This window comes from Sphingobium sp. 15-1 (genome assembly GCF_013375535.1).
GTDB lineage: Bacteria > Pseudomonadota > Alphaproteobacteria > Sphingomonadales > Sphingomonadaceae > Sphingobium > Sphingobium aromaticivastans.
On the sequence record NZ_JABXJG010000001.1, the window covers coordinates 3356495 to 3412305 of the forward strand.

General features: G+C 65.1%; 52 protein-coding genes and 1 tRNA gene. 25 read left to right on the plus strand and 28 right to left on the minus strand.

Going from position 1 to position 55811, the window contains the following annotated elements; genetic code table 11:
• Positions 1–270 precede the first annotated feature (270 nt).
• Positions 271–2925 (minus strand): Rne/Rng family ribonuclease, encoded by a 2655-nt coding sequence (locus tag HUK72_RS16110; RefSeq protein ID WP_218035987.1) that lies wholly within the window; start codon positions 2923–2925, stop codon positions 271–273.
• Between the two features lie 524 nt (positions 2926–3449).
• Between HUK72_RS16110 and HUK72_RS16115 the strand changes: the two genes are divergently transcribed.
• The 5 genes from HUK72_RS16115 to HUK72_RS16135 all read left to right on the plus strand — a co-directional run bounded on the left by HUK72_RS16115 (position 3450) and on the right by HUK72_RS16135 (position 9932).
• A complete protein-coding gene (locus HUK72_RS16115; protein ID WP_369805996.1) occupies positions 3450–4388 on the plus strand; it encodes an N-acetylmuramoyl-L-alanine amidase in 939 nt (312 codons plus the stop codon).
• A gap of 202 nt (positions 4389–4590) precedes the next feature.
• Complete coding sequence (locus HUK72_RS16120) at positions 4591–7128, plus strand: penicillin-binding protein 1A (RefSeq protein WP_176597894.1); 2538 nt, start codon at positions 4591–4593, stop codon at positions 7126–7128.
• Positions 7129–7650: 522 nt separating this feature from the next.
• Complete coding sequence (gene prfB, locus HUK72_RS16125; RefSeq protein WP_176597621.1) at positions 7651–8778, plus strand: peptide chain release factor 2; 1128 nt, start codon at positions 7651–7653, stop codon at positions 8776–8778.
• The gene (locus tag HUK72_RS16130) at positions 8778–9512 is read left to right on the plus strand and encodes a class I SAM-dependent methyltransferase (protein ID WP_176597622.1); all 735 of its coding nucleotides are present in this window, start codon (positions 8778–8780) and stop codon (positions 9510–9512) included. The genes prfB and HUK72_RS16130 overlap by 1 nt, the downstream gene beginning before the upstream one ends.
• A gap of 120 nt (positions 9513–9632) precedes the next feature.
• Positions 9633–9932, plus strand: coding sequence for a PilZ domain-containing protein (locus HUK72_RS16135; RefSeq protein ID WP_176597623.1), 300 nt, complete (start codon positions 9633–9635; stop codon positions 9930–9932).
• 10 nt (positions 9933–9942) lie between these two features.
• Here HUK72_RS16135 and HUK72_RS16140 read toward each other — a convergent pair whose 3' ends face one another.
• The 3 genes from HUK72_RS16140 to HUK72_RS16150 are packed head-to-tail and all read right to left on the minus strand — an operon-like array spanning position 9943 to position 12043.
• Positions 9943–10098, minus strand: coding sequence for a hypothetical protein (locus HUK72_RS16140; RefSeq protein WP_176597624.1), 156 nt, complete (start codon positions 10096–10098; stop codon positions 9943–9945).
• Positions 10099–10113: 15 nt separating this feature from the next.
• Positions 10114–10827 (minus strand): hypothetical protein, encoded by a 714-nt coding sequence (locus HUK72_RS16145; protein WP_176597625.1) that lies wholly within the window; start codon positions 10825–10827, stop codon positions 10114–10116.
• 4 nt (positions 10828–10831) lie between these two features.
• Positions 10832–12043 carry a toxic anion resistance protein gene (locus HUK72_RS16150; protein ID WP_176597626.1) on the minus strand — a complete coding sequence of 404 codons (1212 nt, stop codon included), beginning with the start codon at positions 12041–12043 and terminating at the stop codon, positions 10832–10834.
• Between the two features lie 222 nt (positions 12044–12265).
• Between HUK72_RS16150 and typA the strand changes: the two genes are divergently transcribed.
• From typA to HUK72_RS16165, 3 genes are all read left to right on the plus strand, one after another.
• The gene (gene typA, locus HUK72_RS16155) at positions 12266–14086 is read left to right on the plus strand and encodes a translational GTPase TypA (RefSeq protein ID WP_176597627.1); all 1821 of its coding nucleotides are present in this window, start codon (positions 12266–12268) and stop codon (positions 14084–14086) included.
• A gap of 337 nt (positions 14087–14423) precedes the next feature.
• Positions 14424–15758: a NupC/NupG family nucleoside CNT transporter gene (locus tag HUK72_RS16160; RefSeq protein WP_176597628.1), complete on the plus strand. Its 1335-nt coding sequence runs from the start codon at positions 14424–14426 to the stop codon at positions 15756–15758.
• Positions 15759–15819: 61 nt separating this feature from the next.
• Complete coding sequence (locus tag HUK72_RS16165) at positions 15820–16875, plus strand: DUF1176 domain-containing protein (RefSeq protein ID WP_176597629.1); 1056 nt, start codon at positions 15820–15822, stop codon at positions 16873–16875.
• 68 nt (positions 16876–16943) lie between these two features.
• Here the strand turns inward: HUK72_RS16165 and egtD are convergent, their stop codons facing one another.
• The 5 genes from egtD to sdhC form a co-directional block, all read right to left on the minus strand.
• Positions 16944–17900 carry an L-histidine N(alpha)-methyltransferase gene (egtD, locus tag HUK72_RS16170; RefSeq protein WP_176597630.1) on the minus strand — a complete coding sequence of 319 codons (957 nt, stop codon included), beginning with the start codon at positions 17898–17900 and terminating at the stop codon, positions 16944–16946.
• 4 nt (positions 17901–17904) lie between these two features.
• The gene (gene egtB, locus HUK72_RS16175) at positions 17905–19173 is read right to left on the minus strand and encodes an ergothioneine biosynthesis protein EgtB (protein ID WP_176597631.1); all 1269 of its coding nucleotides are present in this window, start codon (positions 19171–19173) and stop codon (positions 17905–17907) included.
• 267 nt (positions 19174–19440) lie between these two features.
• Entirely contained in the window at positions 19441–21255 is a 1815-nt protein-coding gene (gene sdhA, locus HUK72_RS16180; RefSeq protein ID WP_176597632.1) for a succinate dehydrogenase flavoprotein subunit, read from the minus strand.
• Entirely contained in the window at positions 21255–21644 is a 390-nt protein-coding gene (gene sdhD, locus HUK72_RS16185; protein WP_176597633.1) for a succinate dehydrogenase, hydrophobic membrane anchor protein, read from the minus strand. Before sdhD ends, sdhA begins: the two co-directional genes overlap by 1 nt.
• Positions 21644–22039, minus strand: coding sequence for a succinate dehydrogenase, cytochrome b556 subunit (gene sdhC / locus HUK72_RS16190; protein WP_176597634.1), 396 nt, complete (start codon positions 22037–22039; stop codon positions 21644–21646). Before sdhC ends, sdhD begins: the two co-directional genes overlap by 1 nt.
• A 316-nt stretch (positions 22040–22355) precedes the next feature.
• On the opposite strand from sdhC, the gene HUK72_RS16195 reads away from it, so the two are divergent.
• Positions 22356–23687, plus strand: a complete 1332-nt coding sequence (locus HUK72_RS16195) for a methyl-accepting chemotaxis protein (RefSeq protein WP_176597635.1) — start codon at positions 22356–22358, stop codon at positions 23685–23687.
• A gap of 63 nt (positions 23688–23750) precedes the next feature.
• On the opposite strand, the gene HUK72_RS16200 is transcribed toward HUK72_RS16195, so the two are convergent.
• The 4 genes from HUK72_RS16200 to gluQRS form a co-directional block, all read right to left on the minus strand.
• Positions 23751–24641, minus strand: coding sequence for a GGDEF domain-containing protein (locus HUK72_RS16200; RefSeq protein ID WP_176597636.1), 891 nt, complete (start codon positions 24639–24641; stop codon positions 23751–23753).
• 131 nt (positions 24642–24772) lie between these two features.
• Entirely contained in the window at positions 24773–25342 is a 570-nt protein-coding gene (locus HUK72_RS16205) for a cob(I)yrinic acid a,c-diamide adenosyltransferase (RefSeq protein WP_176597637.1), read from the minus strand.
• A gap of 16 nt (positions 25343–25358) precedes the next feature.
• Complete coding sequence (locus tag HUK72_RS16210) at positions 25359–25592, minus strand: twin transmembrane helix small protein (RefSeq protein WP_176597638.1); 234 nt, start codon at positions 25590–25592, stop codon at positions 25359–25361.
• Between the two features lie 9 nt (positions 25593–25601).
• Positions 25602–26480, minus strand: a complete 879-nt coding sequence (gluQRS, locus tag HUK72_RS16215; RefSeq protein ID WP_255325750.1) for a tRNA glutamyl-Q(34) synthetase GluQRS — start codon at positions 26478–26480, stop codon at positions 25602–25604.
• Positions 26481–26603: 123 nt separating this feature from the next.
• On the opposite strand from gluQRS, the gene HUK72_RS16220 reads away from it, so the two are divergent.
• Complete coding sequence (locus tag HUK72_RS16220) at positions 26604–27170, plus strand: HNH endonuclease (RefSeq protein ID WP_176597640.1); 567 nt, start codon at positions 26604–26606, stop codon at positions 27168–27170.
• Between the two features lie 144 nt (positions 27171–27314).
• On the opposite strand, the gene HUK72_RS16225 is transcribed toward HUK72_RS16220, so the two are convergent.
• Positions 27315–27995, minus strand: a complete 681-nt coding sequence (locus tag HUK72_RS16225; protein ID WP_176597895.1) for a Crp/Fnr family transcriptional regulator — start codon at positions 27993–27995, stop codon at positions 27315–27317.
• 262 nt (positions 27996–28257) lie between these two features.
• Between HUK72_RS16225 and murA the strand changes: the two genes are divergently transcribed.
• Both murA and HUK72_RS16235 read left to right on the plus strand, forming a co-directional pair.
• Positions 28258–29541, plus strand: coding sequence for a UDP-N-acetylglucosamine 1-carboxyvinyltransferase (gene murA / locus HUK72_RS16230; RefSeq protein ID WP_176597641.1), 1284 nt, complete (start codon positions 28258–28260; stop codon positions 29539–29541).
• Complete coding sequence (locus HUK72_RS16235; RefSeq protein ID WP_176597642.1) at positions 29534–31057, plus strand: sensor histidine kinase; 1524 nt, start codon at positions 29534–29536, stop codon at positions 31055–31057. The genes murA and HUK72_RS16235 overlap by 8 nt, the downstream gene beginning before the upstream one ends.
• Here HUK72_RS16235 and HUK72_RS16240 read toward each other — a convergent pair.
• From HUK72_RS16240 to HUK72_RS16250, 3 genes are all read right to left on the minus strand, one after another.
• Positions 31002–31439, minus strand: a complete 438-nt coding sequence (locus HUK72_RS16240; RefSeq protein ID WP_176597643.1) for a response regulator — start codon at positions 31437–31439, stop codon at positions 31002–31004. The genes HUK72_RS16235 and HUK72_RS16240 overlap by 56 nt on opposite strands.
• Before the next feature lie 72 nt (positions 31440–31511).
• Positions 31512–31739: a DUF2188 domain-containing protein gene (locus HUK72_RS16245; RefSeq protein WP_176597644.1), complete on the minus strand. Its 228-nt coding sequence runs from the start codon at positions 31737–31739 to the stop codon at positions 31512–31514.
• Complete coding sequence (locus HUK72_RS16250) at positions 31740–32357, minus strand: DNA-3-methyladenine glycosylase (RefSeq protein WP_176597645.1); 618 nt, start codon at positions 32355–32357, stop codon at positions 31740–31742.
• 76 nt (positions 32358–32433) lie between these two features.
• On the opposite strand from HUK72_RS16250, the gene HUK72_RS16255 reads away from it, so the two are divergent.
• Entirely contained in the window at positions 32434–32751 is a 318-nt protein-coding gene (locus HUK72_RS16255) for a 2Fe-2S iron-sulfur cluster-binding protein (RefSeq protein ID WP_176597646.1), read from the plus strand.
• Between the two features lie 218 nt (positions 32752–32969).
• On the opposite strand, the gene HUK72_RS16260 is transcribed toward HUK72_RS16255, so the two are convergent.
• Both HUK72_RS16260 and rlmB read right to left on the minus strand, forming a co-directional pair.
• Entirely contained in the window at positions 32970–33728 is a 759-nt protein-coding gene (locus HUK72_RS16260) for a hypothetical protein (protein ID WP_176597647.1), read from the minus strand.
• A 30-nt stretch (positions 33729–33758) separates the two neighbouring features.
• Positions 33759–34499: a 23S rRNA (guanosine(2251)-2'-O)-methyltransferase RlmB gene (gene rlmB / locus HUK72_RS16265; protein WP_176597648.1), complete on the minus strand. Its 741-nt coding sequence runs from the start codon at positions 34497–34499 to the stop codon at positions 33759–33761.
• Between the two features lie 102 nt (positions 34500–34601).
• Between rlmB and HUK72_RS16270 the strand changes: the two genes are divergently transcribed.
• From HUK72_RS16270 to HUK72_RS16280, 3 genes are all read left to right on the plus strand, one after another.
• A tRNA-Tyr gene (locus HUK72_RS16270) sits at positions 34602–34688 on the plus strand.
• A 119-nt stretch (positions 34689–34807) separates the two neighbouring features.
• Entirely contained in the window at positions 34808–37084 is a 2277-nt protein-coding gene (locus HUK72_RS16275; RefSeq protein WP_176597649.1) for a glycoside hydrolase family 3 N-terminal domain-containing protein, read from the plus strand.
• A 156-nt stretch (positions 37085–37240) separates the two neighbouring features.
• Entirely contained in the window at positions 37241–39109 is a 1869-nt protein-coding gene (locus HUK72_RS16280) for an ABC-F family ATP-binding cassette domain-containing protein (RefSeq protein ID WP_176597650.1), read from the plus strand.
• A 52-nt stretch (positions 39110–39161) separates the two neighbouring features.
• Here HUK72_RS16280 and HUK72_RS16285 read toward each other — a convergent pair whose 3' ends face one another.
• Together HUK72_RS16285 and HUK72_RS16290 are read right to left on the minus strand one after the other, a co-directional pair.
• The gene (locus tag HUK72_RS16285) at positions 39162–40310 is read right to left on the minus strand and encodes an AI-2E family transporter (RefSeq protein ID WP_176597896.1); all 1149 of its coding nucleotides are present in this window, start codon (positions 40308–40310) and stop codon (positions 39162–39164) included.
• A gap of 43 nt (positions 40311–40353) precedes the next feature.
• Positions 40354–41589 (minus strand): YceI family protein, encoded by a 1236-nt coding sequence (locus tag HUK72_RS16290; protein WP_176597651.1) that lies wholly within the window; start codon positions 41587–41589, stop codon positions 40354–40356.
• 216 nt (positions 41590–41805) lie between these two features.
• Here HUK72_RS16290 and HUK72_RS16295 point away from each other — a divergent pair, with 216 nt between their 5' ends.
• Positions 41806–42243: a thioesterase family protein gene (locus tag HUK72_RS16295; protein WP_176597652.1), complete on the plus strand. Its 438-nt coding sequence runs from the start codon at positions 41806–41808 to the stop codon at positions 42241–42243.
• 3 nt (positions 42244–42246) lie between these two features.
• On the opposite strand, the gene HUK72_RS16300 is transcribed toward HUK72_RS16295, so the two are convergent.
• Positions 42247–42630, minus strand: a complete 384-nt coding sequence (locus tag HUK72_RS16300; protein ID WP_176597653.1) for a DUF983 domain-containing protein — start codon at positions 42628–42630, stop codon at positions 42247–42249.
• Positions 42631–42724: 94 nt separating this feature from the next.
• On the opposite strand from HUK72_RS16300, the gene pabB reads away from it, so the two are divergent.
• The 6 genes from pabB (at position 42725) to HUK72_RS16330 (ending at position 48329) form a co-directional block, all read left to right on the plus strand.
• Positions 42725–43900: an aminodeoxychorismate synthase component I gene (gene pabB / locus HUK72_RS16305; RefSeq protein WP_176597654.1), complete on the plus strand. Its 1176-nt coding sequence runs from the start codon at positions 42725–42727 to the stop codon at positions 43898–43900.
• Between the two features lie 32 nt (positions 43901–43932).
• Positions 43933–44556 (plus strand): aminotransferase class IV, encoded by a 624-nt coding sequence (locus tag HUK72_RS16310; protein WP_176597655.1) that lies wholly within the window; start codon positions 43933–43935, stop codon positions 44554–44556.
• Positions 44557–44850: 294 nt separating this feature from the next.
• On the plus strand, positions 44851–46053 hold the full coding sequence (locus HUK72_RS16315) for a pyridoxal phosphate-dependent aminotransferase (protein ID WP_176597656.1): 1203 nt from the start codon (positions 44851–44853) through the stop codon (positions 46051–46053).
• Between the two features lie 319 nt (positions 46054–46372).
• On the plus strand, positions 46373–46540 hold the full coding sequence (locus HUK72_RS16320; RefSeq protein ID WP_176597657.1) for a hypothetical protein: 168 nt from the start codon (positions 46373–46375) through the stop codon (positions 46538–46540).
• Positions 46527–47198 carry a peptide-methionine (S)-S-oxide reductase MsrA gene (msrA, locus tag HUK72_RS16325; RefSeq protein WP_176597658.1) on the plus strand — a complete coding sequence of 224 codons (672 nt, stop codon included), beginning with the start codon at positions 46527–46529 and terminating at the stop codon, positions 47196–47198. The genes HUK72_RS16320 and msrA overlap by 14 nt, the downstream gene beginning before the upstream one ends.
• Before the next feature lie 12 nt (positions 47199–47210).
• A complete protein-coding gene (locus HUK72_RS16330) occupies positions 47211–48329 on the plus strand; it encodes a zinc-binding dehydrogenase (RefSeq protein ID WP_176597659.1) in 1119 nt (372 codons plus the stop codon).
• 318 nt (positions 48330–48647) lie between these two features.
• Here the strand turns inward: HUK72_RS16330 and HUK72_RS16335 are convergent, their stop codons facing one another.
• From HUK72_RS16335 to HUK72_RS16360, 6 genes are all read right to left on the minus strand, one after another.
• Positions 48648–49013, minus strand: a complete 366-nt coding sequence (locus tag HUK72_RS16335) for a DsrE family protein (RefSeq protein WP_176597660.1) — start codon at positions 49011–49013, stop codon at positions 48648–48650.
• Positions 49001–49768 (minus strand): HesA/MoeB/ThiF family protein, encoded by a 768-nt coding sequence (locus HUK72_RS16340; protein ID WP_176597661.1) that lies wholly within the window; start codon positions 49766–49768, stop codon positions 49001–49003. Before HUK72_RS16340 ends, HUK72_RS16335 begins: the two co-directional genes overlap by 13 nt.
• A gap of 2 nt (positions 49769–49770) precedes the next feature.
• Positions 49771–50229 (minus strand): dUTP diphosphatase, encoded by a 459-nt coding sequence (gene dut / locus HUK72_RS16345; RefSeq protein ID WP_176597662.1) that lies wholly within the window; start codon positions 50227–50229, stop codon positions 49771–49773.
• On the minus strand, positions 50204–51448 hold the full coding sequence (coaBC, locus tag HUK72_RS16350) for a bifunctional phosphopantothenoylcysteine decarboxylase/phosphopantothenate--cysteine ligase CoaBC (protein WP_176597663.1): 1245 nt from the start codon (positions 51446–51448) through the stop codon (positions 50204–50206). Before coaBC ends, dut begins: the two co-directional genes overlap by 26 nt.
• A 180-nt stretch (positions 51449–51628) precedes the next feature.
• Positions 51629–53170 carry a 2-polyprenylphenol 6-hydroxylase gene (gene ubiB, locus HUK72_RS16355; protein ID WP_176597664.1) on the minus strand — a complete coding sequence of 514 codons (1542 nt, stop codon included), beginning with the start codon at positions 53168–53170 and terminating at the stop codon, positions 51629–51631.
• Positions 53171–53297: 127 nt separating this feature from the next.
• Complete coding sequence (locus HUK72_RS16360; protein ID WP_176597665.1) at positions 53298–54029, minus strand: class I SAM-dependent methyltransferase; 732 nt, start codon at positions 54027–54029, stop codon at positions 53298–53300.
• Between the two features lie 145 nt (positions 54030–54174).
• Between HUK72_RS16360 and mutM the strand changes: the two genes are divergently transcribed.
• Complete coding sequence (gene mutM / locus HUK72_RS16365) at positions 54175–54987, plus strand: bifunctional DNA-formamidopyrimidine glycosylase/DNA-(apurinic or apyrimidinic site) lyase (RefSeq protein WP_176597666.1); 813 nt, start codon at positions 54175–54177, stop codon at positions 54985–54987.
• A gap of 120 nt (positions 54988–55107) precedes the next feature.
• Positions 55108–55371, plus strand: a complete 264-nt coding sequence (gene rpsT / locus HUK72_RS16370; RefSeq protein WP_176597667.1) for a 30S ribosomal protein S20 — start codon at positions 55108–55110, stop codon at positions 55369–55371.
• Positions 55372–55811: the final 440 nt, after the last annotated feature.

Consider the following 55811-nt stretch of genomic DNA (forward strand, 5'->3'; position numbering starts at 1 on the left):
TTGGGTGGTTTCCTTTCATTCCCCCTCCCGCAGGCGGGAGGGGGCTAGGGGGTGGGCTGGCGCGACATCAGCGGGGATTTTCAACGGCTAAGCTGGCAGCTCGCTGCGCTCGCGCCTATCCCTAACCCCTCCCGCCTGCGGGAGGGGAATGTCTTGGATTGGCCACAAGCTCTCGCTCCCCAGCACCGAATCCCCAACCAAAAAGAAAAACGCCGCCGCCTGGCCGTTCGAACCGGCGAGACAGCGGCGTTTTGCCTAGTCGCGTAGCTATTACTGACCGAAAGTGCGCTGCCACCAGCCACGGCGCGGCGTGCCGTCTTCATTTTCGCCAGCGCTTTCCGCATCGCCATCCACTGTAACCGTTTCGGCGGTTTCGGCAGGGGCGGCGGCCTCGACGGGCGCCTCGACAGCCGGCGCGGCCTCAGCGGCGGCGGCTTCCTCGACGACCGGATCGGCCTTTTTGCGGCGCGTCCGCTTGGGCTTGGCCGGGGCCTCTTCGGCAACCGGCGCGGTTTCGGCGGGCGCGGCTTCCTCGACGACCGGATCGGCCTTTTTGCGGCGCGTCCGCTTGGGCTTGGCTGGAGCCTCTTCGGCAACCGGCGCTTCCGGCGCGGTTTCCACCGGCGTTTCGACCGCTTCCGCTTCAACGGCAGGAGCGGTGGCTTCCTTCGCCTTGCGCGCTCGCGGACGGCGGCGCGTCTTGGGCGCTTCCTCCTCGACCGGCGCCTCGGCAGCGGCTTCCGCTACCGGTTCAGGCGCAACCGCCTCGGCCGTGACGGCCTCGACCGCTTCCTCGCTCACGGCTTCCTCGCCCGCCTCGCGGCGGCGGCGTCCGCCGCGGCGACCGCGGCGGCCCCGGCGACGGCCTTCGCCGTCACCATCGGCTGCGGCCTCGACTGGTGCGGCCTCGCCCTCGGCGCCTTCGGCATCAGCGTCCTCGTCGGAAACCTCCGCATCCTCGACCGCTTCACCCTCGGCCGCGCCCTCGGCGCGATGCTCGTCGCGCTGACCGCCGCGACGGCGACGACGACGACGGCGACGGCGGCCGCCATCACGGTCCTCGCCGCGTTCGGCGCGGTCCTCATGCGCGGCTTCGATTTCCTCGACCTCTTCCTCGTCCAGCTCCTCGACGATTTCGAGGTCATCTTCCTCTTCGACGATCGGCGTATAGTCGACCACGCGCTCCGGACGCGGCCCGCTGGCCTCGACCGACATGCGCGCGCCCTCGACCTCGCCATCGGGCAGGATCGCGATGCGCACGCCATAGCGCTGCTCGATCTCGTCCAGTTCGCGGCGCTTGTTGTTGAGGACGTAGAAAGCCGCTTCCTGGCTGGCGCGCAGGGTGATCAGGCTGCCGCGACCACGCGCCGCTTCCTCTTCCAGCATGCGAAGCGCCGACAGACCCGCCGACGAGGCCGTCCGCACCAGCCCCGTGCCTTCGCAATGCGGGCACTGGCGGGTCGACGCTTCAAGCACGCCGGTGCGCAGACGCTGGCGGCTCATTTCCATCAGGCCGAAGCCCGAAATGCGGCCGACCTGGATGCGGGCGCGATCGTCCTTCAGCGCCTCCTTCATCGCCTTCTCGACCTTGCGGATGTTGGAGTTCATCTCCATGTCGATGAAGTCGATGACGACCAGACCCGCCATGTCGCGCAGGCGGAGCTGCCGGGCAATCTCGCGGGCGGCTTCCAGATTGGTGGCGACGGCGGTCTGCTCGATGCCATGCTCGCGGGTCGACCGGCCCGAGTTGATGTCGATCGACACCAGCGCTTCGGTTGGGTTGATGACCAGATAGCCGCCGGACTTCAACTGCACGACGGGATTGTACATCCCGGCGAGCTGATCCTCGACGCTGGCGCGCTGGAACAGCGAGATCGGATCGGCATATTGCTTCACCCGGCGCGCATGGCTGGGCATCAGCAGCTTCATGAAGTCCTTGGCCGCCTTATAGCCATATTCGCCTTCGACGATGACCTCTTCAATATCCTTGTTATAAATGTCGCGGATCGCCCGCTTGATGAGGTCGCTGTCATTGTGGATCAGCGCCGGGGCGTCGGATTTCAGCGTCTTTTCGCGGATCTCGTCCCACAGGCGGGCGAGATAGTCGAAGTCGCGCTTGATCTCCGGCTTGGTGCGCTGGAGCCCGGCGGTGCGGACGATGCAGCCCATGGTGGAGGGCAGCGCCATTTCCGCGATGATCGACTTCAGGCGCTTGCGGTCGGCAGCGTTGCTGATCTTGCGCGAAATCCCGCCGCCATGCGACGTGTTCGGCATCAGCACGCAGTAACGGCCAGCCAGCGAAAGATAGGTGGTCAGCGCCGCGCCCTTGTTGCCGCGCTCTTCCTTGACGACCTGCACCAGCAGCACCTGGCGGCGCTTGATGACGTCCTGGATCTTGTAGCGGCGGCGCAGCGCCATGCGCTTGCGGCGCAGTTCGTCGGCGGCTTCGTCGCCCTTGCCGCGACGGCCACGGCCCCTGCCATTGTCGCCGCCATTGCCGTTTTCGGCCGTTTCCTCGCCATGCTCCTCATCGTCATGATGATGGGTGGCCTCGACGACTTCCAGTCCGCCGTCGGACGCGCCGTGATGATCGTCATCATCCTCGAAATCGGCGCGCAAGGCGGCCTCTTCCTCGGCATGCTCGCGCTCTTCGCGCAGCAGTGCCTCACGGTCCTCGCGGGGGATCTGATAATAATCGGGGTGGATTTCGCTGAAAGCGAGGAAGCCGTGGCGATTGCCGCCATAATCGACGAAGGCAGCCTGGAGCGAAGGCTCTACACGAGTAACCTTGGCGAGATAGATATTGCCCTTGAGCTGCTTGTGCTCGGCCGATTCGAAGTCGAACTCCTCGATCCGGTTACCTTTGACGACCGCGACCCGGGTCTCTTCCCGGTGGCGCGCATCGATCAGCATACGCATTGTCATTTATTATTCTCCGGCGTGGGCGGCCAGCGGCGCTGGGCCGCGCTGCCACGCGATAGTAAGGGGGCGGCGCTGATTGCTGCATCGCCCGGTTTTCAAGGAAAAATTGCGTGTCTGCTGCCGGGGCCGGGCCGGACCATGTGCCGGACACCACCAACCGCGCCGCATCGCCCGGAACCGGGTTCAGCGTGGATTGGAAATCATGCCTCATGCAGCGTCAACCTGTTCGTGCATCCGTGCCGGGCGTTGCCGCCCGCCGATGCCATCGTGAATATCCCCGAAAGGACTGCCGCCCAATATGGCGCGCCTGTCAGGAATGTGAATGGGTAGCAGTCAAAATGGCAAGGAGCAACGGCCAGTCGAAATATTGTTTCGCGGCTCCCGCAGCCGATGGAAATTCCTCCGCCGGTCTATCGCGACTATGGTGAAAAAGCCGTTAACCTTGACGTTTCGGCCCAGCGGAAGCGGCTATGCTTCGCCCGGCGGGCAGGGGAAGGGCCGCCGTCATGAAATGGGACTGGACGGCCATGCCCCCCGCGTTGCAAAAGCGGCCCATGCTCCAAAGTCTTGCGCTCGCAAGCATGATCCTCTCCGGCGCGCCGCTTGCCGCCGTCAGCCCCGATGGCGACCGCGCTGCGATGCGCTTCGGCGCGCCCGCGCATATGGCCTCGCGACCGGCCAAGCGCCTCCACAGCATCACCGTCCCCATCCCGCCGGTGGCGCGGGGCCTTTCGCTGCCGCCGGTGGAGGGGCCACGCGACGCCGCCCGCCCGCTGGTGGTGATCGACGCCGGCCATGGCGGCCATGATCCCGGCGCGATCAACCGCGACAATGGCGAGCGGGAGAAGGACGTGACGCTCGCCATCGCCCAGGCGATAAGGGACCAGCTTCTGCAATCGGGCCGCGTCCGGGTGGCGCTGACCCGCAATGACGACCGTTTCCTGGTGCTGCAGGAGCGTTACGGCGTCGCCCGCAAGCTGAACGCGGACCTGTTCATTTCCATCCACGCCGATTCGGCCGACAATGACACGGCGCGGGGCGCGACCGTCTATACCCTGTCCGAAACCGCCTCCGACCGCGAAGCCGCCCGCCTCGCCGCGCGGGAAAACAAGGCGGACGTGCTGAACGGCGTCAACCTCGGCGGCCAGTCGAGCGATGTCTCTTCGATCCTGATCGACCTGACGCAGCGGGAATCGATGAATATTTCGGTAAGCTTCGCCCGGCTGCTCCAGCGGGAGGCGGCGCCCTATGTCCCGTTCCGCGGCGCGGCGCACCGCTTCGCCTCGCTGATGGTGCTGAAGGCGCCGGACACGCCGTCGGTGCTGTTCGAGACCGGCTATATCTCCAACAGCGTCGACGCGGCGTTCCTGGCGTCGAAGCAAGGCCAGGCCAACATCGCCAAAGGCGTCGCCCGCGCAATCGAAGTGCATTTCGCCCGCAAGCTGGCGGTGGGGGAAGGCGGTTAGGCTTGTCCTTACCGTCATGCTGAACTTGTTTCAGCATCCATTTCTCCCCAGGCGACCAAGGCGCCTAAAGGCACAATAGATGCTGAAACAAGTTCAGCATGACGCTTAGGCAATGAGAACCGAGCGCCCAACGCAACCCGGCTCCGCAATAGGCATTCCGCTCTGGCGCTTCCCGCATTTTGACCGTACAGCCTCGACCATCATGGAAGAGGCTCGCCCCAAAAACGCCGCATCGTCCTTCATCCATCGCCTGCGTAGCGGCGCGAGCGGACTTCAGGAAAGGCTTGCACCCCATTGGGACAAGCGCTGGTTCCGCTGGATCGCGGTCGGCCTTGGCGGCCTCATCCTCGCTTATGCGCTCTTCTGGCTGATCTTCGCGCGCGGCCTGCCCGATGCGGCGACGCTGCTCAATTATGAGCCGCCGCTGCCGACCATCGTGCGCGACACCAACGGCCAGCCGGTCCACAGCTATGCCCGCGAACGCCGCGTGCAGCTCCAATATAGCGATTATCCCCCGCTGCTGATCCGCGCCTATCTGTCGGCGGAGGACAAGACCTTCTTCGAACATCATGGCGTCGACATTCCCGGCTTCATCGGCGCGGTGTTCGACTATGCGACCAAGATCGGGTCGGGCCAGCGCGCCCGCGGCGGCTCCACCATCACGCAGCAGGTGGCGAAGAACCTCCTCATCGGTGACGAATATTCCCCGACCCGGAAGGTGAAGGAGATGATCCTCGCCTATCGCATGGAGGGGGTGCTGACCAAGCAGCAGATTCTCGAACTCTACCTCAATCAGATATTCCTCGGCCGCAACGCCTATGGCGTGCAGGCGGCGGCTCGCGCCTATTTCGACAAGGATGTGGGCGACCTCAAGCTGCATGAAATGGCCTATATGGCGATCCTGCCCAAAGGCCCGGCCAATTACCGCCCGGAAAGTCCGACCGGCCATGAACGCGCGCTGGAACGCCGCAACTGGGCGCTGGGCGAAATGTACAAGAATGGCTGGATCACCAAGGCCCAGCGGGATGAGGCGCAGGCGGAGCCGCTTGGCACCGTGGCGGCGCATGGCTCCAGCTTCGATGCCCGCGCAGGCGGCTATTATATGGAGGAGGTCCGCCGCCGCCTGATCCAGCAATTCGGGGAGAAGGCCGCCGACGGCCCCAACAGCGTCTATGCGGGCGGCCTGTGGGTGCGCAGCCCCTATGACCCGAAGATCCAGGATCTGACGACCACCGCGCTGCGCAACGGCCTGCTGCGCTTCGACGCGGGCAAGGGCTGGTCCGGGCCGATCGGCAGGATCGACATGGATCGTGACTGGCATCGTGAATTGGCGGCGAGCTATATCGATGTCGACTATGCCGGATGGCGCGTCGCCGTCATCGTCAGCCGGGGATCGTCCTCCGCGCAGATCGGCTTTTCCGACGGATCGACCGGCACATTGCCCGCCGATGCCGCGCAACTGCCCTATCGCAAGAGCGGCGGCCCGGCCTTCGCCGCGATGAAGCCCGGCGACCTGATCGTGGTGGCCCGCAACGGCGCGTCATGGGCGCTGCGCAACGTTCCCGAAGTGTCCGGCGGCATGGTGGTCGAGGAAACCCATAGCGGCCGCGTCCGCGCCATGCAGGGCGGCTTCGACAATCGCCTGTCCTCCTACAACCGCGCCACTCAGGCGATGCGTCAGCCCGGCTCCACCATCAAGCCGTTCGTCTATGCCGCCGCGCTGGACAATGGCATGACGCCTGCCTCAATCATCGTCGACGGGCCGCTGTGCGTCTATCAGGGCGCGGGGCTGGGGCAGAAATGTTTCCGCAACTTCACCGGCGGCAGCGCGGGGCCGCAGACGATGCGCTGGGGCGTCGAGCAGTCGCGCAACCTGATGACCGTGCGCGCCGCCAGCCAGACGGGCATGGACCGCGTCGTGCGCACGATCAAGGCGATGGGCATCGGGGATTATCAGCCCTATCTCTCCTTCGCACTGGGCGCGGGCGAAACCACGGTGGAGCGGATGGTGAACGCCTATGCCATGCTCGCCAATCAGGGGCGGCAGCTTAGCCCCAAGCTGATGGACTATGTGCAGGACCGGCGCGGCAAGGTGATCTGGCCGCTGCGCTGGCGCGCCTGTGACGGCTGCAACATGGCCAATTGGGACGGCAAGTCCATGCCCCGCTTCGGTTTCGAGGGGCGGCAGGTGATGAACCCGATGACCGCTTATCAGGTCGTGCACATTGCCGAGGGCGTGATCCAGCGCGGCACGGCGACGGTCCTGGCCGACCTCAAGCGCCCGCTGTTCGGCAAGACCGGCACCACCAACGGCCCGACCAACGTCTGGTTCGTCGGCGGATCGCCGGACATCGTGGCGGGCGTCTATATCGGCTATGACCAGCCGCGCAGCCTGGGCGGCTGGGCGCAGGGCGGCCGCGTCGCCGCGCCGATCTGGAAAGCGGCGATGACGCCGGTGCTGGAGGCGATGCCCAAGACCCCGTTCATCGCCCCGGCGGGCATCCGCATGGTCACGATCGACCGCCGCTCGGGCAAGCGCGTCTATGGCGTCTGGCCGACCGACGAGCCCAAGCCCGCTGTGATCTGGGAAGCGTTCAAGCCCGAATCCGAACCCCGCCGCTCGATCCGCAAGGAAGAGGTCGCCGCGCAGGACAAGGCCGCCGCCCGCATCGAAGCGACCGTCCAACGTCGCCAACGGACCGACAGCGACTTCCTGCAGGACCAGGGCGGGATTTACTGACGGCGTTGAGGGGAGAAAGCCGACCTATCCAAATCCTCCCCATCGATAGATGGGGAGGGGGACCAGCCGCAGGCTGGTGGAGGGGAAGGGGCACGACCTGCGTATTTCCCCTCCACCATCGGCTGCGCCAACGGTCCCCCTCCCCACGCTTCGCGCAGGGAGGATTTTAATGGCGGCTATTGGCGACTTTCGGATAGTCACCCAACCGCAACAGCGTTCCCCAAAAAACATCCTATTTTTCCAACAGCCGCCCATTCAGCCTGTCCTATTCCACACCCACCGCCCTATCCCGCATCCCTCTTTGAAACGTCCGATAAAAACCCCGCCTCCGCCTACGCGCACGCAGGCACGCGCGCGCATACAGTGTGAACTTCGCCATAAATTGGCCCATTCCCGCCAATCCTTCCGCGCACGCCGACAAGGATTGAATCTTCCCAAATCCACCGCCCTCGGATAGGGGCAGGGGCTTGATGCGTTTGCCTGTCCTTAAGGCCAAGCGCCCCGACATTCTGGAGACCACCCATGCGCGCCGAAGCGCAGCAATATATCGACCGCATCGACGCCGCGCTGGACCTGCTGCGCCGCTTCCTCGACTGGGACCGCGCCCTTCGCCGCCTCGACGAGCTGAACGCCCGCGTCGAGGACCCGACGCTCTGGGACAATCAGAAACAGGCGCAGGAAGTGATGCGCGAACGCACCCGGCTCGACGCCGCTATCGGCGCCACCCGCGCGATCGAGAGCGAGAAGACCGGCACCGCCGAACTCATCGAAATGGCTGATGCCGAAGGCGATGAGGATATGGTGACCGAAGCCATCGCGTCCCTGAAGGCGCTGGCCGACCGCGCCGACGAGGACAAGATCAAGGCGCTGTTGGCCGGAGAGGCCGACGCCAGCGACACCTATCTGGAAATCCACGCGGGCGCGGGCGGCACGGAAAGCCAGGACTGGGCCGAAATGCTCAGCCGCATGTACCGCCGCTGGGCTGAACGGCGCGGTTATAAGGTCGAACTGGTCGACTATCAGGCGGGCGACCAGGCGGGCATCAAGTCCGCCACCTTCCTGTTCAAGGGCGAGAATGCCTATGGTTATGCCAAGACCGAAAGCGGCGTGCATCGGCTGGTGCGCATCAGCCCCTATGACAGCTCGGCGCGGCGGCACACCAGCTTCTCGTCGGTCTGGGTCTATCCGGTGATCGACGACGATATCGATATCGAGGTCAAGGAAAGCGACCTCAAGATCGACACCTATCGCGCCTCGGGCGCGGGCGGCCAGCACGTCAACACCACGGACTCCGCGGTTCGCATCACCCACGTCCCGTCAGGCATCATCGTCGCGTCGCAGAACGACCGCTCGCAGCACAAGAACCGCGCCACCGCGATGAACATGCTGAAGGCGCGCCTCTACGAAGCGGAACTGCGCCGCCGCGAGGAAGCCGCGTCGACCGACTATCAGGCGAAGACCGAGATCGGCTGGGGCCACCAGATCCGCTCCTACGTCCTCCAGCCCTATCAGTTGGTGAAGGATTTGCGCACCGGCGTCACCTCCACCTCGCCCGACGACGTGCTGGACGGCGCGCTCGATCCCTTCATGGCCGCCGCGCTCAGCCAGAAGGTGACGGGCGAGAAGGTCGATGTGGAGGATGTCGACTGATGAAAGATCCGATGCTGGCGGCCGGAGCCCTGCCAGCATGCTTGCTCCTGCTGGCAGGCTGCGGTCCGTTTTCGTCGGACAAAAATAGCGAGCGTCCGGCCGCGGCCCGCGCCTTTCCCCGCGCCGACCGGCCCGTGGCGCCCATCGTCTCCACCCGCTGGTCGAGCGAGGAAGCGCGGGACCGGGTGAACGAAGCCGAAGACATTATGAACCGCGCGGGCATCCGCGCCGGCATGACGGTGGCGGACATCGGCGCGGGCGAGGGCTATTATACCGTGCGCCTCGCGAAAAGGGTGGGCGACAGGGGTCGCGTCCTGGCCGAAGACATCATGCCCGAGGTGATCGAGGCGCTGTCCCGCCGCATCACGCGGGAGGATTGGCGCAACGTCAGTGTTCGCCTCGGCGCGCCGGAAGACCCGAAGCTGCCCGAAAACAGCTTTGACCGCATCCTCATGGTCCATATGTATCATGAGATTGCGGAGCCCTACGCCTTCCTCTGGAACCTCAGCCCCGCGCTCAAGCCCGATGGCGAGCTGATCGTGGTCGACGCCGACCGGCCGACCGACCAGCATGGCACGCCGCCGCGCCTGCTGGCGTGCGAATTGTCGGCCATGGGTTTCCGGCTGGAGGAACTGATCCCGAAACCGACGGCGGGCGGTTATTTCGCCCGGTTCAAACGCATTGCCGCGCGGCCGCAGCCCTCCTCCATCGTCCCCTGCGCCTTGCGGTCCTGATCCATCGGCGCTCAGTAACGCTTCCCTTCGCGCATATTATGGTTAATGGGCGGCCAACCATGATTCTGTGATGCTTATTGACGATTTCATGATCTTATGCCTTGGGGGAGAGGGCAGGATATGACTGACCTGACTGGCGCCGCCGGGCAACGGCGGCACGATCCGCGCCACAAGATGTTCGGTCCGGTCGCCTTGCGATTCGGCGGCACCGCTGCCCGGGCCCATTTTCTGGACCTGTCCAGCTCGGGCGCGCTGGCGCATTGCGAGACCCCGCCCGGCACCGGCACCTATCTGATCGTCGAGGCGCTGGGCATGCAGGCGAGCGGCCGCGTCATCTGGGCCAATGGCAAGCGTTTCGGCATTCAGTTCAGCCAGCCCTTGACCCAGCATGCCATGGCCGTGTGGATCGAGGGCGCCTGAGTCCGTCGCTTCAACCCTTCCGCCGCCATTTCCGGAAGAAGGACAGGCCCAGCAATCCGCCGCCCACCAGCGCCGCGATCGCTCCCCCCGCGCTGGCGAGCGCCCAGGCGCCGGCCGCCAGAAGGCCAGTCAGGAAATCGACGATGATCAGCGTGAGATGGATCATTACGGTAGGAAGGCGTCATTCCTGCCCAAGTTCCTTCGCCTCCTGATATTTCAGTTCCAGGAAGCGGTTCTGCACGGCCAGCTTGTCGAGATCGCCGCTTGCCAGCGTCTCGCTCATCCGGGAAATTTCCGCGTCAATGACGCCAAGCCCCTCGATCAACTGTTTTTCCGGCACACGGCCGTTGCGCTCCTCCCGCCGCAGCGGTTCGGGGATGGACCGGTAGCCCGTGACAAGCTCCGGCAGATGATCGGCCAGTAATTTGCGGATTTCCTGCGCGGCGGGGTCCTGCTCCCCCAGCCGCTCGAGTTGCGGCGACAGGGTTTCCAGCTTGACGCCGATACTGTCGACCAAAGTGACGGCGGGGGCGGGCAGGGCCTTGCGCTGATTTTCCAGCCAGATTTCGGTTTGCAGCGGCAAGGCGGTGAGCGTGGTTTCCGCCAGCGCCTCGGTCCGCACGCGCCGTTCGCCGGGCAGCGCCGCGATCAGCAGCACCGCCGCCAGCATGACGCCCAGCGCGATCATCACCCCGGTCGTGCCGATCGGCGCGACAAAGCCCGCCACCGCGCTGCCGACCAGCACCGCGACGACCGCCCAGAAGGCATATTTGACCTTCCGGATCAGCGCGGCATTGCGCCTTTGCCGCGCGCGTACCGACAGGCTCTGTCCGCGCTCGCTATGGCGGCGGAGCACCGCTTCGGCGTCGGCCAGCACCCGGTCGGAACGGCTCATCGCGTCAGGCCTCGATCGAACTCAGCAGCACATTGTCGGCCCGCGCCTGGCTTGCCGCTTGCGCTTGTCCCTCGGCGCGGGCGATATAGCCCTTGGATTTTTCGACCTCGTTCGACAGCGTGGCCACCGTCGTCTTCATATTTTCCAGCGCCTTCAGCTTGAACGTGTCGATGCTGTCCATCGTGTCGTAGATGTTCTGGAAGGCGCGTTGCAGCGTTTCGATCGGGATAGTGCTGGATGCCGCCTGCTCGTGAATCTGCGCGGTCTGGTTCTTCAGCATCTCGCCGGTCGAATCGATCATGTTCGCGGTGGTGGTGTTGAGCGCGGTGATCTGCTCCAGCACCAGCTTCTGCCCCACCAGCGCCTGCGCCACGGTGACGGCGGTGCGCAGCGCGGCGACGGTGGTGGTGCTGGCGCGGTCCACGCCCTTCACCAGCTCGACATTGTTCTTCTTAACGAGGTCCAGCGCCAGATAGCCCTGCACCGTCACCGCCATCTGCGTCAGCAGATCCTGCGTGCGCTGGCGAATGTAGAAGAGCGCGCTCTCGCGGATCGCCTTGGCCTTGGCCGGATCGGTCGAATCCAGCTCCAGCGCCTTTGCCTCCAGCCGCGCGTCGAGCGTCTTGGAAATGTGGATCATCTGCTCCAGACGGCCCATCGTCTGCCACATATTCTGCCGCTCGACATCAATCGCGGCATTGTCCTTGATCAGCACGTCCTTGCCGCTGGCGAGCGACCCAAGGATCGAATTGATGTGGCTCTGCGCGCTCTTATAGCTGTCGAAATAGTCGCGCATCCGATTGCCGAAGGGAATCAGACCGAACAACTTCTTCGGCGCGGTCAGGCTGCCGCGCTTGCCCGGATCGAGATCCTCGATGGTCCGGCGCAGTTCGGCCAGATCGACGCCGACCTTATTGTCGCTGTCCATCGCCCGCACCGGCCGGTCGAGGAAGCGGTTCGAATGCCCCGCCGCTTCCGCAATCTCCTTGCGCCCCATATTGGTGAGCTGGTCGACGCGCTGGCCGAATTCCGGCGAATTGGCGTCCTGCGCGACCAGATCGTCGATGAAGGCGTCGACTTTCTCGTCCAGTTTCGACCTTTTATCATCCTCCAGCGGCACCAGCCCCGCCGCCTTTTCGGGCGCGACGGGCGGCACCGCGTCGGGCGGGGTCAGGTTCAGCGTGTCAGCGGTGGCGGTTGGCGCGGTCGAAGCCATGTCATCTCCCAGGGGCCATCAAGGGGTTCGCACTGTTATATGTATATAGAACAGTCCGGCTGCAAGCCTTTGCCGCACGCTAAAGGCCTGCCTCCGCCATTGCAATCGCTGCCACCCCGCCCGGAACGCTTGCCGCAGCGCGTCATTTCCTGTAGGGGCGCGCCCGATACTCCTGGACAGGCGTGGTGCCCGCCGGGAAAACATGAATCCCAAAGGCAAGACATGTCCCTGCGTAATATCGCGATCATCGCGCACGTCGACCATGGCAAGACCACGCTCGTCGACCAGCTTTTCCGCCAGTCCGGCACCTTCCGCGACAATCAGCGCGTCGAGGAACGCGCGATGGACTCGAACGACCTCGAAAAGGAACGCGGCATCACCATTTTGGCGAAGCCCACCTCGGTCGATTGGAACGGCACCCGCATCAACATCGTCGACACGCCCGGCCACGCCGACTTCGGCGGCGAGGTGGAGCGCATCCTCTCCATGGTCGACGGCGTGATCCTGCTGGTCGATTCGTCGGAAGGCGCGATGCCGCAGACCAAGTTCGTGACCGGCAAGGCGCTGGCTTTGGGTCTTCGCCCGATCGTCGTCGTCAACAAGATCGACCGTCCCGACGAGCGCATCCAGGAAGTGCTGGACGAGGTGTTCGACCTGTTCGTCACGCTGGACGCCACCGATGAGCAACTCGACTTCCCCGTCCTCTATGCTTCGGGCCGCAACGGCTATGCCAATGCCGAGCCGAGCCTGCGTTCGGGCACGCTGGAGCCGCTGTTCCAGAAGATCGTCGACCATGTCCCGCCGCCCGCGCTGGACGTGGACGCGCCGTTCAGCTTCCTGGTGACGCTGCTCGACCGCGACAACTTCCTGGGCCGCATCCTGACCGGCCGGGTCAATTCCGGCACGCTGAAGGTCAATCAGCCGATCCACGCCATCGACGCCGACGGCAATGTGCTGGAAACCGGCCGCGCCTCGAAGATCCTCTCCTTCCGCGGCCTGGACCGCGTGCCGGTGGACGAAGCGCAGGCGGGCGACATCATCAGCCTTGCGGGCCTGACCGTCGCGACCGTCGCCAACACCATTGCCGATCCGTCGGTCAACACCGCGATCAAGGCACAGCCGATCGATCCGCCGACCCTGTCGATGCGCTTCGCCGTCAATGATTCGCCCATGGCGGGCCGCGAAGGCAGCAAGGTGACGAGCCGCATGATCCGCGACCGCCTGATGCGCGAAGCCGAAAGCAATGTCGCAATCAAGGTGACGGAATCGGCGGACAAGGACAGCTTCGAAGTCGCCGGTCGCGGAGAACTCCAGCTCGGCGTGCTGATCGAAACCATGCGCCGCGAGGGCTTCGAACTGGGCATCTCGCGTCCCCGCGTGCTGTTCGGGGAGGATGAGGCCGGCAACAAGACCGAGCCTTATGAAATCGTCGTCATCGACGTGGATGACGAGTTCTCCTCGACGGTCGTCGACAAGATGAACCAGCGCAAGGCGGAAATGACCGACATGCGCCCCTCGGGCGGCGGCAAGACCCGCATTACCTTCTCGGCGCCGTCGCGCGGCCTGATCGGCTATCATGGCGAATTCCTGTCCGACACGCGCGGTACCGGCATCATGAACCGGCTGTTCGAGAAATATGGCCCGCACAAGGGTAATATCGAGGGCCGCAAGAACGGCGTGCTGATCTCCAACGGCGCGGGCGAAGCGGTGGCCTATGCCCTCGGCCCGCTGGAGGAGCGCGGCGTGCTGATGGTCGGCGTGGGCGAGGCGCTCTACGAAGGCATGATCATCGGCCAGAACGCCAAGCCGGAAGACCTGGAAGTCAACCCGATGAAGTCGAAGGCGCTGACCAACTTCCGCGCCAGCGGCAAGGATGACAGCATCCGCCTGACCCCGCCGTGGAAGATGACGCTGGAACAGGCTATCGCTTACATCGACGATGATGAGATGGTCGAGGTGACGCCGAAGAGCATCCGTCTGCGCAAGCGCTATCTCGATCCGAACGAACGCAAGCGCATGTCGCGGGCCAAGGCTGCCGCCTGATCGGATTGAAGGGATGGAAAAAGGGGCCGGTGTCGGAAGACGCCGGCCCCTTTTTCGTGGGAAGTCCGGAAATGGTCAGTTGTAGTCATTCTTAGCCGTTAAGCGCACCGTGCTCCTGCGCAGGCAGGAGCCCAGTCCTGCCCATAGTGGATCATCGCACCGGCGGAACTGGGCTCCTGCCTGCGCAGGAGCACGGCGCGTTCTAAGGAGAGGGCGCCTCGGACTGTCCGCTCTCCACCCAACACCCCAAACCTATTTTCACCATCGTAAAGCTACTGGCCTCCATGCCGCACCCTCTTTATGGTCGCGCTCATTGCTCTCGCCCTGAAAGCTTTTCATGCATCTTCTCATTGGCCTAGCCGGCATCGCGCTGATCCTTGCCATTGCCTTCGCTCTGTCCTCCAACCGCCGCGCCATCCGGCCGCGGGTCGTGGGCGCGGCGTTTCTGTTGCAGGCGGGCATCGCCCTGCTGGTGCTCTATGTGTCCGCCGGGCGCGCGGTGATCGCGGGCATGTCGCATGGCGTATCGAACCTGCTCGGCTATGCGCAGGCGGGGACGGACTTCATCTTCGGCCCGCTCGCCAGGCCGGAAATCGGCGGGGCCAGCTTCGCCATCGCCGCGCTGCCGGTGATCATCTTCTTCGCCAGCCTGGTGTCGATCCTCTATTATCTGGGCATCATGCAGCAGATCGTTCGCTGGGTCGGCGGCGCGATCGAGAAGGTGACGGGCGTGTCCAAGGTCGAAAGCCTGTGCGCCGCCGCCAATATCTTCGTCGGCCAGAGCGAAAGCCCGCTCGTCATCCGCCCCTATCTGGCGGGCCTCACCCAGCCGCAGCTTTTTGCCGTGATGACCAGCGGCATGGCGGGCGTGGCGGGCACCATCTTGGCCGCCTATGCCTCCATGGGGATCAAGATCGACTATCTGTTGGCGGCGAGTTTCATGTCCGCGCCCGGCGGGCTGCTCATGGCGAAGATCATGATGCCCGACGAGCCGGAGCGCGAACCTGAACTGCCCTTGGGCGATCATCCCGACCTTGCCCATGACCTTGCGCTGCCCGAAAGCCGGATCAGCGGCGCAGGCCCCGCCGCGCTGTTGCCTGAAGGGACGCCGGGCGAGCCGCTGCCGCCCGCCACCCATGACGAGGAAAAGCCCGCAAACCTTATCATGGCCGCCGCCCAAGGCGCGCAGACCGGCGTCAAGCTGGCCGTCGCGGTCGGCGCCATGGTGTTGGCGTTCGTGGCGCTGGTCGCGCTGGCCAACGGCATATTGGGCGGCATCGGCGGCTGGTTCGGCTGGCCGAACCTCAGCTTTCAGCAATTGCTCGGCTATCTCTTCTCCCCGGTCATGTATCTGCTCAACATTCCCTGGAACGAGGCGCAGATCGCCGGCGGCCTGTTCGGCACCAAAGTGGTGCTGAACGAGTTCGTCGCCTATATCAATCTCGGCCAGGTGCAGGGCGCGCTGTCGCCCGCGACCATCGCCATCGTCACCTTCGCGCTGTGCGGCTTCGCCAATTTCAGCTCGATCGCGATCCAGATGGCGGTCACAGGCAATCTCGCGCCCAACCAGCGGCCCGTCATCGCGCGGCTGGGCCTGAAGGCGCTGGTGGCGGGCAGCCTCGCCAACCTCATGAGCGCGGCGCTGGCGGGACTGATGCTCAGCCTGCGCTGATCGTTCCGTGACTATAACGAAAGTTCTACCGCTGGTTGGCAAGATCGGTTATGGTTAACCCATGGGGGCTAAACGCATATTCGGGCTGATCGCCCTGTTTCCGGTGGTCATGGCCATGGCGCCGGTCGCCGCGCAGGCGCCGAAGCCCGGCGCGCTGGAAAGCTACAAGGACTGGACTATCGGCTGCGACAATCGCAACCGGTGCGAGGCGGTGTCGTTGCTGCCCGAGGGCGGCGACTGGCCCGATAGCCCGGTCATGCTGGGCATAAGCTGGGATGCGGGCGCGGATGCCGATCCTGAAATCTGGGTCAGCCGCGACGCCAAGGGGCGGGCGACGCTGGATTTCCTGATCGACGGCCGCAAGATCGCCAGCGCGGCGAGCGTGGACGGCGAAGCGAGCGTGCAGGGGCCGCAGGCGTTCGCGCTGGCCATCGCCATGGCGAAGGGCGGCAGCATGGAGATTCGCTCCGGCGCGAAGCGGATCGACCGGCCGTCGCTGGCGGGGTCCGCCGCCGCATTCCGCTACATGGATGCGAAGCAGGGGCGGGCAGGCACGGTGGCGGCGCTGGTCGCGAGCGGCCCGCTGGCCCGTAGCGCTGTGCGTCCCGCGCCCGCGGCCCCGTCGATCCGGCGCGCGATGGTTCCTGGCGGCGCGGAGCCGCCTGCGCTCTGGCGCGAGGAACTGACCAAGCTGGGCGCGTTCACCGGTTGCGCCGACGAGATGAAGGACGCAACCTCGCCCCCCGACCTGTACCGCCTGTCGAAGACAGAGACGCTGGTGTTGGTGCCCTGCGGCGCCGGAGCCTATAATTTCACTTCCATTCCGGTAATTGCCACCGGCATTCCCGGCCGCCGCGCCTTTCGCTTCGCCAGCTTCGACTATCAACCGGGCTGGAGCGAGGACGCCAGCCACCCGATGCTGGTCAATGCGAGCTGGGCGCCCGAGACGTCGACCCTGCAAAGCTATGCCAAGGGCCGGGGTCTGGGCGACTGCGGCGGCAGCGAATCCTATGTGTGGGACGGCACGCGCTTCCGCTTGGTCGAGGCCAGCGCCATGGGCGAGTGCAGGGGCGCCTGGCATTGGATCACCACCTGGTCGGCCAAAGTGACGGACTGACCGCCAGGAATTTCCTGCCCAACTCGCGACATGCTCCTGTCTCGCAGGAACGCGGTGCTCTTTCTACATTAAGCGACTGCGAGGATCAGCGAGAATAGCCCCTCCGCATCGCTCCATTCGCGTACCGGCTCCCACCCGCCAGCGCGCAGCAGCAGCCTTTCGTCGCGTGCGCCATATTTGTGGCTGCTCTCGGTATGGATCGTCTCGCCCGCCTCCATGCGGAAGCATTGCCCGGCGACGTGGAAGTGCAGCGGCCGCACCGCCTCCAGATGCATTTCGATCCGCGCCTTGTCATCGTTCCAGATGGCGCGGTGAACGAAGCCGTCCAGCGGCAGGTCGCCCTCCAGCTCGCGGTTGATGCGGGCGATCAGGTTGAGGTTGAACGCCGCCGTCACCCCCGCCGCATCGTCATAGGCGGCGATCAGCCGGTCGTAGTCCTTGATCCGGTCCATGCCGATCAGCAGCATCGAATCCTCCCCCAGCAGCCGGTGCATCGCCCGCAGCAGGTCGACCGCCGCATCGGGCTCCATATTGCCGATCGTCGATCCGGGGAAAAAGCCAAGGCGCGGCAGGCCCTCGATCGCCGCGGGCAGGGCCAGATCGCCGTTGAAGTCGCCCACCACCGGCAGGACGGGCAGGCCAGGAAAGACCGACGCCAGTTCGGCGCTCGCGGTGCGAAGGAAATCGCCGCTAATGTCGATCGGCACATAGGCGGCCGGATCGACGGCGCGCAGCAGATGCGGCGTCTTGCGCGAACTGCCCGCGCCGAATTCCACCACCGCGCGGCCAGTACCTATGGCTGCGGCGAAATCCGCGCCATGGTGTTCCAGCAGCGCGGTTTCGGTGCGCGTCGGATAATATTCGGGCAGGTCGGTGATCGCCTCGAACAGTTCCGAGCCGCGTCGGTCGTAGAACCAGATGGGCGGCGTCGCCTTGGGCATGCGCGACAGCCCCTCGATAATGTCCCTCCGGAAAGCCGGATCGGGCGCGTGCAATGGCAGCGTAGCCTCCTGGGTCAGCAGCATCGCGTCACAAATCCTTCGCCAGCCGCAGCCCGGTGAACTGCCAGCGTTGATGGGGATAGAAGAAATTGCGGTAACTCGACCGCATATGGCCGCGGGGCGTGGCGCAACTGCCGCCCTTCAGCACGAACTGGCCCGACATGAACTTGCCATTATATTCGCCCACCGCGCCTTCCGCCGCGTGAAAGCCGGGATGCGGGCGATAGGCGCTGCCGGTCCATTCCCAGACGTCGCCGTACATCTGGCTCAGCGTGGAGCCGCCCTCCAGCGCACGCGGGCGGGGGCAGGCGGGACCGTCCAACTGGTTGCCGCTGGTCGGCGCGATATTGAGCGCGCCGCTTTCCCATTCCGCCTCGGTCGGCAGCCGGGCGCCAGCCCAGCTTGCATAAGCGTCCGCTTCGTACAGGCTGATATGGCTGACCGGTGCGGCGGGATTGACCGGCTTGCGGCCGTCCAGGCCAAAGCGCGTCCAGCCCTGCTCCCCGCGTTTCCAATATAGCGGGGCTTCGATCCGTTCGGCCTGGACCCAGGCCCAGCCGTCGGACAGCCAATGGGCGGCCTGCGCATAGCCGCCATCCTCGATGAAGGCGATCCATTCGCCATTGGTTATGAGCCGGTGCGCCAACGCATGCGGATGCAGCACCGTCTTGTGGCGGGGCGCTTCGCAATCGAAGGCGAACTCGCTTTTGCCGTCTTCCCCGATCTCGACCAGTCCCTGCCGTCCCTCTATCCAGTGGAGTGGGCCCGGAACCGGCGCGGGCAGCGCATTGGGCGCGTCGAACAGCGCCGGCTCCAGCGGATTGAGCGACAGCAGATGCTGCATGTCGGTCAGCATCAGTTCCTGATGCTGCTGCTCATGGTGCAGGCCCAGCAGCACCAGCGCCTGCGCGTCGGGCATCAGCATCGGCAGAGCGGTGGTCAGCGCCTTGTCGACATGTGCGCGATAGGTGCGGATGTCCTTCAGCGTCGGCCGGGTCAGTACGCCCCGCATCGGCCGGACATGGCGCGGCCCTTCCGCCTCATAATAGCTGTTGAACAGATAGGCGTAACGCGGATCGAACGGCTTGTAGCCCGCGACATGATCGCGCAGGACGAAGGTTTCGAAAAACCAACTGACATGCGCCAGATGCCATTTGGCGGGCGAGGCGTCGGGCATGGACTGGACGGTCGCATCGGCGTCGGACAGCGGCGCGGCCAACGCCTCGCTCAAGGCCCGAACCTCGCGATAGCGGGCGATAAGGTCGATCTGGCTCGGTGCTGTTCGGCTTCTGGCCATGCATGCCCCTCCGATACGGTTGCGCCGTTCTCGCACGACAATCGCATGAAGGGGCGGATATGTTCCGGCGGGGAGGTGCGGGGGGCTCCTGTTGGCCAATTCCGGACAGGGCGCTACCTCCATCCTTCCGCGCCTCAACCTTGCTCCTTTCCCTCAAGCGAGAGGGGCTGGGGTGGAACGGCGCAGCGTCTGCCATGATCGTTCACCCAAATAAAAAGGGCGGACCCAGCCGGCCCGCCCTCTTTTCATCCCATCTGACGGTGCGCCTTAGTAAACGCGCGCCTTGGGTTTGATATATTCCGCCTCGTCCGTGAGCGTGTAGTCGTGCACCGGACGGTAATCGAGCGTCACCTTGCCGCCCTTTCCGCCCCAGCCTTCGAACCAGCTTACGGTGTGCTTCATCCACTCATTATCGTCGCGGTTCGGGAAATCCTCATGCGCGTGGGCGCCGCGGCTTTCCTTGCGGTTTTCCGCACTCACCATAGTGCAGACCGCCTGGGACATGAGGTTGTCCAGTTCCAGCGTCTCGATGAGGTCGGTGTTCCAGATCAGCGAGCGGTCGGACACGCCGACATCAGCCAGGCTCTGGTTGACCTGCGTCATCTTGGCGACGCCCTCGGCCAGCAGCGCGCTGTCGCGGAACACGGCGGCATGCTTCTGCATCGTGTGCTGCATTTCGAGACGGATCTTCGCCGTGGGCGAACCGCCCTTGGCATTGCGATAATGGTCGAGACGCGACAGCGCCAGATCGGCCGCGTCGGCCGGCAGCGGACGATGCGAGCCGTTCGGCTTGATCGTTTCCTTGAGGTGCAGGCCGGTGGCGCGGCCAAACACGACAAGGTCGATCAGCGAGTTGGAGCCCAGACGGTTCGCGCCATGGACCGACACGCAGGCCGCTTCACCGACCGCATAGAGGCCCGGCACCACGACTTCCGGATCGTCACCGGCCTTCGTCACCACCTGCCCATGATAGTTACAGGGGATGCCGCCCATATTGTAATGGACGGTCGGCGTGACGGGCAGCGGCTGACGGGTCAGGTCCACGCCCGCGAAAATCTTGCCGCTTTCCGTGATGCCCGGCAGACGCTCCGCCAGCACCTTGGGATCGATATGGTCGAGGTGCAGGAAGATGTGGTCCTTGTTCGGACCCACGCCGCGCCCTTCGCGCATTTCCATCGCCATCGAGCGCGACACGACGTCACGCGACGCCAGGTCCTTGGCCGACGGGGCATAGCGCTCCATGAAGCGCTCGCCTTCGGAGTTGGTGAGATAACCGCCCTCGCCGCGCGCGCCTTCGGTGATCAGCACGCCCGCGCCATAAATGCCGGTCGGGTGGAACTGCACGAATTCCAGATCCTGGAGCGGCAGCCCCGCGCGCAGCACCATGCCGCCGCCGTCGCCGGTGCAGCTATGCGCCGAAGTGGCGGAGAAATAAGCGCGGCCGTAACCGCCGGTCGCCAGCACCACCGCCTTCGAACGGAAGCGGTGGATCGAGCCATCCTCCATGCAGATGGCGATGACGCCACGGCATTCCTTGCCGTTCGGGCCATCTTCCATGATCAGGTCGATGGCGAAATATTCGATGTAGAAGTCCGCGTCATATTTCAGGCTCTGCTGATACAGAGCATGCAGCATGGCGTGGCCGGTACGGTCGGCGGCGGCGCAGGTGCGCTGCACCGGCGGGCCAGCACCCATATTCTGCATGTGGCCGCCGAAGGGGCGCTGGTAGATCGTCCCATTCTCGTTGCGGCTGAACGGCACGCCGGCATGTTCCAGCTCGATCACGGCGGCAGGCGCTTCGCGCACCATATATTCGATCGCGTCCTGGTCGCCCAGCCAGTCCGACCCCTTGACGGTGTCGTACATGTGCCAGGTCCAGTGATCGGGCGAGTTGTTGCCCAGCGAAGCCGCGATGCCGCCCTGCGCCGCAACCGTATGCGAGCGGGTCGGGAACAGCTTGGTGATGCAGGCGGTCTTGAGGCCCGCTTCGGCGCTGCCCATGGTGGCGCGCAGACCGGAGCCGCCAGCACCCACGACGACCGTGTCATAGGTGTGGTCGATGATCTTATAGGCTTCGCTCATTATTTGACGATCCCCGTGAAGGCGATCTTGGCGATCGCGAAGACGCCCGCGGCCGCGCCGCCAAAGGCATAGAAGTTCAGCAGCAGCATCGAGAGGAAGGCCAGACCCTTGTCATGGACATAATCCTCCAGCATCACCTGCATCCCTAAGCGCAGGTGCCAGAAGATGCTGACGATCATCAGCATCAGCGGCACGGCGACCAGCGGATGGGCGATCCAGCCAACGACGCTCTGATAATCAAGGCCCGGCAGGGCGATCAGGCTGAACAATAGCCACAGCACCAGCAACAGGTTGCCGATCGCGGTATAGCGCTGCGCCAGCCAGTGATGCGCGCCATGCTTGGCCGATCCAAGACCGCGGACGCGGCCGATTCCGGTTCCCGTTCCCATCAGAATTTCCCCGTGCAGATGGCGGCCCAGAAGGCGATGGTGAGGAGCGTCGAGAAGACGAAGGTCAGCAGCGACCAGCTCTTGTTGTTCTTGAGCTCATAGCCCGCGCCCATGTCGAGCACGAAATGGCGCAAGCCGGAGCAGAGATGCTGGAAGAAGAACCAGCTCAATCCCGCCATCACCAGATAACCGATGGGCGAGGTGGCGCACTGCACGAAGGTCGCATAGGCTTCCGGGCCGGAAGCGGCGGCCATCAGCCACCAGACCAGACCCAATGCCCCCGCCGTCGCCAGACCGTTGCCGGTCACGCGGTGCATGATGGAGACGGCCATGGCTGGCCCCCATTTCCAGATCGTCAAATGCGGCGAGAGCGGCCGGCTCGTGGTTCGCGCCATATCTTCCCTACGTCCCTGATGTTTGTCCCTCGAGTCCCGTCCCCTTAGGAGCGAACCGCCAAGAGGGCAAGCCGCCCTGACCGGGCGACCAGTCGATCCTGGTCTGGGCCGTTCGGCATTCCGCCGGTCGCGCGCCGGAAATGCCGCTTTCGCGCGATCCGGAAAGCCGCCCGCTTTGGCCCGCCGCGCCGCGAAAGGGCGGAGCACCGCAGGCTTCCCGGCCACCGCCGCCCAATCGCGGCGGCCCTAAGAAGTGATTAACCAAATGGCGCTATCACCCGACGCTACAACGAGACCAATTGGGGTTCTGCCGCATATGAATTCAGCCGCCACGCCCAAAAGCACCATCCTTGCGATGATGAGGGAGGTCGACCCGCATGGAGAGCTGGCGCAGGGATTGCGCCGGATTCGCGACCTGGTAGGCGAAAACGCTACGACGGCTGCGCGCACCTTCTACGACAGCTATGTCGAGCAGACGAACCTCAAGACCAAGCTCAGCCCGGCCACGCTCGCCAAGATCGAGACGGAGGCGCATGAATATGTGCGCCAGAAGCTTGGCTATTATGAAGCGGGCGAATGGGCGATTTCTTCCATCTCCTGCGTCCGTCACGCCCGCAAGCAAGGGGCCCCGCTGCGCGCTGTGCTGATGCCCGTGGCCGCCGCCAACGAAAAGCTGATCGACCTCATCTGGCAACGGACGGAGGAGGAGGCGGAACGCCGCCGGCTGGTCCATATCATGATGCATGTCGGCATGATCGACGCCGGGCTGATGGCGAACATCCTTGCCAGCGACGAGGCCGAAGCCCAGCGCAATGAGCGCCAGCGTTTCGGCACCATGTTCGAACAGCGCATCGTGGGGGAGATAGACGGCGCCTCGCAACTGGGCGAATCGCTGCGCGAACAGGCGAAGGACGCCTCCGCCGCCACGCGGGGCATGCTGGGCAAGGCGTCGGAAGTCGCCGCCGCCGCCGAACAATCCGCCCTGGCGATGCGCGAAGCCGCCCGCACCTCGGCAGGGCTGATCCGCGCTATCGAGGATGCCCGGACGGAGGTTGAGAGCGCCGCCGACGTCGCTCAGCGCGCCGCGCGCCAGTCGGGCGACGCCGTCGCCATGTCGACGACGCTGTCCGATCATGCCAAGTCCATCGAATCGATCCTGGGTCTGATCCGCGACATTGCCGGCCAGACCAACTTGCTCGCGCTCAACGCCACGATCGAGGCCGCCCGTGCGGGCGATGCCGGACGCGGCTTCGCGGTGGTCGCACAGGAGGTGAAGAGCCTCGCCAACCAGACTGCCCGCGCAACGGACGAGATTGCGGGCAAGATCGCGGACATCCAGGCATCGACCCGCCAGTCGGTCGAAACCAACGAACGCATCCGCGACACGGTGGGAGAGGTTCAGGCCAGCGCCGAACGCATCCGCCACGCCATGGACGCGCAGGCGCAGACGGTCACGATGATCACTGCGGCGGTGGACGAAACCGCGCTGGCCGCCGACTCCATGTCCTCGACCATCAGCGCGATCCGCCAGGATACCGAAGTGGTGGCGTCCGAAATCGACCAGCTCGAACGCGGGTTCATGAGCGTGGAAGGCAAGCTGTCCAGCCTGCGCGCCGCCTCTTCCGACTTTGGCCGTCAGGTGGCTTAGGCGTCCGGGTGACGAGAGCAGGAATGTCTTGAATCCACCCAATCCCGAACGCAGCCAAATCCCTCAGCCATAAGCGGAAGCAGAAGGCCTCGCCGCTCGCTGGATCTGATCGCGTCCGGATCGCTTGGCGTGGTAGAGCGCCTCGTCGGCCATGCTGATCGCCGCCGTCACCGGACCGCCGCGCCAGGCGCAGAGCCCGGCGGAGAAGGTGACCGGCTGGCCGTTCACCGCGCCGACCGGTTCCTGCCGCATCCGTTCCGCGATGCGCGCCAGCGACCAGCTCGCCTCATCCTCGATCGCGTCCTGATAGAAGATAGCGAATTCCTCGCCGCCCCAGCGAGCGACGATGTCGATGCGGCGGGTCTGCGACGACAGGCGCGTGGCGAAGCCGGTCAACAGCCGGTCGCCCGCATCATGGCCCAGCACGTCGTTGACCTGCTTGAAATGGTCGAGGTCGATGATCGCGATGCACCCCCGGCGCCGGGAAAGCGGCAGCGCGTCGAGCTGCGCCAGGAAACCGCGCCGGTTGGCGATGCCGGTCAGAGCATCCTCATGCGCGGCGATGTTCAGTTCGTCGATCTGTTCCTGCGTGGCGGTGGCCGCCCGGCGCACCCCGGAAAGGCGCATCCCGGAAAAGAGCCGGAATATGATGTCGCTGACTTCCGGCAGGGTCGGCGCGCCTGTCTTGCGCTCCGTCCCCTCTTGCGGGTGCAGCGCATCCGCCAGGGCGTGGATCGGGTCCAGCAACGCGCCGATGCCCAGCAGCGCCCCGGCGGCGCCCGCCATGGTGGCGAGCGTCAGGACGATGAACTCCGCCCAGGCGATCCGCCCTGTCGCCGCTCCCCAGCCCATATAGCCCAGCAGCGGCAAATGGGTGGTGACGAAGCAGAGGGCGAAGAGGCGGAACCGCAGGGAACGGGGAAAGATGAAGGATGTTGTGAGATAGAATTGCATCCCTGGCCCCCAGCGGTTGAAATCGGGGCCCAAAATTGGTGCGGCGGGTAAAAAGGGCATGAAGGAACAGGGTTAACGCGCAGCTCCGCGCGCGCGCCATGGACGAGCCGTGCCGCCCCTGAGTCGAATGGTTAGCGGGACGCCCCCGGCACCCATTTCACGTCATCCGCGCCATTGCCGTTCAGCCGCCGGGCCAGCACGAACAGCAGGTCGGACAGCCGGTTGAGATAGGCCAGCGCCTGGGGATTGAGCGCCACCTCGGCCGCGGCGGCGGTCGCGCTGCGTTCGGCGCGACGGGTGACGGCGCGGGCCAGATGCACGGCGGCGGCGGCGGGCGACCCGCCCGGCAGGACGAAGCTGTCCAACGGCGCCAGTTCAGCGTTCATCGCGTCGATCTGCCGCTCCAGCCGCTCGACCTGGGAGGTGACGATGCGCAGCGCCCAGGGCGCGTCCTCCCCCTCCGGCACGGGCGTGGCGAGGTCGGCGCCCAGATCGAACAGATCATTCTGGATCATGGTCAGCCACTCCGCCTCGGGCGCCTTGCCGATCGCCACGATGGCCAGCCCGATGGCGCTGTTCGCCTCATCCACGTCGCCCACTGCCTGCATGCGCGGGGCGTGCTTGGGCAGGCGCGAACCGTCGACAAGGCCGGTCGTTCCCGCGTCCCCGGTGCGGGTGTAGATCTTGTTGAGCTTCACCATGACGGGTCGCGGCCCTTCAACCGTTGCCCTTCATCAGCAGCAATATGGCGACGATGATCACCGCCACCGCCTGGAACAGGATGCGGTTCATCATCATCCTGTTCTGCTTCAGGCTGGACTGGCTGGGCCCACCGTCGGGCGAGTTCAACTGTTCCTTGGTCGCCTGCAGAAAGGCGATGATCCCCCGGATCAGCGCGAACAGGGTGGCGCCCATGGCCAGGATCAGGGCGATGACAAGAATGATGTTCATGGCGTGAATCTAGGCCTTGCCCAAGGAAATGCCAATCGGAAAGCGCGCCTGGCGCAGATCGTCGGCCAGGCGTCGCGGATCGACGCCCTGCGCCCGCAGATCGGCCAGCGCGATCGATCCGTCGCGCTTGGCCAGCCGCCTGCCGTCTGGCCCCAGCAGCAGGGGGTGGTGGACATAAAAGGGAGAGGGGAGGCCAAGCAGCGCCTGGATCAGCCGGTGAATATCCGTCGCGTTTAACAGGTCGCCGCCGCGCAGCACATGGCTCACGTCCATCGCCGCATCGTCCAGCGTGCAGGAGAGATGGTAGCTGGCGGGGGCGTCCTTGCGCGCCAGCACGACATCGCCCGCTGCCAGCGGTCTGGCCTGGATCGCCTGCGCTCGTGCCGCTTCTCCGGGGGGAAAGGGCAGGGCGTTCCACGTCAGAGGCCCCGCCTGTTCCACGGCCTGCGCCATGTCGATCCGCCAGGCATGGGGATCGCCCGCCGCGATCCGCCGGGCCCGTTCGTCGCTGGCCAATCCCCGGCATGTCCCCGGATAGACCGGCCCTTCCGGCCCATGCGGCGCGGTGGCGCTCGCTATGATGTCGGCGCGGGTGCAGAAGCAGGGATAGAGCAATCCCATCGCCTCCAGCCGCCGCAACGCCGCTTCATAATGGTCCAGCCGTTCCGACTGGAAGACGATGTCGCCATCCCATGCGATACCCAGCCAGCGCAGATCCTCGACGATCCCCGCCACATGCTCCGGCCGGCTGCGCGTGCCGTCTATATCCTCGATCCGTAGGCGGAACGATCCGCCCAGCGCATGGGCCAGGTCCATGGCCAGCAGCGCCGACCAGGCGTGTCCGACATGCAACCTACCGGTTGGGCTCGGCGCGAAGCGAGTCACCATATGCTGTGGTTCGGCCGATTGAATCATACTGGCCCTTGACGGGATGGGGTTGTTAATGCTGTCATGCTCCCGTCACGTTTCTGGTCAATCAGAGCGGAGGCAAAGGGGCTTGAAGGGTAATATATGTACCATCCCGACCTGATACGACATCCGGAAAACTGTCCGGCCCTGGTCTTGAATGCGGACTACACGCCGTTAAGCTATTATCCGTTGAGCCTCTGGCCCTGGCAAACCGCCATCAAGGCGGTTTTTTTGGATCGGGTGGACATCGTCGCCAGCTATGAGCGGCAGGTGCACAGTCCCAGCATGCAGATGCAGATTCCTTCGGTGATCGCGCTGAAGCAATATGTGAAGCCGTCGGAACATCCCGCCTTCACCCGGTTCAACCTGTTCCTGCGCGACAAGTTCGCCTGCCAATATTGCGGTTCGCCCCATGACCTGACCTTCGACCATGTCATTCCGCGCCGTGCCGGCGGCCGCACGACCTGGGAAAATGTCGCCACGGCCTGCTCCCCCTGCAACCTGAAGAAAGGCGGCCGCACGCCCAAGGAAGCGCATATGCGGCTCCACGTGACGCCGATCCGCCCGACGAGCTGGCAGTTGCAGGAACATGGCCGCGCCTTCCCGCCCAACTATCTGCATGAAAGCTGGCACGACTGGCTTTATTGGGACGTCGAACTGCTGGCCTGAATGGCGTGTGGTGTCGCCTGGGAAAAATATGTGCTCCTGCGGAGGCAGGAGCCCAGTTCAAACGGCGGGCCTGGGCTGAATGCGAGCCACTTGTCTCGCTTCAGTGCCTTCACAGGGGCACATTGCTTGGGGTTGAAGCGGCTCTCAACCCGAAGCCGGCAACCAGTCCAGGTCCATATCCTTGTGCCGGTTGGTATAATGGCCGATCTCTTCCAGCCGCGGCATGTCGCGCAGAGTGATCCGCCCATTGGCCCGGCTAATCAGCCCTTCCTGCTCCATCTGCCGGATCATCCGGTTCACATGGACGGAGGTGAGGCCGATCGCGTCGCCAATCTCCTCCTGCGTCAGCTTGAGGTCGAAACTGTCGGTGATCCCGTCGTCCGTCACCCTCAACCGGTCGAAAATATCGAGCAGGAAGGAGGCGACCCGCGCCTTGGCCGACGTTCGCCCCAATGAGGCGAGCCGGTCCGTCAGCGCGACGCGCTCCGCATTGGACAGCAGGAACAGCAGCGCGGCGACCCTGGGATATTCCTCCAGCAACCGGCGCAGCGCATGCTTGTCGAACGGACAGATGATCGCGTCCGACAGCGCCACCAGCGATTCCGGCGCCCGGTTGTAGACCGTGCTGGCCGATCCGATGAAGTCGCCGGGAAAATAGACGCGCAATATCTGCCGGCTCCCGTCCGGCAGAATGACGAAGCTCATCACCCGTCCTTCGCGCAGGACAAACAGCTCGGTCACCGTGTCGTTGACGCGTTGGATCATCGCGCCGCGCCTTACCTTGCGGGGATTTTCTTCCAGCCTTGCAAGCGCCTTCTTCTCCATATCGGACAGGGGCACATGCTTCGCCAGCCTGTCCGCGAAACAACTTGTTGCCACCAAAAACACCTTCTTGTTTGCATTCTCGTTACGATGGCAAAACGCCCCACGCGTCTTTTGGCTGCATTTGCGCAAGATGCACTAAACTCGATCAATAATGGGCGCGCGAACGCACAAATGTTTCATCGCGGTGTCAGAAAAAGGCAGGCAGTCCCGATGCCGTGCCGACCGCCTTGCGAAAACCGCAATTAACGGTAAGAACCCAGCGATGGACCGCATTCACATTCGCGGCGGCAAAGCGCTCAACGGCCGCCTTCCCATTTCCGGCGCGAAAAACGCCGCCCTGACGCTGCTGCCCTGCGCGCTGCTGACCGACGAGCCCGTAACGCTGCGCAATCTGCCGCGCCTGGCGGATGTCGACAGTTTCGGCCATCTGCTGAACCAGCTTGGCGTCTCGACCATGATCGAGGGCGCCCGGCCGGAGGATTTCGGCCGCGTCATGACGCTGCGCGCAGGCCGCGTCACCTCGACCGAGGCGCCTTACGACATTGTCCGCAAGATGCGCGCGTCGATCCTGGTGCTGGGTCCGCTGCTTGCCCGCGCGGGCGAGGCGCGGGTGTCGCTGCCCGGCGGCTGCGCCATCGGCAACCGACCCATCGACCTGCACTTGAAGGCGCTGGAAGCCTTTGGCGCGATCATCGAGATCAATGCCGGCTATGTCCGCGCCAGCGCGCCCGACGGCGGCCTGCCCGGCGGCATCTACACCTTCCCGGTGGTGTCGGTCGGCGCGACCGAAAATGCGGTGATGGCGGCGGTGTTGGCCAAGGGCACTTGCATCCTGGAAAATGCGGCGCGGGAGCCGGAGATCGTCGACCTCTGCAAGCTGCTGATCGCTATGGGCGCCGACATAGAGGGAGTCGGTTCCGACAAGCTCATCATCCACGGCCGCGACCGTCTGCACGGCGCGACCTACAGCGTGATGCCCGACCGGATAGAGGCGGGCAGCTATGCCTGCGCCGCCGCGATCACCGGCGGCTCGCTGGAATTGGCGGGGGCCTGCGCCGACGACATGCACGCCATCCTAGCCGCGCTGCGCGATGCGGGCGTTCATGTCGAGGAACTGAAGGATGGCATCAAGGTGTCGGCGGACGGCAGGCTGCGCCCGCTCACTATCTCGACCGCACCTTTCCCGGCCTTCCCGACCGACATGCAGGCGCAGTTCATGGCGATGCTGACGCTGGCGGACGGCGCGTCAGTGCTGACCGAGACGATCTTCGAGAACCGCTACATGCACGTCCCCGAACTGGCGCGCATGGGCGCGGATATCGGCGTCAACGGCCGCACGGCGGTGGTGCGCGGCGTCGACAAGCTGGTCGGCGCGCCCGTCATGGCGACCGATCTGCGCGCCTCGATGAGCCTGATCCTCGCGGGCCTCGCCGCCGAGGGCGAAACCCAGGTCAACCGCGTCTATCATCTCGACCGGGGTTATGAACGGCTGGAAGAAAAACTCTCCGCCGTTGGCGCCGACATAGAGCGCGTCAGCGATGGCTGAAGGGCGCGGGCTCGAGACCGATCGCGCGGCGCTGCTGGCGCGCTACGATCTCGATACCGGCGGCTTTGCCACGCTCGATCAGATTACGGCCTTTGCCGCCGCGCTCTGCGAAACGCCGATCGCGCTCGTCAGCATCGTCGAGGAAGATCGTCAGCGCTTCCTGGCCCGCACCGGACTGGATGCGGAGGAAACGCCCCGCGACGTGTCTTTCTGCGCCCATGCCATGCTGGGAGACGCGATCTTCGTGGTGCCCGACGCCACGCTCGACCCGCAATTTGCCGATAATGCGCTTGTGACCAGCGCGCCTTTCATCCGTTTCTATGCCGGCGCGCCGCTGATCGACAGAGAGGGCGGCTCGCTGGGCGCGCTCTGCGTCATCGACGACAAGCCGCGTCCGGACCTCACCCCTCTCCAGCGGCAGGGACTGACGCTGTTGGCCCGGCAGGTGATGGTGGAACTGGAAGGGCGCCGCCGCGACCGCGACGTCATTGCCCAGCAGGAAAAGGACGCGCAGGCGGTGGTCGAAAGCGACCGCATGTTCCGCACCCTGGCCGACACCATGCCGCAAATGGTCTGGTCGGCTCTGCCCGATGGTTACAATGATTATTTCAACGCCCGGTGGTACGAATTTACCGGCGTCCCGCAGGGCGCCACCGATGGCGAGGGGTGGAGCGCCATCTTCCATCCGGAGGATCAGCCGCGGGCCTGGGAACGCTGGCGCCACAGCCTGGCGACCGGCGATCCCTATGAGATCGAATATCGCATGCGCCATCATGGCGGCGACTATCGCTGGACGCTGGGCCGCGCGCTGCCGATCCGGGATGGGGAAGGGACGATCATCCGCTGGATCGGCACCTGCACCGACATCAACGACCAGATCGCGATGGTGGAGGAGCGGGAGGTCATCGCCCATGAACTGTCCCACCGCATCAAGAACATCTTTTCGGTGATTTCCGGTCTGATCGGTCTGTCGGCGCGCACGCATCCCGAAATCCGCGCGGCTGCCGACGATCTGCGCGACCGCATCATGGCGCTGGGCCGCGCCCATGATTTCGTGCGGCCGCACGGCCCCAATTCCCAACCCGATCATGGCGAGGGTCTGCTCTGGGGCATATTGGAGCAGATTTTCGCGCCCTATCGCGACGCGCTCGGGCCCCGCATCCATTATTTCGGGGACAATCCCGCCATTGACGACCGTTCGGCCACGCCCTTGGCGCTGCTATTCCATGAGCTGGCGACCAACGCCGCCAAATATGGTGCGCTCTCCGTGCCCGAAGGCCGCGTCGCGATAGAGGTGCGGGGCGAGGATGGGGACATCCGCATCGACTGGCGGGAAGAGGGCGGCCCGCCCGCCGTTCCCGCGACCAGTCAGGGCTTTGGCAGCCGGCTGATGCAGCTCAGCATCGAACGGCAATTGGGGGGACGCATGATCCGCGACTGGCGGCCCGAAGGCCTCTGCCTCAGCCTCTGGATTCCAGCCCGGTCCATGAGCCGGACGACGGCAGGAAAGGCGTGAAACCGGCGATTTCGGCGGCTTCCAATTCCGGCTGATCGGTCGCCGCCAGAAGCAGGGTTTCCGCGATACTGCGGGCGCGGAACGGCTTGGTGATGACGCCGAGCGCGGCGGCGGAGGCCGCGCCGATCTGCGCGGGATTGGCGGTCACATAGATGACGCGGATGCCATATTGGCTGGCCAGTTCGACGCCGATGCCAGGCCCCGTCGGTCCGTCGCGCAGATTGAGGTCGACCAGCGCGATGTCGCAATCATCGGCCGCGTCAAGCGCCGCCTGACGATCGGCCGCGATGGCGCCGACCGTGAACCCCGCATCCTCGACGATATGCTCGATCTCCAGTGCGACGAAAATCTCGTCTTCTACGATCAGAACCTTTTTGCTCATCCCAAAACCCACGCAACTGGAGGCGATAAATGCGCAAATCGCCAGCCGGTTCCCGCAGGCGCGAAAAAACTTTCACCCGCTATTGTCCGGAACGCTGGTCCAGAGCGTCTCGAAATCGGTCCCCCGCATCAGCAGGACAGAGGCCGGATAACCCGCCTCGCCAGCCTTGCGCGCTGTCGCCGTGGCGTTTTCCACAGCGGCTTCGCGCGTCGCGAACGGCCCATAATAGCGATTGTCGAGATTGATCTTCCATACGCCCTCATGTTCCAGGACGATGTAGCGGGCATGGGGCAGGGACACCTACAAAACCTCCGTATTATAATGATGCCAGGCCATGATCGCCGCCGCGCCGCGATGGGGGCGCCAGCCTTCGGCCAGTTCGCGCGTCAGCTTTTCGCTGGGCCGTTTGGGCAGGCCCAATATGCGTCCCACCTCGATCTGCACGGCCAGGTCGCCCGCCGGCCAGATGTCGGGCCGCCCTTCCGCGAACAGCAGGTAGATTTCCGCCGACCAGCGCCCGATCCCCTTGATTCGCACCAGTTGGGCGATGGCTTCCTCGTCATCGGCGGGCAAATCGCGCAGGTCGATGCCGCCGCTCACCACCAGTTCGGCCAGGCTGCGGGCATAGCCCTGCTTCTGCCGCGACAGGCCGCAGGCGCGCAAGGCATCGAAGTCGCGGGCGAGCAGCGCGTCGGGCGCGCAGCCTTCGCCCAGTTCCGCCTCCAGCTTGCGCCATACCGCCGCCGCCGCCGCGACGCTCACCTGCTGGCCGACGATGGTGCGCAGCAAGGTTTCATAGCCCGGCTCGCGGACACGGGGCAGAGGATAGCCGACCCGGCCGATCGCGGCGGCGAAACCGGGCTCCATCGCGGCGATATTATCCAGGCTGGCGCGCAATTGTTCTGCCGTGGTCACCATAGAATTGCGGTCCGCCCTTGATTTCCCGCTGCCCGTCCGACATGAGCGGCGGGAAAATTTTGAGGGACCTGGGTACATGGCGAAATTGATCGTGGTCAACCGTTCGGGCGAAGAGCAGGCGGTGGAGGGGCAGAGCGGCCTTTCCGTGATGGAAATCATCCGCGACAACGGCTTTGACGAATTGCTGGCTCTGTGCGGCGGCTGCTGCTCCTGCGCGACTTGCCACGTCTATGTCGACCCTGCCTTTGCCGACAGCCTGCCGGCGGTCAGCGAGGATGAGAACGACCTGCTCGACAGCTCCGATCATCGCAACGAGACCAGCCGCCTGTCGTGCCAGTTGACCTTCAGCGATTCGCTGGACGGCCTGCGCATCACCATCGCGCCGGAAGATTGAGCCCGGTCGACGGGATCATGGGGGGCTTGGCCGGGAATGGCCCATCGCGGTCATTCCTAGCCGTTAAGCGTACCGTGCTGCCCAGTTCAGATGGTCCGATTATCCACCGAGGGTGGGACTGGGCTCCTGCCTTCGCAGGAGCACGGTGCGCTGTAAGAAGAGGGCACCTCGGACTGTCCGCTCTCTACCAAACCAGCGCCCAGCACATCCACGCCGCGTTAAGGCTTGACCTTCAACGTGGCGGCGGGCGCTTCGCTGGTCATGGGCGTCACCTTCCAGACGATCCGCTTGCCCTGCGGCGTGTCCTGCGCGCCGTCTTCCTGATTCTGGCTGACGATCTCCGCATTGGTGGTGAGGGTGAAGGTGCCGTCCAGCGCCTTGGCCGCATCGTCGCCCGCACTGCTGCCGCCCATCGGGTTCTGGCTCTTGTCATAGCCGTTGGAGTAGCCCGGCGCCTTGACCCGCACCCGGTCCGCCCCGCGCAGTTCCACCGCGACGAAGGGCAGGACGATCTGCGCGTCGCTGTTGAAGGGGAAGAGGAAGGCGTGGGTCAGCCTGCCGCTGATCGCATAGTCGATCTCGAAGCGGTGATTGCCCATGTAACGGGCTGAGCGAAAGCCCTTTTCCCTGGAAAGCGCAGCCGCGATGGCCTGCATCTGCTGCTCGTCGCTCTTGTCCCCGCTCTTGCTGTCCGGGCCGTCGAACCGTTCCTCGGCCTTGCCCTGGAGGGCGGTGCGCAGGCTGCTCTGCTGGTCCTTGGGCGGCACGCCGTCGATCGGATCGTCGCCGCCGTCGCCGGGCGTGGAGCCCAGCCCCTTGCCCATATCGGTCGCCAATATCTCGCCCTTATAGGTGAAGCTGAAGCTCCGGTCGGCGCGAATGTCGAGCGTCGATTCGAACTTGCCCGGCGTCACCAGACAGGCCGAAAGCAGCAGACTGGCCGCCAGCGCAGCGGCGACGCGGGAAAAAGTGGCCATGTCCAACCCCCTGTCAGTCCCTTTATGCGCCTACCGGCTGGCAGCCGCATAAAGGGCGATCGCCGCGGCATTGGACACGTTCAGGCTTTCCATGCGCGGGCTGATCGGCAGTTTAGCCAAAATGTCGCAATGCGCCATGCTGTTGTGCCGCAGCCCTTCGCCCTCGGCCCCCAGCACCAGCGCGACCCGCGACGTGCCGATCGCCTCGCCCAGCGTCTGTTCCGCCTCGCCGTCCAGCCCGATGCGCCAGTAACCCGCCTCCGCAATCTCATCCAGCGCGCGGGCCAGGTTCACCACCCGCACCCAGGGCACGATTTCCAGAGCGCCCGACGCCGACCGCGCCAGCACGCCCGATTCGGGTGGAGCATGGCGGTCCTGCGTCACGATGCACAGCGCGTCGAACGCCGCCGCCGACCGCAGGATCGCGCCGACATTATGCGGGTCGGTTACCTGGTCCAGCACCAGCACGGGGCGATTATCGTCAGCCCCGGCCTCCAGCGCATCGCCCAGCCAGACATCGTCCAGCGGTTCGACCTCCGCCACGATGCCCTGGTGCGGCGCGTCGGACGGGACCATGCGGCCCAGATCGGCGCCATCGGCATAGACGATGGGCAGGATCGGGGGCAGGTCGAGCGCGTTCAGCGCCTCCCGCGTTCCCCAGATCTTGCGCACCACCCGGTCCGGATTGGCGAGCGCGGCGATGACGGCATGCCGTCCATAAAAGCGGGGAAAAGTGCCTTTGGCCTTCCCGGTGCGGTTTCCTCTTTTCATGGGATGCGCTCTTTTCACATTCGACCATTGACAGGCAAGTCTCCTTTCGCCATTGGAGCGCCCTCCAGCCGATCGGGGCTTCCCCGAAACGGTATGGCGACTGGACAGGTGGCCGAGTGGTTAAAGGCAGCAGACTGTAAATCTGCCCGGGTTTCCCGTACGCTGGTTCGAATCCAGCCCTGTCCACCATCGCTCCCTCAGGCCGCGTTGGTCGGCCTCCAGCCTCCTCCCATCTCTCCGCCGGTTGCTTTCTTGCACGCGTTGACGGGATAAGTGCGTTTCATCCGAATCTGCTACACTTTCCCTTGATGACACTCGACCGCCGCGCCGTCCTGACCGCAGCCCTTGCCGGCTTCCTCACTCTCCCGCTTCCCCGCCGTGCCTTCGCCGCGAGCGAGGTGGAGCGTGTGGACGATCTCATCGCCCGCATGACCATAGAGGAAAAGGCGGGCCAGATGACCTGCCTGGCCGACAGCTTCCGCCCCTATAATCCACCCAATCCGCAGGTCGGCATCCAGAATGAAAAGGATCTGGCCGACGAAATCCGCAAGGGCCGCGTCGGCTGCCTGTTCAACGGCATCGGCGTAGCGGGGGCCCGCCGCGCACAGGACATCGCGCTCAAACAAAGCAGCCTCGGCATCCCCCTGCTGTTCGCGGGAGACGTGATCCATGGCCTCAAGACCATCTTCCCGGTGACCTTGGGCGAATCGGCTAGCTTCGATCCCTCGCTGGCCGAACGCACCGCGCGCGCCATGGCTGTCGAAGCAACGGCGGCGGGGCTGCACCTGACCTTCGCGCCGATGGTCGACGTCGCCCGCGATCAGCGCTGGGGCCGGGTGGTCGAGGGGGCGGGGGAGGATGTCACCCTCGGCGGCCTGTTCGCCGCCGCCAGGGTGCGCGGTTTCCAGGGGCGCGACCTGCGCCGCGCCGACAGCCTGCTTGCCTGCCCCAAGCATTTCGCCGCCTATGGCGCGGTCTCCGGTGGCCTGGAATATGGCAGCGTCGACATCAGCGACGAGACGCTGCGCGAAACCCATCTGCCGCCCTTCGGCGCGGCCTTTGCGGCGGGCGCGCTCACCACCATGGCGGCGTTCAGCGAGATCAACGGCGTCCCCGCCACCGCCGACCGCGACCTGCTCACCGACATGCTGCGCGGCGAGATGAAGTTCCGCGGCTTCGTCTTTTCCGACTATACCGCCGATGAGGAACTGATCGCCCATGGCTATGCCGAGGATGAGCGCGACGCCGCCCGCCTCGCCATATTGGCGGGCGTCGACATGTCGATGCAGAGCGGCCTCTATATCCGCCACATCCCCGATCTGGTGAAGAGCGGCGCCGTGCCGATGGAGACGGTCGACGTCGCCGTCCGCCGCATCCTCTATGTGAAGACCGCCATCGGCCTGTTCGAAAATCCTTATCGTTCGCTCGATGAAGAGGCGGAAAAGAGCCGCATCTTCACGCCCGCCCATCGCGCCCTGGCCCGCGAAGCCGGCGTCCGTTCGATCGTGCTTCTGCAAAATAGCGGCATCCTGCCCCTCGATCCCGCCAAGGGGCAGAGCATCGCCCTCATTGGTCCATTCGGGGAGGACAAGGCCAATATCTACGGCCCCTGGGCCTTTTACGGCGACAAGGGCAAGGGCGTCGACATCGCCACCGGCCTGCGCGCCGCCATGCCGGACCCCGGTAAATTGCGCATCGCGCCGGGCAGCGGCATTTTGACGCCCATCGATGGCGGCGTCGCCCAGGCCGTGGAGACCGCCAAGGCTGCGGACATCGTCATCCTCGCCATCGGGGAATCGCAGGACATGTCGGGCGAAGCGCAATCGCGCACCGCCATCGAAATCCCCGTGGTGCAGCAGGCTCTGGCCAACGCCGTCGCGGCCACCGGCAAGCCTGTCATCGTGCTGCTCCGTCATGGCCGGGCGCTGGCGCTGCATGATGGCGTGGCCAATGCGCAGGCGATCCTCGCGACCTGGTTCCTGGGTTCCGAGTCCGGCCATGCCATAGCCGACATCCTGTTCGGCAAGGAAAACCCCTCCGCCAAGCTGCCGGTCAGCTTCCCATGGGAATCGGGGCAGGAGCCCTTCTTCTATGACCGCAAGTCGACCGGCCGCCCCGTGATCGACAACCGGACCGAATATCGCTCGCGCTATGCCACCACGGATAACAGCGCCCGCTTCTCATTCGGCCATGGCCTTGGCTACAGCGATTTCGCGCTGGATAATCTGAAGCTGTCCGACACGGCGCTGCGCTGGGACCGCGCCATTGAAATCACCGCCCGCCTGACCAACAAGGGCTCCCGCAAGGGCAGCGAGGTGGTGCAGCTCTACATTCGCGACCGCGTGGCCAGCCGCACCCGCCCGATCCGCGAGCTGAAACGCATCGAGCGTGTCACGCTTGGGCCGGGGGAGAGCAGGACGGTCCGCTTCTCCCTCTCCCGCACCGACCTGCAATTTGTGGGGGCGGGGAGCAGGATCATCGCGGAGCCTGGCCTGTTCGACCTGTGGCTGGGGCAAAGCTCCGATGGCGGGCTGCACAGCCAGTTCACCCTTTATGCGGCGGAAGCCGCGACGCCATCTAAATAACTTTCGTCATCCCCGCGAAGGCGGGGACCCATCTCCTAAGCTATCCCTTGGTTGCAAGGTCAGGAGATGGATTCCCGCCTTCGCGGGAATGACGGGAAGGGAGGCGAGGCAGCACACCGCTTGGCATCCCCCGCCATCCTGCTTAAAGGGCGCCCCATGCTTACCCTGAACGGCATCACCGTGCGCCTTGGCGGCCGCACCATCCTTGATCGCGCCAGCGCTTCGCTGCCGCCGCGCAGCCGCGTGGGCCTGATCGGCCGCAACGGCGCGGGCAAGTCGACGCTGATGAAGGTGATGATCGGCCAGATCGACCCCGATGAAGGCAGTTGCGACATGCCCCGCGACACCCGCCTCGGCTATATCGCGCAGGAAGCTCCCAGCGGCACCGCCACGCCCTTCGACACCGTGCTGGCCGCCGACAAGGAACGCGCCGCCCTGATGGCGGAGGCGGAGCATACCGAAGACCCCGACCGCCTCGGCCATATCTATGAGCGGCTGAACGCCATCGACGCCTACACCGCGCCCGCCAGAGCGGCCCGCATCCTCGTCGGCTTGGGTTTCGACGAGGAAATGCAGGGCCGTCCGCTGGACAGCTATTCCGGCGGCTGGAAGATGCGCGTGGCATTGGCCTCGCTGCTTTTCTCCAACCCCGAATTGCTGCTGCTCGACGAGCCGTCGAACCATCTCGACCTCGAAGCGACGCTGTGGCTGGAGAATTTCCTCAAGGCCTATCGCGGCACCGTGGTCGTGATCAGCCATGAGCGCGACCTGCTCAACAATGTGGTCGATTATATCCTGCATCTGGAAGGGGGGAAGATCACCCTCTATCCCGGCGGCTATGACGCGTTCGAACGGCAGCGCGCCGAACGGCTCGCTCAACAGGAAGCGGCCCGCGCCAAACAGCAGGCGGAGCGTGAGAAGTTGCAGGACTATGTCGCCCGCAACTCGGCCCGCGCCTCGACCGCGAAACAGGCCCAGTCCCGCGCCAAGGCGCTCGCGAGGATGCAGCCCATCGCCGCCGCCATCGAGGACCCGACGCTGCATTTCGGCTTCCCCAGCCCGCCCGAATTGCGCCCGCCGCTCATCACCATGGACATGGCGGCGGTCGGCTATGACGACACGCCGGTCCTGCGCCGCGTCAATCTGCGCATCGACCCCGACGATCGGCTGGCGCTGCTGGGCCGCAACGGCAACGGCAAGACCACGCTCGCCCGCCTGATCGCCGCGCAGTTGAAGCCGATGGAAGGCGCGATGAACGCCTCGGCCAAGATGAATGTCGGCTATTTCACCCAATATCAGGTGGAGGAGCTGGACGTCACCGATACGCCGCTCGAACATATGAGCCGGGTGATGAAGGGCGCGACCCCCGCCGCCGTGCGCGCCCAGCTCGGTCGCTTCGGTTTCACCGGCGAGCGCGCCACGCAGAAGGTCGGCTCCATGTCGGGCGGGGAGAGGGCGCGGCTGGCGCTGGCGCTCATCACCCGCGATGCGCCGCATCTGCTGATCCTCGACGAACCGACCAACCATCTCGACGTCGACAGCCGCGAGGCGCTGGTGCAGGCGCTCAACGAATATTCGGGCGCGGTGGTGATCGTTTCCCACGACCGTCACATGATCGAGCTGGTGGCCGACCGGCTGGTGCTGGTCGACGGCGGCACGGCCCAGCCCTTCGACGGCAGCCTGGAGGATTATACCGACATCATCCTGCGCAAGACTGACGGGAATGGCTCGGGCGGCGACGCGCCGAAGACCGACCGCAAGGCGGAAAAGCGCAACGCCGCCGAATGGCGCGAGAAGCAGAAGACCGCGAAGAACGCCATTGCCAAGGCGGAAAAGGAAATGGCGACGCTGACCGCCGAGCGCAGCCGCATCGACCAGGCGCTGTTCGATCCCAAGGCCGCGACCGGGGCGGAGGCGAAGATGACCATGACGCAGCTCATGGTGAAGCGCGCCGAGGTCGAGAAGAAGCTGGAAGCGGTGGAAGAAGTCTGGATGGAAGCCAGCGGGGCGCTGGAAGAGCTATAAAAGCCGAATGGAACTGCCTTCGCAGGAACACGGCAGATAGAGCGCGTTGCGTTTATTCGGAAAACCGGTTCCCACTTTTCCGCACGATGCTCTCATTGTTGAGTGCCTCCTCCGTCAAAGGCCCTTCCAGCCCATCGGCTCCGCTCCGCATCTTGGTCACGATATTCCAGGTCGCGATGAACAGCGCCGCGATCACGGGTCCGATGACGATGCCGTTGAACCCGAACAGATCGATCCCGCCCAGCGTCGTGATCAGCACCACATAGTCCGGAATCCGCGTATCCCGCCCGACCAGCACTGGGCGGAGGATGTTATCCACCATCCCGATCACGAACATGCCGCAAAAGGCGAGGATCAATCCCTTCACCACCGCCCCGGTCACGAACAGATAGATTGCGACCGGCACCCAGACCAGTCCCGTCCCCACCGCCGGGATCAGCGAGAACGCCCCCATCAGCACACCCCACAGCAGCGCCCCCGGCAAGCCAAGCGCCCAGAACACTATCCCGCCGATCAGCCCCTGGACGATGGCGACGACGATGCTGCCCTTGATGGTGGCGCGGGTGACGATGACGAATTGCTGCATCAGCGCCTGGCGATAGGCGGTCCGCATCGGCGCCGCCCGATCCACCATCGCCGCCAGTTTCGGCCCGTCGCGCAACAGGAAGAAGGTCAGGTACAGCATCACGCCCAGCGCCATCAGGAAGCTGAACGCGCTTTGCCCGATTTGCAGCGCCTGCGCCGCCACCGTGCGGAAGCTCGACGCGATGCCTTCGCTCAGCATCTCGCGCACTGCGGCGAAATTGGTGATGCCCAGCCGCTCCAGAAAGGCCGCGGCCCAGTGCGGCAGGCTCGCCTGGAACTGCGCGAACATGCGGGCGAAATTGATCTCGCCCGACTGCACCTTGGCGGTGAAGATGGTCGCTTCCTGCACCAGCGCCATGGCCAGGATGATGGCCGGCACGATCACCAGCGCGATGATCAGCAACAGCGTCAGGGCGGCGGAACTGTTGCGCCGCCGGGGCATCATGCGCAGCAGCGCCTGATTGACCGGCGCGAACAATATGGCGGCGATCACGCCCCACAGGATCGCGGCGAAAAACGGCTCGATCACCAGAGCGAAGGCGATCGAGACGATAAGGACGAAGCCCAGGAAAACCCCGTCCTCTATATGCGCGGCTGGTGACTTCATGCGGTCCATCATGCCGCTTTGGCAGAAGTCGGGATGTAAATCTATCCGCCGATCATTCCGCCTGTGCACTGAACCCGAAGCTGACCGCCACCTTGGGATCAAGCCCGGCGCCGCTCTCGCCATTGCCCACGCCGAAGGGCGCGCGGGCGATGGTGGCCGACCCCGATACTTTCCGTGCCTTGCCCGTGCCGGACAGGGTGAAGCGGATGCTCTGCGGCTTGCTCGCGCCCTTCAGCGTCAGCGTGCCCGATGCGCGATAGCCGTTCGCGCCCGTCTTTTCCGCGCCCTTTGCCGTGAAGACCGCCTTGGGATGGGCCGCCACGCCGAAAAATTCGTCCCCGGCCAGCATGCCGTCCTTGTAGCTGTCACCTACGCTGGCGCTCGCCAGATCGATCTCGACGCGAATGTCGGCGCTGTCGGGATGGTCTGGGTCCATCACGATCTTCGCGGTCCATTTGGAAAAGCGGCCGCTGATCGTCTCGCCGCCATTGCCGACCGAAAAGCCGATCGTTCCGCCCGGCTGCACCGCCCAGGACGGCGGCGGGGCCAAAGGCTCTTCCGCCGCAGACGCATTGGCCGCTTCGGCCGGAGCCGCCGCATTGGCGGCATTGGCGATCGGCTCAGCGACATTGGCAGGCGCTTCCTCCTCCTCGACCGCCGTCGCTATGCTTGGCGCGGCGGCAGCCTTGGGCACAGGGCCAGGCAGGATAACGCGGCCCAGAACGAAACCAACCGCGATCAGCGCAGGCAAAGCCACCAGCAACGCCGAAGATCGCGCCGGCATCATCCGCCACAGCAAGCCGTCGCCCATCAGGAAATGATGCCGCAGCGCGCCCGCGACATGCAGCGCGAACAGGGCGATGCCGATCCAGGCGATCAGGCCGTGTCCGCCCTCGGCCAGTTCATGCGCGGCCATGGGCAGGGGCAGATGGGGCAGGGGGATGATGCCGAAGATCAGCGTCGGCACCTTCACCTTCGCGGTCGACACCAGCGCCCATCCCGTGAGCGGCCCGCCCAGCATGAAGACATAAAGGCCCGCATGCACCGCCTTCGCCAGCGCGCCTTGCCAGCCGCCCTCAACCGGCGCCGGACGCGGCTTCCAGTAACGCACGGCGATCCGCGCCAGGGTCAGCGCCAGGATCGATAGGCCGATCGACTTGTGGAGTTGGAACAGCGCAAACCCGCGAGCGCCCAGATCCTCCAGCGCCCATCCCACGGCGATCTGGAAGGCGAGCAGGGCGGCGATCGTCCAATGCAGGAAAATGGCGGTCCGACTATAGCGTTGCATGAAGGCCCCTTGAGCGCGAAATCCGGCGCGGAAGCTATGCTGCGCTTGCGGTGAAGTCCATCGCTTCACCTGGAAACGATCCGTTACCGCCTTGGAACGATCGCGTTCGCGCCTGTGTCATAAAGGTCGCAGTCCGATCAATTTCGACCCGAAGATTGCATCCCGGCCGTCAGGGGTTAAGAGCATAGGATAAACAGGACATAGGACAAGCAGGACATGGCCAAACCCGAATCCTGGCGCCTCAGCCCGGACGCTTATCGTTTCGTCACCAGCATCGACACCCGCTTCCAGGACATCGACACGATGGGCCATGTCAACAATGTGGCGATCTCCGGGATTTTCGAAACCGCCCGCATCCGCTTCCACCACCATCTCGGCCGTCATCCGCAGGAACAGGGCGTGCGCTGGCTGGTCGCCAATGTGAACCTCAATTTCGTCGAGGAAGCGCACTTCCCCTATCCATTCGAAGTGCACTGCGCGATCGGCCATATCGGCCGCACGAGCTGGACGATCAGCTCGGCGGGCTTTCAGAAGGGCGTGTGCGTCGCCACCGCCGACACGACGGTCGTCACCCATGGCTCCGAAGGACGCCGCAGCATCGATGAAAGCCTGCGCGAAGCCATGGAACGCAACTTCATCATCCGCCCCGAATAGGGCTCAGCGAAAGCCGTCCATCCGGCGGCTCCACTGAAAGGCGATGACGGCGCCCTTGACGGGCTGGATCATCGCCACCGCCAGCAGGATCGCCAGCGCCGGCCACAGCAGCGCCTGCAGCCCCAGCGGAATGTCGAGCGCCGCGTTCACCTCTATCATCAGCGGCACCAGCAGGTGCCCCAACAGCAATATGACGATATAGGCCGGGAAATCGTCGGCCCGCGATTGGTCCCAGGCTTGCCCGCAATGGCGGCAGGCGTGGGCGGGTTTCAGGAATCGCGCAAACATCCGGCCTTCGCCGCAGGCCGGGCAGCGGCCCCGCAGGGCAAGCGCCAGCGCCGGCCGCAATGGCCGCGCCGCATCATTCCGGGGCAATCCCTCGCTCATGGCCTTCCCCCTATGGCCAATGCGCGGCCCATGCAACATGGTCCGCGCCCTCTTAGAGCTTACGCGCGCGGCAAAGCCTGTTAAGAGGGCGGCCATGCGCCTGCCGGGACCGACCGAAGCCTTCGTCCTGTTCGACGACGCCCGTCCGCGGGCTCCGGCGCCTGCGCGCCTCTATCGCGATCCAGTATCGGTCATCGCCGCCCACCGGCTGGCGGAGGTGCAGCCCGCGCTCGACCGTCTGGCCGAAGCGGCGGAGGCGGGGCTGCACGCGGCGGGCTTCATCGCCTATGAAGCGGGTCTCGCGCTGGAGGAGCGGCTCCGCCCGCTGGCCGAGCGGCACCGGCAGGACCGGCCCAGGACGCCGCTGCTCTGGTTCGGCCTGTTCGAAGGGGTGCGGCTGATCGACCCGGCGGACATGCCCGCCCTGCTGCCCGATCCCGCCGCCGCCAGAGTCGACCGGCTCCAACCGATGATCGATGAAGCCGCCTATCGCGCCGCCTTCGCTCAGGTGCAGGATTATATCCGCGCCGGCGACATCTATCAGGTCAATCTGACCTTCCCCTGCGCCGCGCATTTCACGGGCGACCTCATGGCGCTTTATGCCGCGCTGCGTCCGCGCCAGCAGGCGGGCTATGGCGGCGTGCTGCGTACCGGGGAGCATGCCATCCTCTCCTTCTCCCCGGAGCTGTTCTTCACCCATGTGCGGGGCCAGTTGACCGCCCGCCCGATGAAGGGCACCGCGCCCCGCGACCCGGACCTGGCCCGCGACGCCGAACTGGTGCAATGGCTGGAACGGGACGCCAAGCAGCGCGCCGAAAATCTGATGATCGTCGATCTGCTGCGCAACGACCTCTCCCGCGTTTCCCACGCCGGCACGGTCACGGTGCCCGATCTGTTCAAGGTCGAAACCTATCCCACCGTTCACCAGATGGTGTCGACCGTGCGCGCCCGCCTGCTGCCTGGTCTGTCCCCGGTCGATGTGCTGCGCGTCCTCTTCCCCTGCGGATCGATCACCGGCGCGCCTAAGGTCCGCGCCATGGAGATCGTGGACGCGGTGGAGGCGTTTCCGCGCGGCGTCTATACCGGCTCGATGGGCTGGATCGATCCGTCGGGCGACGCCGCCTTCAATGTTGCCATCCGCACCATTTGCGTCGAAGAAGGCAGCAGAGAGGGGCGCCTGGGTCTGGGATCGGGCATCGTCGCGGATTCGGAAGTCGCTTCCGAATGGGCGGAATGTCTGGCCAAGGGGCGCTTCCTCACGCCGGCCTGACGGATCATATCAAGGGAGTTGCAAGGTTTTTCATGGCATTGGCTGACGGACGGTTCGATCTGCTCGAAACCATGGCCTTCGACCCGGTCGAAGGCATCAGATTGCTGGAATTGCATCTGGAGCGGCTGAAGACCAGCGCGGAGGCGCTCGATTTCGCCTTCGACCGCCATGATGTGCGCAACGAGCTGCAAGCCGCGACCTTTCGCCTGCGCGAACGCAGCCGCCTACGCCTGCTGGTATCGCGCCAGGGTTCGGTCGCAATCGAGGTGCGCGAGTATCGCACCTGGCCGCAGGCGATCATGCAGGTGGCGCTCGTCCCCCGCAATGCGCCCGCCAGCGATGCGCGGCTGGCGCACAAGACCACCAACCGCTCAGTCTATCGCGACGCCTTGCAGCGTGGCGGCACCTATGAAGTGGTGATGACCGACGAACAGGGTTATCTGACGGAGGGCAGCTTCTCCTCTATCTTCGTCGAGCGCGGCGACAAGCTGTTGACCCCGCCGCTTTCCCGCGGGCTGCTTCCCGGCGTGCTGCGCCGGAGCCTGATCGACATGGGGGAGGCGATCGAGGAGGAGCTGCGCCCGCGCGATCTGGAAGAAGGCTTCTTCATCGGCAACGCCGCGCGCGGCATGGTGGCGGCTTCGCTGGTGCGCTGAGGGCCACTGATAACCCTATCCTAATCGTCATGCTGAACTTGTTTCAGCATCCATTTCTCCCCAGGCACCGCAGTTCGTGGAGCATGATGGATGCTGAAACAAGTTCAGCATGACGGGTGTCATTATAGACAACGCTTACCCAATGAATCGCACATCGCCCCCCTCCCAAACCCCATAATCTGCCGTTACGGCCAGCGGAAGCCAACTGGCGGTTGCCCCTTCTTTCGTTGCACACTAAGGAGCCTCGCGTCCGCTTTACGCGGACCTAGGGGATTCTAGAGAAAGATTGTCACGATGAGCCAGACTTCCGCAGCCCTCGGTCGCATCCAGCCCTCCGCCACCCTGGCGATGAGCGCGCGCGTGAATGCCCTTAAAGCCGAAGGCGTGGACGTGATTGGCCTCTCCGCCGGCGAACCGGATTTCGATACGCCCGATTTCGTGAAAGAGGCGGGTATTGCCGCGATTCGCAACAATCTGACCCGCTACACCGATGTCGACGGCACCGCCGACGTCAAGGAAGCCGTCGCCTTCAAGTTCAAGCGTGACAACGGCCTGATCTACAAGCGCAGCCAGATCAGCGTGAATTCGGGCGGCAAGCACACGCTCTTCAACGCGCTGGTCGCGACCGTCGATGTGGGCGATGAGGTCATCATCCCGGCGCCCTATTGGGTCAGCTATCCCGACATCGTGAACTTCGCGGGCGGCACCCCGGTCTTCATCGAAGGCCCGGCGAGCCAGGGTTACAAGATCACCGCCGCCCAGCTCGAAGCCGCGATCACGCCCAAGACCAAGTGGGTCATGCTGAACTCGCCTTCCAACCCCTCGGGCGCGGCCTATTCGGCCGATGAGCTCAAGGCGCTTGGCGAAGTGCTGCTGCGTCACCCGCATGTGCTGGTGATGACCGACGACATGTATGAGCATGTCTGGTACGCGCCGACCCCCTTCGCCACCATCGCGCAGGTCTGTCCGGACCTCTATGACCGCACGCTAACGGTCAACGGCTGCTCCAAGGCCTTCTCCATGACCGGCTGGCGCATCGGTTTCGCGGGCGGCCCGGAATGGATCATCAAGGCGATGGGCAAGCTCCAGTCGCAGTCCACCAGCAATCCCTGCTCAATCAGCCAGGCCGCCGCTGTCGCCGCCCTGACCGGCGACCAAGACTTCCTCGAAGAGCGCAATGCCGCCTTCAAGAAGCGCCGCGACATGGTCGTCGCCATGCTGAATGACGCGCCGGGCCTCGACTGCCCGACTCCGGAAGGCGCCTTCTACGTCTATCCCGACGCCAGCGGCGTGATCGGCAAGACCACGCCCAAGGGTGAGGTCATCACCAGCGACGAAGCGCTGATCGGCTATTTCCTCGACGAAGCGAAGGTCGCCGCCGTCCATGGCGCCGCCTTTGGCCTCTCCCCCGCCTTCCGCATCAGCTACGCCACGTCGGAAGAGGTGCTGAAAAAGGCCTGCACCCGCATTCAGGAAGCCTGCGCCGCGCTGAAATAATGCGCCATTCTCCCTCTCCCGATGGGAGAGGGAAGGGACCCGCCCGGCGAGCCGGGTGGGAAGAGTGAGGGTGATTCCGCTTCACTGAACCCGTCATTTCCTCCATTTCGGAAACGGAAAATTTCCCCCGCGCCGTCTTGCAGATGGAGAGTGAGGGTCTATATCCCGTTGCGAACCGAAACTGGCTTGCCCGTCACCCATCGCCTCCCATCGGGCGTTGGTCGAAACTGCCCTGGCGCAGCGTTCATCCGGGTCTAGGCCGCGCGACATTCATCGCCGCCCGCTTGTGGCGGCCAAGACGACCGAAAGGAAGAACGCCATGGTGGCCTTCTTGAAATCCGACCTGTTTCTGCGCTTCCTTGGCGGGTTCGTGATCGGGGCGATCGGCGTTTTCGTGCTTCAGCCCAACAGCGACGCGCCGCCACTGACCAGCCCGGCCATGGCGGCCTCGACCCCGGCTCCGGCCGCGGACGATGCGGCGCTCTGACGGCATAGCCCTCGCTTTCCTGGCGGCTTTGGCCGTCGCATCCCCGCTGCGCGCTGAACGCGTGGTCCTCGCTCCCGCTCCGGCCGTCGACGCCGCCCCCAGCCGCAAGCTGGAAACCGCCATTTTCGCAGGCGGCTGCTATTGGGGCGTGGAAGGCGTCTTTTCCCACGTCAAGGGCGTCCATCTCGCCGTCTCCGGCTTTGCGGGCGGCCCGCGTGGCCGCAAGGTCGATTATGAGCAGGTGAGCGAAGGCGATACCGGCTTTGCCGAGTCCGTCCGCATCACCTATGATCCCAAGACGGTCAGCTACGGCACGCTGCTGCGCATCTTCTTCTCGGTGATCGCGGACCCGACGACGCTCAACTATCAGGGCCCCGATCACGGCACCCAATATCGCAGCGCGCTTTTCCCGCTGACGCCGGAGCAGGACAAGGCCGCCACGGCCTATCTCGCCCAACTTGGTCAATCCGGCCTTTGGCGCGATCCCATCGCCACCCGCATCGAACGCTTCACCGGCTTTCAGGACGCGGACGGCGCTCATCAGGATTTCCTCACCAAAAACCCGCGCCACCCCTATATCCAGCGCTGGGACATGCCCAAGCTGACGGCCCTCAAAACGCTGTTCCCCGCGCTTTACAGCGACCGTCCCTCAGCCTGAAACGGAGCCTTCATGAGCGATACCAAAGGTCTCAAACTGCTCTCGACCCTGGGTGAAGACGGCCGCCTGACCGTCGAACTGGCCGAAGAAACCCTTCCCGCGCCTCAGGGCGACGAGGTGCTGGTCCGGCTGGAAGCCGCGCCGATCAACCCTTCCGATCTCGGTCTGCTCTTCGCCTCCGCCGACGTCGAAAATGCCCATTATGCGAAGGGCCGCATCGTGGCGCAAATGCCCGACGCCGCCCGTCGCGCCCTTGCGGCGCGGGTTGGCCAGCCCATGGCCATCGGCAATGAGGGCGCCGGCACCGTGATCGCTGCGGGGGAAGCGCCCGAAGCCCAGGCCCTGCTCGGCAAGCGGGTCGCGCTGATTGGCGGCGGCATGTTCGCGGAATACCGCCTGCTGGGCGCCAGCGGCTGCATGGCCCTGCCCGACGATGTGACGGCGGAGCAGGGCGCTTCGGCCTTCGTCAACCCGTTGACCGCGCTTGGCTTCGTCGAGACCATGAAACGGGGCGGGCACAGGGCGATCGTCCACACCGCCGCCGCCTCCAATCTCGGCCAGATGCTGGTGCGCGTCGCCCAGGAGGACGGCATTCCGCTGGTGAACATCGTCCGCAACGAAGCGCAGGTGGCGGTCCTGAAGGATCTGGGCGCCGAGCATGTCCTCGACAGTTCGAGGGACGATTTCCCGGCGCAGCTTCTTGCCGCCATCGCCGCCACCGGGGCCACCATCGCCTTCGACGCGATCGGCGGCGGTTCCATGGTCAGCCAGATCCTCCACGCCATGGAACAGGTGGCGAGCGAAGGCGCGCCCTATAGCCGCTATGGCTCTAACAGCCCCAAACAGGCCTATATCTACGGCGCGCTGGACCTGTCCCCGACCATCCTGACGCGCAGCTTCGGCTTTAGCTGGAATATCGGCGGCTGGTTGCTCTTCCCCTTCCTGCAAAATATCGACGCCGAAACGCTCGAACGCCTGCGCCAGCGGGTGCGCGATGGCCTTACCACCACTTTCGCCAGCCAGTACAAGGCGCGCATCTCGCTGCGGGAAGCGCTGAGCCGGGACGCGGTCCTGGCCTATAATGCCCGCCGTACTGGGGAGAAATATCTGATCGTCCCGAACGGGGGGTAGGGGTGGTCAGCGGACAGTCAGCTTTCCTTGAAGTATACCGTGCTCCTGCGTAGGCAGGAGCCCAGTTCCGCCTTCCGTGTATCATTGCATCGTCTGAACTGGGTTCCTGCCTTCGCAGGAACACGGCGCGCCTAATGTCCGCAAATGGCCAATAGGGGACATAAGCTGGCCTATCCCTCATTCGTCATGCTGAACTTGTTTCAGCATCCATTTCTCCCCCCATCCTGCCGTCCGTGGGGCACGATGGATGCTGAAACAAGTTCAGCATGACGGCTATGGTGAGGGTAGCTTCCCACCCAATTGGACGACTGGATAGCTTCAAGCAAAAAGCAGGCGAGTCTCATCCCCCATCTGCTGCAGGAATCCGACCGGCCCGCCGATTTCCACCCCGGCGGGCAAGCTCTCCACCGTCATCCCGCACAAGGCCAGCCCGCTTTGACAGGCGAGGATGACGACTCCCAAGCCCAACGCTTCCTCCACCAGCATCTCCAGCGAAGGCAGCCCTGCCGCCCGATGGGCCGCATCCCGGGGCGCCTGGATCGGCGTCCGCAACAATCCGACGGCATCCAATTGAAGAAAGACCGTCGCCGCCCCACCCAGCGCCGCCTGCGCCGCCGCGATCGTCATCGCCCCGCGCAGCCGCTCAGCCTCCGCCGTCGCGACGACGATTCTCAGTTCGCGCATAGTTCCACGGCGCAGCCCGGACAGGCCGCGTCCTTAGGCACCGCCACCGTCCGGAAGCGCATCGACAGCAGATCGGCCAGCAGCAACCGCCCCGCCATATCCTCGCCAAAGGGCACCAGCGCCCGGATCACCTCCAGCGCCGCCAGACTGCCCATCACGCCCGTCAGCGCCCCGATCACGCCCGTCTCGGAGCAGTTCCGCTCCGGCGCGTCCTCCGGCGATCCGACCAGGCAGCGATAGCAGGGCTTGTCCGCCTCCCAGCCGCGATAGGTGGCAAGCTGCCCCTCAAAGGGGCCGACCGCCGCCGACACCAGGGGAATGCGCAGCTTCCGCGCACTGTCCGCCACCGCCAGCCGAGTCGCGAAACTGTCGCAGCCGTCCAGCACCACATCCGCCTCGCGCAGCATCAGCGCGGCATTGTCCGCATCGATCCGCGCATTGATCGGGATCAGCTTCACATCGGGATTGAGCCGCGCTACCGCCGCCATCGCGCGCTCGGCCTTGGGCGCGCCGATGTCCTCCGTGCCGAACAGCACCTGCCGCTGCAGATTGGAGAGCGCCACCGCATCGTCGTCGATCACCCGGATCGTGCCGACGCCCGCCGCCGCCAGATAGAGGATCGCCGGACTGCCGATCCCGCCCGCGCCGATCACCGCCACATCCGCCGACAGCAGCCGGGCCTGCCCCGCGCCGCCGATCTCCTTCAGCACGATATGGCGGGCATAACGCTCAAGCTGTTCGTCGGAGAGCGTCATGGCTATTTCACCCCTGTCGACCCGAAACCGCCCGCGCCGCGAACCGTCTCATCCAGCTCCGCGACTTCCGCGAACGTCGCGATCTGCACCGGCGCGGCCACCAACTGAGCGATCCGGTCACCCCGCGCGATCACGAAGGGTTCGGCGCCGAGGTTGATCAGGATGACTTTCAACTCCCCCCGATAGTCAGCATCAATCGTCCCCGGCGTATTGGGCAGGCTGATCCCATGCTTGAGCGCCAGGCCGGAGCGAGGCCGCACCTGCACCTCATAACCCTCCGGGATCGCCATGGCGAAGCCCGTCGACACCGCATGCCGCCCGCCGGGCACCAATATGACATCCTCCGCCGACACCACGTCCATTCCCGCCGCATGCGCCGTCGCATAGGCCGGCGCCGGCAGGCCCTCGCCATGGGGCAGGCGCTTCAGGCGAATTTCAATCGGCGGAAGAGGAGAGGGCATCAGCGACCTTTTCTATCAAACGAGTGGCGACCGCGTCCTTGGGCAGATTTTCCCAGCTTTCGACGCCGTCCTTGGAAATGATATGCACGCTGTTGGAATCGCCGCCCATCACGTCACCGGAGACGTCATTGGCGACGATCCAGTCGGCGCCCTTGCGCGCCAACTTGGCTTGCGCATGCTCAGCGACTTTCTGCGTTTCGGCGGCAAAGCCCACCAGCAGGGCGGGGCGCTGCGCATGCTGCCCAAGCGTGGCGAGAATATCCGGATTCTCGACCAGAGCCAAAGGCGCGGGCTTGCCCGACCCATCTTTTTTGAGTTTCTGATCCGCCGCGTCGGCCGTGCGCCAGTCGGCCACCGCCGCCACCATGATCGCGGCATCGACGGGCAGGGCGGCCTCAACCGCCGCCAGCATTTCCCGCGCGGTCTCCACGTCGACGCGGTCCACGCCCGCGGGCGTCGGCCGATGCACCGGCCCGGCCACCAAAGTGACCCGCGCCCCGGCCCGCGCCGCCGCCGCCGCAATGGCGAAGCCCTGCTTCCCCGAGGAGCGGTTGGCGATGTAGCGCACCGGATCGATCGGCTCATGCGTCGGTCCCGCGGTCACCAGCACATGCCGCCCGGCAAGCGGCGCATCCGCTCCCTCGAAATCCGGCTGCCCGGCCAGCGGATCGGCGGGCAAGGGCAGCGCCAGCAAGCGCGCCGCTTCCGCCGCGATGGCCTCCGGCTCGGGCAAGCGCCCCTTGCCAAACTCCCCGCACGCCATCTCGCCGCTGTCCGGCTCCATGATCCGCACGCCGTCGGCGCGCAACTGCGCGATATTCCGCCGGGTTGCCGCATGATGCCACATCCGCACATTCATCGCCGGCACGGCGAGAACCGGCTTGTCGGTCGCCAGCAACAGCGTCGTCGCGAGATTATCGGCAATGCCGTTCGCCATCTTGGCCAGGATATTCGCCGTCGCAGGCGCCACCACCACCAGATCGGCCTGTCGCGAAAGCTGGATATGCCCGATCTCGCGCTCTTCCTTGAGGTCGAACATGTCGCCATAGACATGGTCCTCTGTCAGCACGCCCAGCGACAGCGGCGTCACGAATTTTTCCGCGCTTTCCGTCAGCACAGCCCGCACGGCGATGCCCCGCTTGCGCAGCAGCCGCACCAGCTCCAGCGACTTGTACGCCGCGATGCCGCCCGAAACGATGAGAAGGATGCGCTTGGTCATGACAGGCCTATCATTTGGGCAAGCGGTGCGCGGTTGTCCAGCAGGAGAGCGAACATTCCCACATCCGTCACCCCGGGCTTGACCCGGGGTCCCGCTGTCTTGGGCTGGGTGCGGACGGAAAAGGAAAAGCGGGACCCCGGGTCAAGCCCGGGATGACGGATATATAAAATCAGCCAGCCCCTACAAAAACGTCGTCACCGCCGCCATAGCGCCAGCCCCGACAACCCCCGCCAATAGCGCCACCACCACATAGCGCCATCCGGCCCCGACCCGGATTAACCGCACTTCGGCCAGCGGCGGCGGCGGTGGCGCGCCGCCCTTCTCCGGAAAAGCCTCCTCGATCCGCTTCACCAGCCCTGGCAACCGCTGCAATATCCGGACATTCTCGATCAGCGCGTCGGCCGCTTTCGCCTCCGGCCCCAATTCCGATCGCAGCCATTCCTTCACATAAGGCCCGCTCGTTTCCCACAGGTTGATGTCGGGATCGAGCGAGGTCGCCACGCCCTCCACCATCACCATGGTCTTTTGCAGCAGCAGCAGATGCGGCTGGGTCTGCATGTCGAAGTCGCGGGTGATCGCGAACAGCCCGTCCAGCATTCCGCCCACGGACAATTCGCGCACCGGCTTGCCCCGCATCGGCTCGCCCACGGCCCTTAGCGCCGTCGCGAATTCCTCGACATTATGATGGCCCGGCACATATTGCGCCTCGAAGTGGATTTCCGCCACCCGCTTGTAATTGCCGGTGATGAGGCCGTAGAGAATCTCCGCCAGCCACATCCGCGCCCGCCGGTCGATCCGCCCCATGATGCCGAAATCGATAGCGACGATATCGCCATTGGCGGTGACGAACAGATTGCCCTGATGCATGTCGGCATGGAAAAAGCCCTCGGCAATCGCTTGCCGCAGAAAGGCGTTTACCAGCCGCGCCGCGATCTCCTTCACGTCATGGCCGGCGGCGATCAGCGCGTCCCGGTCGGAGATCTTGACCCCGTCGACCCACTCCATCGTCATGACCTTGCCGGTCGTGCGGTCCCAGTCGATGGCGGGCACGCGGTATCCCGGCATCGCCTCCATCGCTTCGCTGAGTTCGGAGGCCGAGGCCGCCTCGCGCCGCAGGTCCAGTTCCCGCGCCGTCCAGCGCTTCAGGTTCGCGATGACCAGCCGGGGCCGCAGCCGCGCTAGCTCCCCGCCCAGCATCTCGACATGGGCGGCGGCCCATTCATAGGTCTGGATGTCGCGGTTGAACTGGTCGATGACGCCGGGGCGGATCACCTTCACCGCCACCTCGCGCCCATCGGTGGTCGTCGCCTGATGCACTTGCGCGATGGAGGCCGCGCCCACAGGCTCCTCGTCGAACCGGCTGTAGATCGCTTCCAGGGGGCGTCCGAAACTCTGCTCGATCTGCGCCCGGATGATCGGGAAGGGCACTGGAGGCAGCGCGTCCTGTAGGCGCAGCAGATCGTTCGCCGCGTCCTCCCCCACCAGGTCGGGGCGCGTTGCGAGAGTCTGCCCCAGCTTGATCGCGGCCGGACCGATGGACTGAAAGGCATCGGCATAGCGCGGTTGCCTGGGCACCCGCGCCCCGAACCGCGCCACCCGCACCAGCCGCCGCACCGGCGTCGGCGTCAGCGGATCGCGCTCGATCCCGCGCAAGGCGCCATGGCGCGCCAGGGTGCGGCCCCATTTCAGCAGCCGCCAGATATGCGTGACGTGGGAAGGCATCGTTACTGGCTCCCCTCCCCTTCAGCGGAGGGGCAGGGGGTGGGGGAGTGCCTCAGGCGCTGTGCAAAATGAATGGCCCCCACCCCAACCCCTCCCCCGCAGGGGAGGGGCTTGATGCGCGTGCCCATCAAATCTTCCACCCGGAATGGATCGCCACCAACCCGCCCAGGATCGGCTCCACCTTCGTCTGCGCGAACCCGGCTTCGCGGATCATCCGCTCGAACGCCGGCATGGGCGGAAAGCGCCGGATCGATTCGATCAGGTAACGATAGCTGTCCTCATCGTCCGCCAGCAGTTTGCCGAGCTTGGGCACCAGCCGATGCGAATAGACGTCATAGACATCCGAAAAGCCCGGCCAGGTCGTCGTCGAAAATTCCAGGCAGAAGAACCGCCCGCCAAATTTCAGCACCCGATGCGCTTCCCGCAGCGCCTTGTCGATATGCGTCACGTTGCGAATGCCGAACGCGATCGTATAGGCGTCGAAGGCGCGATCTCCGAAGCTCAGCTCCTCGGCATTCTGTTCCGACCAGATCAGCCCTTCCAGCCCCTTCTTCTTCGCCCGCTCGACGCCCACCGCCAGCATTTCGGGGTTGATGTCAGACACCGTGACCCGCGCCCCGTGCCGGTGCATCCGGAAGGCGATGTCCCCGGTACCGCCCGCCATGTCCAGAATGGCCTCGTCCTTGCGCGGTTTCACGCGGTTCACGAACTGGTCCTTCCACAGCCGATGCGCGCCGACCGACATGGCGTCGTTCATCAAATCATATTTGGACGCGACATTGGAGAAGACGGCGCGGACCATCCCCTGCTTTTCGGCGGCTTCGACATCGCGATAGCCAAAGGAAGCGGTTTCACTCATGGGCGCACGCTCTAGAGCATTTTCCTGAGCAGAGGAAACACCTCTGATCAGCGAAAATGTCCAAGGGCCGCGCCATTCATATTTTGCTGTCCCATAGCGCGCCCGAGGCGCTAAAGCGGCGCCAGGCGAAGCAGAAGTGGAACCGATGCCCGAACTCCCCGAAGTCGAAACTACGGTCGCCGGGCTCCGTTCGGTCCTGGAGGGCGCGGTCCTCACCCGGGTCGAGCCGCGCCGCGCCGACCTGCGTTTCCCGATTCCCGTCGATCTGCGACAGCGCCTGACCGGCGCCACCGTCACGGCGCTTTCGCGCCGCGCCAAATATGGCCTGATCGACACGGACCGGGGTGATATGCTGATCTTCCATCTCGGCATGTCCGGCCGCTGGCGAATCGACCCGGCGGAGATTGGCGCGCACGACCATCTGCTGATCGAAACGTCGGGCGGGCGCTTGCTCGCCCTCAACGATCCCCGCCGCTTCGGCTCGCTGGACCTGGTTCGCAGCGAGGCGTGGGAAAGCTACACTCCCTTCACCCGCATGGGCCCCGAACCCCTAGGCCCGGACTTCACCGCCACCGCTCTGGCGGCCAAGCTTCAGGGCAAGGCGACCTCGATCAAGGCCGCGCTGCTCGACCAGCGCGTCGTCGCGGGTCTGGGCAATATCTATGTCTGCGAAGCGCTCAACATGGCGGGCATCGCCCCTACGCGGGAAGCAGGCCGGATCAGCCGCCCGCGCCTCGCCTTGCTGGTGGAGGTGATTCGCGAGGTGCTGACGGCTGCCATCGCCGCGGGGGGCTCCACGCTGCGCGACTATGCGCGGCCCGATGGGGAACTGGGCTATTTCTCCAAACAATGGCGCGTCTATGGCCGCGAAGGGGAGCCATGCCATTGCGGCACGCCCATCCGCCGCCGGGTGGACGGGGGCAGATCGACCTTTTTCTGCCCGAAATGCCAGAAATAGCGGGGCGTTCAGCGGTTGACGCTCCCCCTGTTCCCCTGTATGGGGCGCACCTTCACGAGAGCCGGTTGGCGATTCCGACAGGCTCTTTTCATGAGATTTGACGAGAACCGAGGACAGTAAATGGCCAATACGCCGCAAGCCAAGAAGCGCATCCGCCGCAACGCCCGCCGTGCAGAGATCAACGGCGCCCGCGTCAGCCGGATCCGCACCCTGGTGAAGAAGGTCGAAACCGCTCTCGCCGCTGGCGACAAGGCGGCCGCGACCACGGCGCTTCAGTCGGTCCAGCCGGAACTCGCGCGCGGCGTCGCCCGCGGCGTGCTGCACAAGAACACCGCCGCTCGCAAGTTCGGCCGTCTGACGAAGCGCGTCAGCGCGCTGGGCTAAGCCCAGCCCTTTCCAGCTCGTCATCAGAAATGCGCCCGCCCCGCGATTCTAGCGGGGCGGGCTTTTTCATGTTTCGTTCACCAAAGGGTCATTTTGGAGGAAGCGCCCATTTCTGCCGATTCTCTCTCGATTCGAGACAGATCGCCTCCATGGACGTTACATAAAATATTGAAATTACTTGATAATTTATCGAAGTGACCTTTTCTGCGGGTTTGCCGAGTCAACGGCTTTATTTCACATTTTTGACTCGTAGTGCCCTTGATCCGGCGAAGCAGGCCTGTCTATTTTGATCCTCCGGCCGCTACTCGAATCGAATTTCCGGCGGCCATCAGAAGGTTAGTTGATGCATGAAACTCGGGAAGGCGGGGCTTTTCCGGAACGGGTTTCTGCGTCTCGCATCGCCCCTGTCCAGGGGTGCAGTTGATGGGGGTCGACTGTTT

Coding starts and splice junctions, on each gene's coding strand:
- HUK72_RS16110 (WP_218035987.1), bottom strand. CDS start 2,925: ATGACAATGCGTATGCTGATCGATGCGCGCCACCGGGAAGAGACCCGG.
- HUK72_RS16115 (WP_369805996.1), top strand. CDS start 3,450: ATGCCCCCCGCGTTGCAAAAGCGGCCCATGCTCCAAAGTCTTGCGCTC.
- HUK72_RS16120 (WP_176597894.1), top strand. CDS start 4,591: ATGGAAGAGGCTCGCCCCAAAAACGCCGCATCGTCCTTCATCCATCGC.
- prfB (WP_176597621.1), top strand. CDS start 7,651: ATGCGCGCCGAAGCGCAGCAATATATCGACCGCATCGACGCCGCGCTG.
- HUK72_RS16130 (WP_176597622.1), top strand. CDS start 8,778: ATGAAAGATCCGATGCTGGCGGCCGGAGCCCTGCCAGCATGCTTGCTC.
- HUK72_RS16135 (WP_176597623.1), top strand. CDS start 9,633: ATGACTGACCTGACTGGCGCCGCCGGGCAACGGCGGCACGATCCGCGC.
- HUK72_RS16140 (WP_176597624.1), bottom strand. CDS start 10,098: ATGATCCATCTCACGCTGATCATCGTCGATTTCCTGACTGGCCTTCTG.
- HUK72_RS16145 (WP_176597625.1), bottom strand. CDS start 10,827: ATGAGCCGTTCCGACCGGGTGCTGGCCGACGCCGAAGCGGTGCTCCGC.
- HUK72_RS16150 (WP_176597626.1), bottom strand. CDS start 12,043: ATGGCTTCGACCGCGCCAACCGCCACCGCTGACACGCTGAACCTGACC.
- typA (WP_176597627.1), top strand. CDS start 12,266: ATGTCCCTGCGTAATATCGCGATCATCGCGCACGTCGACCATGGCAAG.
- HUK72_RS16160 (WP_176597628.1), top strand. CDS start 14,424: ATGCATCTTCTCATTGGCCTAGCCGGCATCGCGCTGATCCTTGCCATT.
- HUK72_RS16165 (WP_176597629.1), top strand. CDS start 15,820: ATGGGGGCTAAACGCATATTCGGGCTGATCGCCCTGTTTCCGGTGGTC.
- egtD (WP_176597630.1), bottom strand. CDS start 17,900: ATGCTGCTGACCCAGGAGGCTACGCTGCCATTGCACGCGCCCGATCCG.
- egtB (WP_176597631.1), bottom strand. CDS start 19,173: ATGGCCAGAAGCCGAACAGCACCGAGCCAGATCGACCTTATCGCCCGC.
- sdhA (WP_176597632.1), bottom strand. CDS start 21,255: ATGAGCGAAGCCTATAAGATCATCGACCACACCTATGACACGGTCGTC.
- sdhD (WP_176597633.1), bottom strand. CDS start 21,644: ATGGGAACGGGAACCGGAATCGGCCGCGTCCGCGGTCTTGGATCGGCC.
- sdhC (WP_176597634.1), bottom strand. CDS start 22,039: ATGGCGCGAACCACGAGCCGGCCGCTCTCGCCGCATTTGACGATCTGG.
- HUK72_RS16195 (WP_176597635.1), top strand. CDS start 22,356: ATGAATTCAGCCGCCACGCCCAAAAGCACCATCCTTGCGATGATGAGG.
- HUK72_RS16200 (WP_176597636.1), bottom strand. CDS start 24,641: ATGCAATTCTATCTCACAACATCCTTCATCTTTCCCCGTTCCCTGCGG.
- HUK72_RS16205 (WP_176597637.1), bottom strand. CDS start 25,342: ATGGTGAAGCTCAACAAGATCTACACCCGCACCGGGGACGCGGGAACG.
- HUK72_RS16210 (WP_176597638.1), bottom strand. CDS start 25,592: ATGAACATCATTCTTGTCATCGCCCTGATCCTGGCCATGGGCGCCACC.
- gluQRS (WP_255325750.1), bottom strand. CDS start 26,480: ATGGTGACTCGCTTCGCGCCGAGCCCAACCGGTAGGTTGCATGTCGGA.
- HUK72_RS16220 (WP_176597640.1), top strand. CDS start 26,604: ATGTACCATCCCGACCTGATACGACATCCGGAAAACTGTCCGGCCCTG.
- HUK72_RS16225 (WP_176597895.1), bottom strand. CDS start 27,995: ATGGAGAAGAAGGCGCTTGCAAGGCTGGAAGAAAATCCCCGCAAGGTA.
- murA (WP_176597641.1), top strand. CDS start 28,258: ATGGACCGCATTCACATTCGCGGCGGCAAAGCGCTCAACGGCCGCCTT.
- HUK72_RS16235 (WP_176597642.1), top strand. CDS start 29,534: ATGGCTGAAGGGCGCGGGCTCGAGACCGATCGCGCGGCGCTGCTGGCG.
- HUK72_RS16240 (WP_176597643.1), bottom strand. CDS start 31,439: ATGAGCAAAAAGGTTCTGATCGTAGAAGACGAGATTTTCGTCGCACTG.
- HUK72_RS16250 (WP_176597645.1), bottom strand. CDS start 32,357: ATGGTGACCACGGCAGAACAATTGCGCGCCAGCCTGGATAATATCGCC.
- HUK72_RS16255 (WP_176597646.1), top strand. CDS start 32,434: ATGGCGAAATTGATCGTGGTCAACCGTTCGGGCGAAGAGCAGGCGGTG.
- HUK72_RS16260 (WP_176597647.1), bottom strand. CDS start 33,728: ATGGCCACTTTTTCCCGCGTCGCCGCTGCGCTGGCGGCCAGTCTGCTG.
- rlmB (WP_176597648.1), bottom strand. CDS start 34,499: ATGAAAAGAGGAAACCGCACCGGGAAGGCCAAAGGCACTTTTCCCCGC.
- HUK72_RS16275 (WP_176597649.1), top strand. CDS start 34,808: ATGACACTCGACCGCCGCGCCGTCCTGACCGCAGCCCTTGCCGGCTTC.
- HUK72_RS16280 (WP_176597650.1), top strand. CDS start 37,241: ATGCTTACCCTGAACGGCATCACCGTGCGCCTTGGCGGCCGCACCATC.
- HUK72_RS16285 (WP_176597896.1), bottom strand. CDS start 40,310: ATGGACCGCATGAAGTCACCAGCCGCGCATATAGAGGACGGGGTTTTC.
- HUK72_RS16290 (WP_176597651.1), bottom strand. CDS start 41,589: ATGCAACGCTATAGTCGGACCGCCATTTTCCTGCATTGGACGATCGCC.
- HUK72_RS16295 (WP_176597652.1), top strand. CDS start 41,806: ATGGCCAAACCCGAATCCTGGCGCCTCAGCCCGGACGCTTATCGTTTC.
- HUK72_RS16300 (WP_176597653.1), bottom strand. CDS start 42,630: ATGAGCGAGGGATTGCCCCGGAATGATGCGGCGCGGCCATTGCGGCCG.
- pabB (WP_176597654.1), top strand. CDS start 42,725: ATGCGCCTGCCGGGACCGACCGAAGCCTTCGTCCTGTTCGACGACGCC.
- HUK72_RS16310 (WP_176597655.1), top strand. CDS start 43,933: ATGGCATTGGCTGACGGACGGTTCGATCTGCTCGAAACCATGGCCTTC.
- HUK72_RS16315 (WP_176597656.1), top strand. CDS start 44,851: ATGAGCCAGACTTCCGCAGCCCTCGGTCGCATCCAGCCCTCCGCCACC.
- HUK72_RS16320 (WP_176597657.1), top strand. CDS start 46,373: ATGGTGGCCTTCTTGAAATCCGACCTGTTTCTGCGCTTCCTTGGCGGG.
- msrA (WP_176597658.1), top strand. CDS start 46,527: ATGCGGCGCTCTGACGGCATAGCCCTCGCTTTCCTGGCGGCTTTGGCC.
- HUK72_RS16330 (WP_176597659.1), top strand. CDS start 47,211: ATGAGCGATACCAAAGGTCTCAAACTGCTCTCGACCCTGGGTGAAGAC.
- HUK72_RS16335 (WP_176597660.1), bottom strand. CDS start 49,013: ATGCGCGAACTGAGAATCGTCGTCGCGACGGCGGAGGCTGAGCGGCTG.
- HUK72_RS16340 (WP_176597661.1), bottom strand. CDS start 49,768: ATGACGCTCTCCGACGAACAGCTTGAGCGTTATGCCCGCCATATCGTG.
- dut (WP_176597662.1), bottom strand. CDS start 50,229: ATGCCCTCTCCTCTTCCGCCGATTGAAATTCGCCTGAAGCGCCTGCCC.
- coaBC (WP_176597663.1), bottom strand. CDS start 51,448: ATGACCAAGCGCATCCTTCTCATCGTTTCGGGCGGCATCGCGGCGTAC.
- ubiB (WP_176597664.1), bottom strand. CDS start 53,170: ATGCCTTCCCACGTCACGCATATCTGGCGGCTGCTGAAATGGGGCCGC.
- HUK72_RS16360 (WP_176597665.1), bottom strand. CDS start 54,029: ATGAGTGAAACCGCTTCCTTTGGCTATCGCGATGTCGAAGCCGCCGAA.
- mutM (WP_176597666.1), top strand. CDS start 54,175: ATGCCCGAACTCCCCGAAGTCGAAACTACGGTCGCCGGGCTCCGTTCG.
- rpsT (WP_176597667.1), top strand. CDS start 55,108: ATGGCCAATACGCCGCAAGCCAAGAAGCGCATCCGCCGCAACGCCCGC.